Source organism: Streptomyces sp. UC4497, assembly GCF_054871485.1.
Genome location: NZ_JBTYHB010000003.1, coordinates 228,690 through 283,246, shown reverse-complemented (window position 1 = coordinate 283,246; position 54,557 = coordinate 228,690). Strand labels below are relative to the sequence as shown.

General features: G+C 70.9%; 54 protein-coding genes and 1 pseudogene (2 of these 55 cut by a window edge). 30 read left to right on the top strand and 25 right to left on the bottom strand.

Annotated features, from left to right (window positions below; translation table 11 throughout):
- Positions 1 to 851 carry the 5' portion of a metal-dependent hydrolase family protein gene (locus ACYSUO_RS06305; RefSeq protein ID WP_461774996.1) on the bottom strand. The gene continues 457 nt to the left of window position 1, outside the view, so only the first 851 of its 1,308 coding nucleotides appear in the window; it begins with the start codon at positions 849 to 851; the stop codon falls past the left edge of the window.
- A 153-nt stretch (positions 852 to 1,004) separates the two neighbouring features.
- Here ACYSUO_RS06305 and ACYSUO_RS06300 point away from each other — a divergent pair, with 153 nt between their 5' ends.
- Positions 1,005 to 2,120, top strand: coding sequence for an Lrp/AsnC family transcriptional regulator (locus ACYSUO_RS06300; protein ID WP_461774995.1), 1,116 nt, complete (start codon positions 1,005 to 1,007; stop codon positions 2,118 to 2,120).
- 32 nt (positions 2,121 to 2,152) lie between these two features.
- On the opposite strand, the gene ACYSUO_RS06295 is transcribed toward ACYSUO_RS06300, so the two are convergent.
- Entirely contained in the window at positions 2,153 to 3,625 is a 1,473-nt protein-coding gene (locus ACYSUO_RS06295; RefSeq protein ID WP_461774994.1) for a tannase/feruloyl esterase family alpha/beta hydrolase, read from the bottom strand.
- A 297-nt stretch (positions 3,626 to 3,922) separates the two neighbouring features.
- Positions 3,923 to 4,471: a phenolic acid decarboxylase gene (locus ACYSUO_RS06290; protein WP_461774993.1), complete on the bottom strand. Its 549-nt coding sequence runs from the start codon at positions 4,469 to 4,471 to the stop codon at positions 3,923 to 3,925.
- Positions 4,472 to 4,615: 144 nt separating this feature from the next.
- On the opposite strand from ACYSUO_RS06290, the gene ACYSUO_RS06285 reads away from it, so the two are divergent.
- Both ACYSUO_RS06285 and ACYSUO_RS06280 read left to right on the top strand, forming a co-directional pair.
- Entirely contained in the window at positions 4,616 to 5,068 is a 453-nt protein-coding gene (locus ACYSUO_RS06285) for a MarR family winged helix-turn-helix transcriptional regulator (protein WP_461774992.1), read from the top strand.
- Positions 5,069 to 5,227: 159 nt separating this feature from the next.
- Positions 5,228 to 6,409: a serine hydrolase domain-containing protein gene (locus ACYSUO_RS06280; protein ID WP_461774991.1), complete on the top strand. Its 1,182-nt coding sequence runs from the start codon at positions 5,228 to 5,230 to the stop codon at positions 6,407 to 6,409.
- A 45-nt stretch (positions 6,410 to 6,454) separates the two neighbouring features.
- Here the strand turns inward: ACYSUO_RS06280 and ACYSUO_RS06275 are convergent, their stop codons facing one another.
- Entirely contained in the window at positions 6,455 to 6,895 is a 441-nt protein-coding gene (locus ACYSUO_RS06275) for an SsgA family sporulation/cell division regulator (protein ID WP_461774990.1), read from the bottom strand.
- A 210-nt stretch (positions 6,896 to 7,105) separates the two neighbouring features.
- Here ACYSUO_RS06275 and ACYSUO_RS06270 point away from each other — a divergent pair, with 210 nt between their 5' ends.
- Positions 7,106 to 8,734, top strand: coding sequence for a sigma factor (locus ACYSUO_RS06270; RefSeq protein ID WP_461774989.1), 1,629 nt, complete (start codon positions 7,106 to 7,108; stop codon positions 8,732 to 8,734).
- Here the strand turns inward: ACYSUO_RS06270 and ACYSUO_RS06265 are convergent.
- Complete coding sequence (locus ACYSUO_RS06265) at positions 8,713 to 9,615, bottom strand: LysR family transcriptional regulator (RefSeq protein WP_461774988.1); 903 nt, start codon at positions 9,613 to 9,615, stop codon at positions 8,713 to 8,715. The genes ACYSUO_RS06270 and ACYSUO_RS06265 overlap by 22 nt on opposite strands.
- Positions 9,616 to 9,774: 159 nt before the next feature.
- Between ACYSUO_RS06265 and ACYSUO_RS06260 the strand changes: the two genes are divergently transcribed.
- Positions 9,775 to 10,185 carry a tautomerase family protein gene (locus ACYSUO_RS06260; RefSeq protein ID WP_461774987.1) on the top strand — a complete coding sequence of 137 codons (411 nt, stop codon included), beginning with the start codon at positions 9,775 to 9,777 and terminating at the stop codon, positions 10,183 to 10,185.
- Positions 10,186 to 10,212: 27 nt separating this feature from the next.
- Here ACYSUO_RS06260 and ACYSUO_RS06255 read toward each other — a convergent pair whose 3' ends face one another.
- The gene (locus ACYSUO_RS06255) at positions 10,213 to 11,019 is read right to left on the bottom strand and encodes an SDR family oxidoreductase (protein WP_461774986.1); all 807 of its coding nucleotides are present in this window, start codon (positions 11,017 to 11,019) and stop codon (positions 10,213 to 10,215) included.
- A gap of 203 nt (positions 11,020 to 11,222) precedes the next feature.
- Here ACYSUO_RS06255 and ACYSUO_RS06250 point away from each other — a divergent pair, with 203 nt between their 5' ends.
- From ACYSUO_RS06250 to dmpG, 4 genes are all read left to right on the top strand, one after another.
- Positions 11,223 to 11,987 carry an IclR family transcriptional regulator gene (locus ACYSUO_RS06250; protein WP_461774985.1) on the top strand — a complete coding sequence of 255 codons (765 nt, stop codon included), beginning with the start codon at positions 11,223 to 11,225 and terminating at the stop codon, positions 11,985 to 11,987.
- A gap of 71 nt (positions 11,988 to 12,058) precedes the next feature.
- Complete coding sequence (locus ACYSUO_RS06245; RefSeq protein WP_461774984.1) at positions 12,059 to 12,895, top strand: 2-keto-4-pentenoate hydratase; 837 nt, start codon at positions 12,059 to 12,061, stop codon at positions 12,893 to 12,895.
- A gap of 3 nt (positions 12,896 to 12,898) precedes the next feature.
- A complete protein-coding gene (locus ACYSUO_RS06240) occupies positions 12,899 to 13,864 on the top strand; it encodes an acetaldehyde dehydrogenase (acetylating) (protein WP_461774983.1) in 966 nt (321 codons plus the stop codon).
- Entirely contained in the window at positions 13,861 to 14,889 is a 1,029-nt protein-coding gene (dmpG, locus tag ACYSUO_RS06235) for a 4-hydroxy-2-oxovalerate aldolase (protein ID WP_461774982.1), read from the top strand. Before ACYSUO_RS06240 ends, dmpG begins: the two co-directional genes overlap by 4 nt.
- 31 nt (positions 14,890 to 14,920) lie before the next feature.
- Here the strand turns inward: dmpG and ACYSUO_RS06230 are convergent, their stop codons facing one another.
- The 3 genes from ACYSUO_RS06230 to ACYSUO_RS06220 form a co-directional block, all read right to left on the bottom strand.
- Complete coding sequence (locus tag ACYSUO_RS06230) at positions 14,921 to 15,817, bottom strand: intradiol ring-cleavage dioxygenase (protein WP_461774981.1); 897 nt, start codon at positions 15,815 to 15,817, stop codon at positions 14,921 to 14,923.
- Positions 15,814 to 16,869, bottom strand: a complete 1,056-nt coding sequence (locus ACYSUO_RS06225) for a maleylacetate reductase (protein ID WP_461774980.1) — start codon at positions 16,867 to 16,869, stop codon at positions 15,814 to 15,816. Before ACYSUO_RS06225 ends, ACYSUO_RS06230 begins: the two co-directional genes overlap by 4 nt.
- Positions 16,870 to 16,954: 85 nt before the next feature.
- Complete coding sequence (locus ACYSUO_RS06220) at positions 16,955 to 17,821, bottom strand: IclR family transcriptional regulator (protein ID WP_461774979.1); 867 nt, start codon at positions 17,819 to 17,821, stop codon at positions 16,955 to 16,957.
- A gap of 198 nt (positions 17,822 to 18,019) precedes the next feature.
- Here ACYSUO_RS06220 and ACYSUO_RS06215 point away from each other — a divergent pair, with 198 nt between their 5' ends.
- Positions 18,020 to 18,616, top strand: a complete 597-nt coding sequence (locus tag ACYSUO_RS06215; protein WP_461774978.1) for a nuclear transport factor 2 family protein — start codon at positions 18,020 to 18,022, stop codon at positions 18,614 to 18,616.
- Positions 18,617 to 18,669: 53 nt separating this feature from the next.
- On the opposite strand, the gene ACYSUO_RS06210 is transcribed toward ACYSUO_RS06215, so the two are convergent.
- Complete coding sequence (locus ACYSUO_RS06210) at positions 18,670 to 19,932, bottom strand: amidase (protein WP_461774977.1); 1,263 nt, start codon at positions 19,930 to 19,932, stop codon at positions 18,670 to 18,672.
- Positions 19,929 to 20,273, bottom strand: a complete 345-nt coding sequence (locus tag ACYSUO_RS06205; RefSeq protein ID WP_461774976.1) for a hypothetical protein — start codon at positions 20,271 to 20,273, stop codon at positions 19,929 to 19,931. The genes ACYSUO_RS06210 and ACYSUO_RS06205 overlap by 4 nt, the downstream gene beginning before the upstream one ends.
- 183 nt (positions 20,274 to 20,456) lie before the next feature.
- Here ACYSUO_RS06205 and ACYSUO_RS06200 point away from each other — a divergent pair, with 183 nt between their 5' ends.
- From ACYSUO_RS06200 to ACYSUO_RS06185, 4 genes are all read left to right on the top strand, one after another.
- Positions 20,457 to 21,755, top strand: coding sequence for an aromatic ring-hydroxylating oxygenase subunit alpha (locus ACYSUO_RS06200; protein ID WP_461774975.1), 1,299 nt, complete (start codon positions 20,457 to 20,459; stop codon positions 21,753 to 21,755).
- A complete protein-coding gene (locus tag ACYSUO_RS06195; protein ID WP_461774974.1) occupies positions 21,748 to 22,275 on the top strand; it encodes an aromatic-ring-hydroxylating dioxygenase subunit beta in 528 nt (175 codons plus the stop codon). The genes ACYSUO_RS06200 and ACYSUO_RS06195 overlap by 8 nt, the downstream gene beginning before the upstream one ends.
- Entirely contained in the window at positions 22,272 to 23,225 is a 954-nt protein-coding gene (locus ACYSUO_RS06190) for a PDR/VanB family oxidoreductase (protein WP_461774973.1), read from the top strand. The genes ACYSUO_RS06195 and ACYSUO_RS06190 overlap by 4 nt, the downstream gene beginning before the upstream one ends.
- Positions 23,226 to 23,288: 63 nt before the next feature.
- Positions 23,289 to 24,689 (top strand): MFS transporter, encoded by a 1,401-nt coding sequence (locus ACYSUO_RS06185; protein WP_461774972.1) that lies wholly within the window; start codon positions 23,289 to 23,291, stop codon positions 24,687 to 24,689.
- 24 nt (positions 24,690 to 24,713) lie between these two features.
- Here the strand turns inward: ACYSUO_RS06185 and ACYSUO_RS06180 are convergent, their stop codons facing one another.
- The 4 genes and pseudogenes from ACYSUO_RS06180 to ACYSUO_RS06165 form a co-directional block, all read right to left on the bottom strand.
- Positions 24,714 to 24,998, bottom strand: coding sequence for a hypothetical protein (locus ACYSUO_RS06180; protein WP_461775170.1), 285 nt, complete (start codon positions 24,996 to 24,998; stop codon positions 24,714 to 24,716).
- A 5-nt stretch (positions 24,999 to 25,003) separates the two neighbouring features.
- Entirely contained in the window at positions 25,004 to 25,486 is a 483-nt protein-coding gene (locus tag ACYSUO_RS06175; RefSeq protein ID WP_461774971.1) for a DUF5994 family protein, read from the bottom strand.
- Between the two features lie 243 nt (positions 25,487 to 25,729).
- Positions 25,730 to 25,906: pseudogene (locus tag ACYSUO_RS06170) on the bottom strand (response regulator transcription factor); the annotation flags it as partial.
- Between the two features lie 95 nt (positions 25,907 to 26,001).
- Positions 26,002 to 27,417: an MFS transporter gene (locus tag ACYSUO_RS06165; protein ID WP_461774970.1), complete on the bottom strand. Its 1,416-nt coding sequence runs from the start codon at positions 27,415 to 27,417 to the stop codon at positions 26,002 to 26,004.
- Between the two features lie 105 nt (positions 27,418 to 27,522).
- On the opposite strand from ACYSUO_RS06165, the gene ACYSUO_RS06160 reads away from it, so the two are divergent.
- Positions 27,523 to 28,092, top strand: coding sequence for a TetR/AcrR family transcriptional regulator (locus ACYSUO_RS06160; RefSeq protein ID WP_328631003.1), 570 nt, complete (start codon positions 27,523 to 27,525; stop codon positions 28,090 to 28,092).
- A gap of 55 nt (positions 28,093 to 28,147) precedes the next feature.
- Here the strand turns inward: ACYSUO_RS06160 and ACYSUO_RS06155 are convergent, their stop codons facing one another.
- On the bottom strand, positions 28,148 to 29,101 hold the full coding sequence (locus ACYSUO_RS06155) for an NmrA/HSCARG family protein (RefSeq protein WP_461774969.1): 954 nt from the start codon (positions 29,099 to 29,101) through the stop codon (positions 28,148 to 28,150).
- A gap of 133 nt (positions 29,102 to 29,234) precedes the next feature.
- Between ACYSUO_RS06155 and ACYSUO_RS06150 the strand changes: the two genes are divergently transcribed.
- From ACYSUO_RS06150 to ACYSUO_RS06140, 3 genes are all read left to right on the top strand, one after another.
- Positions 29,235 to 29,849, top strand: a complete 615-nt coding sequence (locus ACYSUO_RS06150) for an SbtR family transcriptional regulator (protein ID WP_461774968.1) — start codon at positions 29,235 to 29,237, stop codon at positions 29,847 to 29,849.
- A 199-nt stretch (positions 29,850 to 30,048) separates the two neighbouring features.
- Positions 30,049 to 31,059 carry an alpha/beta fold hydrolase gene (locus tag ACYSUO_RS06145; protein ID WP_461774967.1) on the top strand — a complete coding sequence of 337 codons (1,011 nt, stop codon included), beginning with the start codon at positions 30,049 to 30,051 and terminating at the stop codon, positions 31,057 to 31,059.
- Between the two features lie 270 nt (positions 31,060 to 31,329).
- Positions 31,330 to 32,313, top strand: coding sequence for an AraC family transcriptional regulator (locus tag ACYSUO_RS06140; protein WP_461774966.1), 984 nt, complete (start codon positions 31,330 to 31,332; stop codon positions 32,311 to 32,313).
- A 304-nt stretch (positions 32,314 to 32,617) separates the two neighbouring features.
- Here ACYSUO_RS06140 and ACYSUO_RS06135 read toward each other — a convergent pair whose 3' ends face one another.
- Entirely contained in the window at positions 32,618 to 33,214 is a 597-nt protein-coding gene (locus ACYSUO_RS06135) for a TetR family transcriptional regulator (RefSeq protein ID WP_461774965.1), read from the bottom strand.
- Positions 33,215 to 33,309: 95 nt separating this feature from the next.
- On the opposite strand from ACYSUO_RS06135, the gene ACYSUO_RS06130 reads away from it, so the two are divergent.
- Entirely contained in the window at positions 33,310 to 34,353 is a 1,044-nt protein-coding gene (locus ACYSUO_RS06130; RefSeq protein WP_461774964.1) for an NAD(P)-dependent alcohol dehydrogenase, read from the top strand.
- Between the two features lie 3 nt (positions 34,354 to 34,356).
- Here the strand turns inward: ACYSUO_RS06130 and ACYSUO_RS06125 are convergent, their stop codons facing one another.
- Positions 34,357 to 34,815 (bottom strand): GbsR/MarR family transcriptional regulator, encoded by a 459-nt coding sequence (locus tag ACYSUO_RS06125; RefSeq protein WP_461774963.1) that lies wholly within the window; start codon positions 34,813 to 34,815, stop codon positions 34,357 to 34,359.
- A 122-nt stretch (positions 34,816 to 34,937) separates the two neighbouring features.
- Here ACYSUO_RS06125 and ACYSUO_RS06120 point away from each other — a divergent pair, with 122 nt between their 5' ends.
- The 3 genes from ACYSUO_RS06120 (at position 34,938) to ACYSUO_RS06110 (ending at position 39,191) form a co-directional block, all read left to right on the top strand.
- Positions 34,938 to 36,518, top strand: coding sequence for a GMC family oxidoreductase (locus tag ACYSUO_RS06120; protein ID WP_461774962.1), 1,581 nt, complete (start codon positions 34,938 to 34,940; stop codon positions 36,516 to 36,518).
- A gap of 67 nt (positions 36,519 to 36,585) precedes the next feature.
- Positions 36,586 to 38,034 carry an aldehyde dehydrogenase family protein gene (locus tag ACYSUO_RS06115; RefSeq protein WP_461774961.1) on the top strand — a complete coding sequence of 483 codons (1,449 nt, stop codon included), beginning with the start codon at positions 36,586 to 36,588 and terminating at the stop codon, positions 38,032 to 38,034.
- A complete protein-coding gene (locus tag ACYSUO_RS06110; protein ID WP_461774960.1) occupies positions 38,031 to 39,191 on the top strand; it encodes a M20 family metallopeptidase in 1,161 nt (386 codons plus the stop codon). Before ACYSUO_RS06115 ends, ACYSUO_RS06110 begins: the two co-directional genes overlap by 4 nt.
- Here the strand turns inward: ACYSUO_RS06110 and ACYSUO_RS06105 are convergent.
- Entirely contained in the window at positions 39,157 to 39,834 is a 678-nt protein-coding gene (locus tag ACYSUO_RS06105) for a GntR family transcriptional regulator (protein ID WP_461774959.1), read from the bottom strand. The genes ACYSUO_RS06110 and ACYSUO_RS06105 overlap by 35 nt on opposite strands.
- Before the next feature lie 108 nt (positions 39,835 to 39,942).
- Between ACYSUO_RS06105 and ACYSUO_RS06100 the strand changes: the two genes are divergently transcribed.
- Together ACYSUO_RS06100 and ACYSUO_RS06095 are read left to right on the top strand one after the other, a co-directional pair.
- Entirely contained in the window at positions 39,943 to 41,109 is a 1,167-nt protein-coding gene (locus ACYSUO_RS06100) for a mandelate racemase/muconate lactonizing enzyme family protein (RefSeq protein ID WP_461774958.1), read from the top strand.
- A gap of 77 nt (positions 41,110 to 41,186) precedes the next feature.
- On the top strand, positions 41,187 to 42,530 hold the full coding sequence (locus ACYSUO_RS06095) for a cation:dicarboxylate symporter family transporter (RefSeq protein WP_461774957.1): 1,344 nt from the start codon (positions 41,187 to 41,189) through the stop codon (positions 42,528 to 42,530).
- A 7-nt stretch (positions 42,531 to 42,537) separates the two neighbouring features.
- Here ACYSUO_RS06095 and ACYSUO_RS06090 read toward each other — a convergent pair whose 3' ends face one another.
- Positions 42,538 to 43,149, bottom strand: coding sequence for a TetR/AcrR family transcriptional regulator (locus ACYSUO_RS06090; protein ID WP_461774956.1), 612 nt, complete (start codon positions 43,147 to 43,149; stop codon positions 42,538 to 42,540).
- Positions 43,150 to 43,245: 96 nt separating this feature from the next.
- Here ACYSUO_RS06090 and ACYSUO_RS06085 point away from each other — a divergent pair, with 96 nt between their 5' ends.
- The gene (locus tag ACYSUO_RS06085) at positions 43,246 to 44,781 is read left to right on the top strand and encodes a carboxylesterase/lipase family protein (RefSeq protein WP_461774955.1); all 1,536 of its coding nucleotides are present in this window, start codon (positions 43,246 to 43,248) and stop codon (positions 44,779 to 44,781) included.
- Entirely contained in the window at positions 44,781 to 45,584 is an 804-nt protein-coding gene (locus tag ACYSUO_RS06080; RefSeq protein WP_461774954.1) for an alpha/beta fold hydrolase, read from the top strand. Before ACYSUO_RS06085 ends, ACYSUO_RS06080 begins: the two co-directional genes overlap by 1 nt.
- Positions 45,585 to 45,597: 13 nt before the next feature.
- Here ACYSUO_RS06080 and ACYSUO_RS06075 read toward each other — a convergent pair whose 3' ends face one another.
- The 4 genes from ACYSUO_RS06075 to ACYSUO_RS06060 all read right to left on the bottom strand — a co-directional run bounded on the left by ACYSUO_RS06075 (position 45,598) and on the right by ACYSUO_RS06060 (position 50,445).
- Positions 45,598 to 46,995, bottom strand: a complete 1,398-nt coding sequence (locus ACYSUO_RS06075) for a GH1 family beta-glucosidase (RefSeq protein ID WP_461774953.1) — start codon at positions 46,993 to 46,995, stop codon at positions 45,598 to 45,600.
- 60 nt (positions 46,996 to 47,055) lie between these two features.
- Complete coding sequence (locus ACYSUO_RS06070) at positions 47,056 to 47,976, bottom strand: carbohydrate ABC transporter permease (RefSeq protein WP_426897317.1); 921 nt, start codon at positions 47,974 to 47,976, stop codon at positions 47,056 to 47,058.
- 16 nt (positions 47,977 to 47,992) lie between these two features.
- A complete protein-coding gene (locus ACYSUO_RS06065) occupies positions 47,993 to 49,027 on the bottom strand; it encodes a carbohydrate ABC transporter permease (RefSeq protein ID WP_461774952.1) in 1,035 nt (344 codons plus the stop codon).
- A 107-nt stretch (positions 49,028 to 49,134) separates the two neighbouring features.
- Positions 49,135 to 50,445 carry an extracellular solute-binding protein gene (locus ACYSUO_RS06060; RefSeq protein WP_461774951.1) on the bottom strand — a complete coding sequence of 437 codons (1,311 nt, stop codon included), beginning with the start codon at positions 50,443 to 50,445 and terminating at the stop codon, positions 49,135 to 49,137.
- A gap of 388 nt (positions 50,446 to 50,833) precedes the next feature.
- Here ACYSUO_RS06060 and ACYSUO_RS06055 point away from each other — a divergent pair, with 388 nt between their 5' ends.
- The 4 genes from ACYSUO_RS06055 to ACYSUO_RS06040 all read left to right on the top strand — a co-directional run bounded on the left by ACYSUO_RS06055 (position 50,834) and on the right by ACYSUO_RS06040 (position 54,322).
- On the top strand, positions 50,834 to 52,042 hold the full coding sequence (locus ACYSUO_RS06055; protein ID WP_461774950.1) for a LacI family DNA-binding transcriptional regulator: 1,209 nt from the start codon (positions 50,834 to 50,836) through the stop codon (positions 52,040 to 52,042).
- Between the two features lie 90 nt (positions 52,043 to 52,132).
- Positions 52,133 to 52,627 carry an Lrp/AsnC family transcriptional regulator gene (locus ACYSUO_RS06050; RefSeq protein ID WP_461774949.1) on the top strand — a complete coding sequence of 165 codons (495 nt, stop codon included), beginning with the start codon at positions 52,133 to 52,135 and terminating at the stop codon, positions 52,625 to 52,627.
- Between the two features lie 209 nt (positions 52,628 to 52,836).
- Positions 52,837 to 53,250: a DUF2000 domain-containing protein gene (locus ACYSUO_RS06045; protein ID WP_461774948.1), complete on the top strand. Its 414-nt coding sequence runs from the start codon at positions 52,837 to 52,839 to the stop codon at positions 53,248 to 53,250.
- Positions 53,251 to 53,341: 91 nt separating this feature from the next.
- Positions 53,342 to 54,322, top strand: a complete 981-nt coding sequence (locus ACYSUO_RS06040; RefSeq protein WP_461774947.1) for an EamA family transporter — start codon at positions 53,342 to 53,344, stop codon at positions 54,320 to 54,322.
- 31 nt (positions 54,323 to 54,353) lie between these two features.
- Here ACYSUO_RS06040 and ACYSUO_RS06035 read toward each other — a convergent pair whose 3' ends face one another.
- A protein-coding gene (locus ACYSUO_RS06035; RefSeq protein WP_461774946.1) for a TetR/AcrR family transcriptional regulator crosses the window boundary here: on the bottom strand, positions 54,354 to 54,557 show its 3' portion. The gene runs 357 nt beyond the window's last position; the window shows 204 of its 561 coding nt (coding positions 358-561); its start codon lies beyond the right edge, outside the window; it ends in the stop codon at positions 54,354 to 54,356.

Genomic DNA, 54,557 nt, shown 5'->3' with positions numbered 1-54,557 from the left:
GGCACGACGAAGATGTCCCGCTCCCCCGCCAGGTCGATCGCCCGGTCGTCGATGCCGTAGCCGTGCTCGATGCTGGTGACACCGCCGCGGATCGCGTTGAGGATGCCCGCGTTGCCCTGCGCGTGCGCGGCGACGGGCCGGTCCCCGTGCCGCCGGGCCTCGTCGACGACGGCGCGGATCTCCTCCTCGTAGAGGCCCTCGTCGTCCGGGTCGTCGTACGGGCTGCCCATGCCGCCGGTGGCACACACCTTCACCAGGTCGGCGCCCGCCCGGATCACGCGGCGCACGGCGAGCCGTGCCTCGTCGGTGGTGTCGGCGAGCACGGACATGCCGTCGCTCAGGTCGGTGCCGTCCGGCAGGCGTACGTCGCCGTGGCCGCCGGTGTGGCTGATGACCCGGACGGCGGTCTGGAGGCGCGGGCCGACGATCCGCCCGGTCTCGACGGCCGTACGGTAACCGGCCGACAGGCCCGCCAGGTCGCGGGCCGTGGTGACACCCGCGTCGAGGGTCTCGCGCAGCCGTGTGGCGGTGTCCAGGGTGACGAGGACCGGGTCGAGTTCGGCGCGGCGTCCGGGGTGGGCGCCGTGGGCGTAGGACATGTGGACGTGGCAGTCGAAGAAGCCGGGCAGCAGGGTGCGTCCGCCGGCGTCGACGGTGCGCGTCGTGGCGTCCGCGGCGGGTTCGTGGCTCGGGGGAGCTTCCGCGGCGGGTCCTGCGTAGGTGATGATTCCTGTGGCGTCGACGAGGACGACGGCGTCGTCCACCGGAGGGTTGCCGGTGCCGTCGACCAGCCGGGCGTTGTGGATCCGCAGCGGGGTCCTGGGCGTGTGCGGTGTGGTGGCGAGCGTCATGGCGTGCTGTCACTCCTGTGCGGTACGGAGGGCCCTGGAACTCGGCTGTGGCTGGGCCCTGTTGAAGGGGAGTGTGGGATGCACACGTCATCGCGGTGTGACGACGCAGGGTTCGTACGGGATTCGCGTGACACGCGCAGGAAGGTGCCACCCATGGAGTCGCAGGAATGTGCCGGGCGGCAGGGGAACGGTGCCGGGACCGGCACATCGACCGGACCCGACACATCCGGCGGGCCGGACACACCCACCACACCGGTCGAGCTGGACGAACTCGACCGAGGCGTCGTGCACGCCCTGCAGGTCCATCCGCGGGCGCCGTGGAAGCTGGTCGGTGAGGTGCTCGGGGTCGATCCGGTGACGGCGGCGCGGCGTTGGCGCCGGCTCGAGGAGGCAGGGCTCGCCTGGGTGACCGCGTACCCGCGCCTCACCGACGCCCGGATCGTGGTCACGGGTGTCATCGAGGTGGACACGGAACCGGGCGCCGCCGAGGACGTGGCTCAGGCCCTCGCGGCGGACCCCGAGGTACCGAACATCAAACTGACGGCGGGCGGCCGCGACGTGGTGACGTCCGTGCAGACCCGCACCCTGGACGAGCTGTCCCGCCTCTCCGCGAGCCTGTTCCGGCCGATCGCGGGCGTACGGTCGACCCGCACACATGTGTCGACGGGCTTGCCCACCGATGGCAGCCGGTGGCGGCTGCGCAGCCTGGACGCGCGGCAGACCGCACACCTGGAGCAGGCGGCAACACCGCCCACGCCCATGGGTGCCACTCCCCCTCCCCGCTGGGACGGCCTCGACTCACGGCTGCTCGAACTCCTCAGCCTGGACGGCCGGATGACACTGCGCGAACTGGCGGCGTCGAGCGACGCCACCCTCACGACGGTACGCCGACGGGTCGCGGCCCTCCTCGCCTCACGCCTCCTGCTCCGCTGCGACCTGGCACGCCCACTGTCCGGCTGGCCACTCTCGGCCGTGTACTTCGCGTCCGTCCCGGGTCAGTACCTGGAGGAGACGAGCCGGGTGCTGTCCCAGGTGCCGGAGGTGCGCTCCTGCGCGATCACGGCGGGCCCGCACAACCTGGTCGTCGACGTGTGGCTGCGCACCCTGCACGACGTCCACACCTTCGAGGCCCACCTCTCCCGCAAACTCCCCCGCCTGACCGTCGCGGACCGCTCCGTGGTGCTGCGCACGGTCAAACACATGGGGCGGCTACTCGACCGCGACGGGCGGAGCGTGGGGGTGGTGCCGTTGCGGCATCCGGAGGGGTGAGAGTGCTGCCCCGCCGGATGCCGCGGGCCGTGTTACCGCTCCCTCTCCCGCGCCACATCCGCGGAGAAGTCGCCCCAGTCGTCCCCGCACCGGAAGTTGCCCGCTTCCGTGGTCGGGCCGGAACCGTCGTAGCGGGCCACCCGAGGGTAAGGACACAGGGGGCGCCTCATCGCCACGCCGCTCTCCGGACGGTCCGCCACGTATTTGGTGGCAAGCATCTTCTGTGGGGCGTCACCCCGCTCGACCCAGTCCCTGACAGCGGACAGTGCGTCGAAGGAGTTCGGGCCCGGCCCGCCTGTCACATGTCCGCCGCCGGGAACCATGAACAGCCGGTAGAACTCCTGGACATCCCGGAGGGACGAGCGGACATCAGAGCCGCCCTTGTCGAGCAGGACCCGGTTGTAGTACTCGATGGGCAGCGTCGCCGCCTGATAGTCGTCGGTCCACCCCTGGGTCATGATGAGCTTGCCTCCGCGGGCCGCGAACCTGGAGAGGTCCGTGCGTGTCGCGTCGATCTTCGGGGCCAGCTTCTTCTCGACCAGTGCGGCGTCCTCGTCGAAGTCGAAGGTGCGCCAGTCCCAGCCCGGGTCGTCGAAGACGGCCCGCCCGAACAACGCCTGCGGGTAGGACGTCAGTTGCAGGTTCTCCGCCGCGTAGTGCCAGGCGGATTCGCTGCCGTGGGAGAACCCCGGATACAGCTGTTCGCCGGTCCGCTGGTTGGTGACCGGGGCGTACACCCGTCGAGCCGTCGCGACCTGCTCGGTGGTCAGACACCCGCTGGTCTCGTCGGCCCGGCACCTCAGTCGCTCGACGTTGAATCCGCAGTCGCGCGGATCATTGAGGACCGGATCTCCCCGGACTCCGTCGCGGCCGGAGCACGCCGCCAGTACCGCTGAGTCGAGCAGCTTGCGCTCGTCGTCGCGGAGGATCCCGCCAGGGCTCTTCGCGATGTGTTGCGAGGTCCACAGGACCGCCATCATCACGTGGCTGTAGTCCATCCCGGGGCTCTTCGAAACGATGCCGTCGTAGTCATCGGGGTAGTACTGAGCCTCGATCATGCCCTGTCGGCCACCGGTGGAACCGCCCACGAAGTAGGAGTACTTCGGGCCCGTGCCGTAGTGCGCGGCCAGGATCTTCTTGGCCCGCACCGTCATCAGGTGGATCGACGTCCGGCCCCACATCTCCAGCTGGGTCGCGTTGCTGATCCAGGAGTTCGCCGTGTCGGAGGCCGAGTGTCCGGTGTCCGTGGAGACGGTCGCGTACCCCGCGGAGAGGGCGGGGGCCATCGCCGAGTAGCTGATCTTCCCGGCGAAGCCGCCGTTGCCCACTCCCTGGAGTCTCTGGTTCCAGCCGGCGACAGGCATCCAGACCTCGAACTTGAGGCTCGGAGCAACCGTCGCCGTCACCCGGCAGAAAGCGGGCAGGTTCCGGTACGTCTCACCATCGGGGGCTCTGTAGTCGCCGCCCGGTACGCGCTGCGCCGACGATATTTCGGTGTCCGGCAAGGTGAGCTTCGTGAGAGTGGCGCATGAACTGGAGCGCTGCTGGGACCCGTTGACCGCAGCGGCGCTGGAGACCCCTGACACGGGAAGAATCAGCAGAGCGCAGCCCATCATCGCCACCCATAGGCGCGAAAACCGCACTGGCCACGTCGATCGTCGCAGAAGTGCCATTGACCCTCTTTACGGTTGTCAATCATCTGACGGCGGTGGCTGTCCACCTGAGTCAAGACGCGATGATTGCGAACACCTGGAAGGCCCTCAAAGCACTCAGTCCGGTGACCGGACCGGCCTTTTCCTACGTCAGTTGGCGCGGTCCGACCAGCCCTCGGGGAGGTCGCCGGGCGCGATGGAGACCACGTTCTCGTCGTCCTCGCCGACGTACTCGAACAGCGTGATGTGCGCGAACTCCGGGACCTCGAAGATCGGGTAGGTCGGCCCGGCGTCCCGGTAGGCGCGCATCTCGTCGAGGTGGTCGTTCTGGAAGAGGACCGTGCGCTCTCCGTGCTCCTTGATCCAGTGCGGGAAGAAGATCACGCCGTGCAGCACCCGCTCGGCGGGGACGACGTTGACGCTCACCGACGTCCCGGTCGGCTCGGTCCACGACACCTTGTAGACACCCTCGGTGAGGCGCACGAGGTCGATCTTCTGGTCCTTGACCCAGCGCCCGCCGACGTGGCCGGTGTGGATGCGGTAGTCGATGGTCGAGGCGTTCTTCACGTACATCTCGTACTGCCAGCCGTTGGCGTACGTGTAGATGAAGCGGTGGCCGACGATCCCGGAGAGGTCCTGCGGCGGGACGGGGCTCTCGACGGTGGTGGGTCGGACGGGGGCGTGGGTGGTGACTGCCATGGTGCTTCCACTTCTTTCTGCGTTCTCGGGCGCCGTCCTCCGGACCTCTGGGCCCGCGGCGCCACAATTCGAGTTTGCCACAAAACTGTTTTGATGCAAAACATGAAGCCCGGGCAGACCTCTCCGAGCAGACAGAATGGCCCCATGGACACCACCGACGCGGACCAGGCGGCCGCCACCGAACTCAGCCGACTCCTCGGCCCACTGCGGCGCGCCGTACTGCGCGCCACCCGCAACGCCGCTGATCTGCCCGACCTCCCGGAGGCCCAGATCGAGCTGCTGCGCGTACTGGCCGACGGGCCGCTGCCCGCCCGCGAGGCCGCCGCCCGGCTGCGCGTCGCCCCCTCCACCGTGAGCAACCTGGTCAAGACCATGGGCGCGGCCGAACTCATCGAGCGCCGCTCCCGCCCGGGCGACGCCCGGACCGTGCTGCTCGCCGCCACCTCGACCGCCACGGACCTGCTCAATCGCTACGACCACGCCAGCGCGGGCGCGCTCGCCCGCGGCATCGGGAACCTCCCGCCGCGAGAGCGGACGGCGATTCGCGCCGCGCTCCCCGCCCTCTCCCATCTCGCCGCCGAGCTCAAGGACGACTGAGCGGCCGAACGGTCATCGCCGGCGGGAACGGGCGCCTCCCTCTTCCCGCCGACTCGATCTCTCGGTATGTTCCGCGATGACGATGCCGACCAGTCGGTATGTACAGGTACAGCCGGGCACTTGAGCTACGGACACCCGGCCCGAGAAGCCGGAGGTTCCATGGCCGAGCAGGCGACACCGCGGATCGGCGGGCACTGCGACGCACGCTTCGAAGGCGTCCGCGCCGCTTTTGCCGACAACTTCCGTGAGCGCGGCGAACTGGGAGCCGCCGTCACCGTCCTCCTCGACGGTGAACCGGTCGTCGACCTGTGGGGCGGCTGGGCCGACGCCGCGCACACCCGCCCGTGGCAGCGGGACACCCTCGTCAACGTGTGGTCGACGACCAAGGGGGCCACGGCGCTGTGCGCGCACATCCTGGCCGACCGCGGCCTGCTCGACCTGGACGCGCCGGTCGCCTCCTACTGGCCGGAGTTCGCCGCGGCGGGCAAGCAGAACGTCCTCGTACGTCATCTGCTGTCGCACCGCGCGGGCCTGGCCGGTCTGCGCGAACCGCACACCCTGGAGCAGCTCTACGACTGGGAGTTGACCACCGCACGCCTCGCGGCCACCGAGCCCTGGTGGGAGCCCGGCACTCGCTCCGGCTACCACGCCATCACGTACGGCTTCCTGGTCGGTGAGGTGATACGGCGCATCACCGGACAGCTCCCCTCCGCATTCCTGCGCGAGGAGGTCACCGGGCCGCTCGACGTGGACTTCTTCATCCGCTTCCCGGAGGGAGAGACCCGGCAACCCGCCGAGCTGGTGCACCCGTTGGCCGCGGCCGGAAGCGAACAGGAGGCCGCCTTCAGCCAGTTGGAGCCGGTCGCGCTCGCCGCTCTGGCCAACCCGCTCGCCGGCGCCGCCGAGGCCAACACCCCCGAGTGGCGCGCCGCCGAGATCCCCGCCGCCGGTGGCCACGCCTCGGCCCAGGGGGTCGCCGCGCTGTACGGGCTGTTCACCGGGCACGAACGCCCGGACGGTCGCCGGGTGTTGTCGGCGCAGGCCGCGGAACGCGTACGTGAGGGCCAGGGCAGTTGCCGGGACCTGGTGCTGGGCGCCGGTTTCGCGCACGACACCGAGATCGGCCTGGGCCTCTGGCTGAGCGGCGCGAACGGCTCGTACGGGCCCAACCCGCGCGCCTTCGGCCACGACGGCTTCGGCGGCTCCTTCGGCCTCGCCGACCCCGAAGCGGGCATCAGCATCGGCTACGTCATGAACCACATGGGCACACACATCGCCGACGACCCCAGGAAGATGGCTCTGGTCGACGCCGTGTACAAGGCGGGCACGGCCTCCGCCTGAGGTCCATCACGGCCTCCGCCCGAGGCCCACTCCAACGCTCAGGTGTCACCGTTCCGTGTCGGGGCCGAAGAGTGTGGCGAGTGCGCGGTCGACGACTGAGTCCACGTCCTCGTTGCCCGCCGGCACGAGCGCGTACGTGCGCAGCAGGAAGCGGCGGAGGGCCGAGGTGTCGAACTGGAGGACGGCCATCCCCTGAGGCGAGTGCAGCTCGACGACGGTGCGCGCACGGCCGCACGGCCATACGTGAACGTCCCCGGTCCCGGTCGGCAGGCGCAGGCCGTCGTCGAGGAGGGCGCGGGCGAAGGCCCACGTCACGTCGGCCCCGGCCAGCGTCGCCTCGGCGGGAAACACCAACTGAAGGGCGAGCGGATCGGCGGATTCATAACGGAGGGTGACGTTGACACTGCGTTCGGGGCCCTGACCCTCGGCGACGACGAGGCGGGCGCGGGCGGGCTGTTCGAGCGTGACGGGCAGCGTGGTCGGCATGGCAGGTCCCTTTCTCCACTGCGTGTTCCAGGTGACCGTTCGACGCGACAGCGGGGCGAGTCATTACGGCGTTTCCGGAAAAGACCGTTGTGACCTGTGCCACTCACCCCTCCATAATCCGACATTTGTGAATTACGGTTTCAAACTCCCCGCCCGATCCGCAGTCGGGCGGAGCACCGCCGACGTCGGACGGAACGGAAGACTCCTGCCATGACCGACGGCCCAGCCGCCGCGCCGATACCCCCTGCCGCCACGGAAGGCGGCCTCAGCCCCGCCGCGTACGCGCGGATCTACGAGGCGGAGCAGCCTCGCCTCGTCGCGTACGCCCGCTCGCTGACCCGCAGCCCCTGGCTCGCCGACGATCTCGTCGCCGAGGCACACTTCCGGGTCTGGCGGCGCCTGGCCGCCGGGCATGACATCGACAACGTCGCGGCATACCTGACGACGACCGTGCGGCACCTGGCCGCCTCGGCGGGGCGCGGGGCGGCGCGCGAGACACCCCTCGACCCGCACGCCGGCGTCGAGCCGGTACAGGTGTCGAACGGCTCTCCCGGTTCATACGGCTCGTACGGTTCCGGGGGCTACGGCGACCAGGACCCGGCCACCCGCGCCTCCGCCGTGGACCTGCTGTCCCAGGTCCTCGGGCAGCTGCCGAAGCGGTGGGTGAAGGCCCTGTGGCTCGCCGAGGCCGAGGGGCAGCCGCTGGAGGCGGTGGGCCGGGGCATCGGCGCGGGCAGCGGGGCCACGGCCGTGCTGCTGCACCGGGCACGTGAAGGCATGCGGCAGGCGTTCCTGCGGGCGCATCCGGGGACCCCGGACGACCCGGCGTGCGAGAGCCACTGGGACCGGATGCCCGCACACGTACGTGGCAGCGCGTCCGCGCGTCAGTCGGAGAAGCTCCTCGCGCACGTCGACGACTGCGACGACTGCCGGGCGCGGCTCACGGTCCTGCTGCGCGCCAACGACCGGCTGCCGGCCCTGGTGGGTCCGGCGCTCCTGATCTTCGTGCTCGGCGGGGCCGGGAAGTTCCTGGTGCCGCTCGCCGCCGGAGCCGGGGCCGGAGCCACCGGCGCCGCGGCGGGCGGGCACGGGTCGGGTTCCGGCCTGCTGCACGGCGTGAAGCACGCGCTGACCGGCGGCGCGAAGGCGCAGGGCGCCGTGGCCGGGGTGCTCGGGGTCTCGGTGGCGGGAGCCGCCGTCGCGGCCGGGCTCATGCTCACCGGGAACGACGACACGGTGCCGCCGCAGCGGTCGGCGGCGGTGCAGAGCGAGTCACCCACCGGGCGTGACAGCGCTCCGTCGAGTCCGCCCTCGGACCCCTCAACCTCCGCTTCACGTACGCATGTTGCTCCGCAGGGCGGGTCGCAACGCGCGGCCGAACCCGACACCGAACCCGACACGGAGGCGGCACCGGGCGGCTCCGCGGACAAGGATGCGCCGACCGCACCCACCGCGTCGTCCGCGCCGTCGGACCCCGGGACGCCGAGCGCCCCGGCCACTCCGACCACTCCCCCGGATCCGCCCGCAGCCGAGCGGGCAGCGCCGGAGGAGCCCAAGGCCGTCGAGCCGTCGTCCGACGACACGACGCCTACGGCACCGGCCACGCCGGCCACGCCGACGCCCACGCCCACACAGACTCCGCCCACCGAGCCGTCCACCCCGGCGGAGCCCACGCCCACCACGGAACCCACGGAACCGGCTGAGCCCACCGAGCCCGCCGAACCCACAGTCCCCGCTCAGCCCACCGAACCCACCACTCCCCCGGAGCCCAGCACCCCCACTCCCACCCCCACCTGCACCCGCTGGCTCGGCCCGATCTACATCTGCCGCGTCGGCTGAGGCTGCCCCCGCTCCCGCAGGGCGAGGTACGTGACGGCCGACTCCGCCAGTGTGCGTACGGCCGGGTGCCAAGGTCGCTCCTGCGGGCCGGTCAGTACGAGGCGGCGGGAGGTCGCCGGCTCCAGGGGCAGCAGGACCAGGTCGGCCGGAATCAGCGAGCGCGAGACCTCGGACAGGACCGTGACGCCGATCCCGGCCTGCACCATGCTGATCAGCGTCGCGAGATCCCGTACCCGGTGGGTCGGATCGAAGCGCAGCCCGGCCCGGGTGTGGATCGTACGGATCCGGGACTCGCAGCCGTTCGGCGAGATCAGGAACGGGTCGTCCTCCAGGTCGCGGATGTCCACACGCTCCTCGCCGGCGAGGGGATGGTCGCGGGGCAGGAGCGCCCGGTAGCCGTCGTCGGCCAGCTGGACGCCGGGGCCCGGTGGCGGGTCGATCAGGACGGCGGCGTCCGCGGTCCCGTTCCCCAGCCAGCCCGCGATTTCGGCGCTGTCACCCTCGAAGATCCGTACGGTGACGCGGGGTTGGTCCTCGCGCCAGTGCCTGAGCAGGCTCGGTATCAGCCCCTGACACACCGTCGGCGTCGCGGCCAGGCGCACGGTGCCGGTCATGGACTCGGCCGCCTCGGCCGCGATCTGCTCGACGGACCGGGCCGCGGCCAGCGCGGTACGGGCGTGCGGCAGCACCTGCTCGCCGAGCACGGTGGTCCGCGCCGGAGTGGCGCGGATGAGCAACGGCGCGGTCAACTCGCGTTCCAGCGAGGCGACGGCGTGCGACACGGCCGACTGGGTCATGCCCAGCTCGGCGGCGGCCGCGCTGAAGCCGCCCGTGTCGACGACCGCGAGGAAGGCGCGGAGTTGGGGCAGGTTCAGCGGCATGCGAGGGCCTCATATCGCTATGACATCTATGCGTTGGATCAATGGTGCCAGGTCGGGCGAGGCTTCTTCCGTGCCGCCGATACCGGCGGCGTTCAGCCGAGTACGCACGTCATCAGGCCCGTACGCCGATGCCGATGTACCGATACGCCGAGGAGAGCCATGCCCTACATCCGTGTCACCGTGACCGACCCCACCCTTCCCGCCGAGACCCGACACACTCTGGCGGAGGGCCTGACCGACCTGGCGGTCTCGGCCCTGGGCAAGGACCGCTCGCGAACCATCGTCCAGATCGACGCGGTCGAACCCGGCACCTACTACGTGGGTGGCAGCCCCCTGGCCGGCGGGGCACGCGACGCCCACGTCGAGGTCAGCATCACCCTGGGCTCGAACAGCGCGGCGGAGAAGGCAGCGTTCATCGCCCGGGCCGACGAACTCCTCACCGACACCCTGGGCACCCTCGCCCGGTCCGGTGTCGCGCTGCACGAACTGCCGCCGGAGAGCTACGGCTACCACGGGGTGACCCAGTTCGACCTCTACCGAGATGTATCGGCCCCGCGTCGACGCCTCTGAACCGTTGCCCGGTACCCGCCCCCCGCCTCACCCCTCCGGCGTCCACACCGTCGGCCAGTCCAGCCCCCGCAGGTGCGCGTCGAGGCCGCCGTCGCAGTACATCAACGTACCGACGCAGTAACCGGAATTGGCGGACAGCAGGAAGAGGACGAGCTCCGCGACCTCCTCCGGTGTGCCCGCCCGCCCCGCCGGGACGGACTTCAGGAACCTCTCGATGCCTGCCGCGATCCGCGGGTCCTTGCGGCCGGCCCGGGTCATCGGGGTGTCGATGAATCCCGGCGCGACGGCGTTGAGGCGGATGCCGTCCGCGATGTAGTCGGCGGCGCGGGTGCGGGTGTAGTGGGCGATCGCGGCCTTGGTGGCCGGGTATGTGAGCACGCCGCCCTCGTCGCCCAGGGACTCGGCGAGAGCACGTGCCGCCTCCTCGTCGCCCGCGAGGCACGCCTCGGCGAGCCGCGGATTCCAACCGGGCTGCGTGGTGGTGGAGTTGGAGGAGGCAAGGACCACGGAGGACTCGCCTGCGGCCGTCAGGGCCGGGCGCAGTTCTTCCAACAGGCCGATGGATCCGTAGTAGTTGACGGAGACCAACAGGCTGGCCGACCGGTCCGCGCCGCCGGTGACCCCGGCGAACGGCACGAATCCGTCGAGCCGCCCGTCGGCGAGCCCGGTGACCTCGGCCGCCGCGGCGCTCCGCCCCTCCGCGGTGCCGAGGTCGGCCGCCACGTCCGTGCCGCGCAGGTCGACGCCGATGACACGATGCCCCTGTTCCGTGAGCCGGGCGGCGATGGCGGCACCTATACCGGAGGCGGCTCCGGTGACGGCGATGGTTCCCATGTCGGTCTCCTCTGAGCGGTTCGGTGCGTACGTGGACTGGGGTGGGGTGGGCGTCGGCCATGGTCTCAGGCGCGGCACCCGTGATCGAGCCGCTCGCGCACCTCCGCCCCGCCCACACGTAGATTGACCGGACGGGCCACCACCAGGCGAGCAGCCGGACGGCAGCCCGAAACCACCGGAGACCGGGGAAGGAGAAAGGCACCTTGAGCGACGACGCGCCCAGCGGTGTCCTGGCCAAGGCCCTCACCGTGCTGCAGGCCTTCACCGTCGAGGACACCACCCTCGGGTTCGCCGAGTTGCAGCGGCGCACGGACTTCGCCAAGAGCACCCTGCACCGGGTCCTCGGTGATCTCGTGGCGGCCCGGCTCCTGGACCGCGTCCAGGGGCGCTATCGCCTGTCCGGGCTCGTCTTCGAGCTGGGGATGCGTGCCTCGGTCGAGCGCGGGCTGCTCGAAGTGGCCACCCCCTTCCTGGAGGACCTCTTCGTACGCACCCATGAACTCGTCCACCTGGGCACGCGCGAGGGCACCGAGGTCGTCTACGTCGCCAAGATGGGCGGCCATCAGCAGGCCGACTCGCCCTCGCGGCTCGGCGGGCGAATGCCCCTGCACGCGACGGCGATCGGCAAGATGCTGCTGGCCCACTCCCCGGCCGAGGTGCGCGAGGCCACGCTGCGCGGGCCGTTGGAGCGCAAGGCACCCCGGACCATCACCAACGTCGACGTACTGACACGGCAGTTGTCCGAGGTCGTCACCAAGGGTGTCGCCTTCGAGTACGAGGAGTCGGCGGTCGGCATCGTGTGTGTCGCGGCCGGGATCTACGGACCGGCCGACGAGATCGTGGCGGCGGTCAGCGTCACGGGCCCGGTGCACCGCTTCCAGCCCGCCCGGCACGCCAACAGCGTGCGCGCGGCCGCGGCCGGGATCTCGGCGACGCTCGGCCGCCGCGAGGAACTGCGCAAGCACTGAACCGCGCGCGAGTTCCGCCAGACGGAACTCATTGCTGGGCCCGGGGCGATCCCGTTGTCCAAGCTGAGGACATGAACGAGACTTCCCCCGGCACCGACCTCGGCGACGACGCCGTGTCGCAGGCCGCGCAGCGGCTGCTGCGCGCCGCCGCCGACCATGTGCCCTGTCCCCCGGTGCGCGACCTGATCGGCAGCGACGACGTGAAGGCGGCCTACGCCGTCCAGGAGCTGCTCACCGCGCACCGCCTCGAAGCGGGCGGCCGCGTCACCGGCCGCAAGATCGGGCTGACCTCGCCCGCCGTGCAGGAGCAACTGGGCGTGGACCAGCCGGACTTCGGGGTGTTGTTCGCCGACATGAGTGTCGAGGACGGCGCCTCGGTGCCGGTCGGCGGGCTGCTCCAGCCCAAGGTCGAGGCGGAGATCGCGTTCGTCCTGGGCGCGGATCTCGCCGACGGCCCCCTCGACGACGCGCAGATCCGCGCCGCCGTGGCGCACGCGGTCCCCGCCCTGGAGATCGTGGACAGCCGGATCGCCGACTGGGACATCACCTTCGGTGACACCGTCGCCGACAACGGCTCCTCCGCGCTGTACGTCATCGGGGACCCGGCCAAGCCGCTCACCGAGTTCGAGCCCGTCGAGGCCGAGATGACCATGAAGCGGCACGAGGAGGCGGTGTCCGCCGGCAACGGCGCGGCCTGCCTGGGCGACCCGCTCACCGCGCTCGGCTGGCTCGCCCGGACCGCCCGCGACGTCGGCGACCCGCTGCGCGCCGGCCAGGTCGTGCTGTCCGGCGCGCTCGGCCCGATGGTGCCCGCCACGGCCGGCGACGTCTTCACCGCCGACATCAGCGGACTCGGCTCGGTGTCCGTCCGCTTCCACGCCACCGGCCCCGGCCACGAAGGAGCCTGAAGCATGAAGACCAAGGTCGCCGTCATCGGTTCGGGCAATATCGGCACCGACCTGATGATCAAGGTGCTCCGCCTCTCGGACACCCTCGAAATGGGCGCGATGGTCGGCATCGACCCCGCCTCCGACGGACTCGCCCGCGCCGAGCGGCTCGGCGTCCCGGCCACCGCCGAGGGCGTCCAGGGCCTGATCGCGATGGACGGCTTCGAGGACATCAGGATTGTCTTCGACGCGACGTCGGCGAAGGCGCACGTCGCCAACGCCGCCGCGCTCGCCCCGTACGGCAAGCAGCTCGTCGACCTGACGCCCGCCGCCATCGGCCCGATGGTGATCCCTGCGGTCAATCTGGAAGACCATGTCGCCGCGGACAACGTGAACATGGTGACGTGCGGTGGCCAGGCCACCATCCCGATCGTCGCCGCCGTGTCCTCGGTGGCACCCGTCCCGTACGCGGAGATCGTCGCCTCGATCGCGTCGAAGAGCGCGGGGCCCGGCACCCGCGCGAACATCGACGAGTTCACCGAGACGACCAGTCACGCGATCGAGACGGTCGGCGGCGCGGACCGCGGCAAGGCCGTCATCGTCCTGAACCCGGCGGAGCCGCCGCTGATCATGCGGGACACCGTGCTCGCGCTGGTGAACGCGCCCGACGAGGCCGCCCACGACGCCATCCGCGCGGCCGTCGCCGAGCGGGTCGAGGAGGTGTCCGCGTACGTTCCTGGCTACCGACTCAAGCAGCAGGTGCAGATCACGCCGGTCCCCGCCGACCAGCCCGTGCACACCCTCACCACGGCCCCGGTCACCCACCAGGTGTCCGTCTTCCTCGAGGTCGAGGGGGCCGCCCACTACCTTCCGGCGTACGCGGGCAACCTCGACATCATGACCAGCGCGGCCCTGCGGATGGCCGAGGCCATGGCCGCCCGCGCCGCCCAACTCCCCCGCGCCACCGACCTCCAGGGAGCCGACGCATGAGTGACACCGCCACACCTGACACCAAGCTGTTCATCCAGGACGTCACCCTGCGCGACGGCATGCACGCCATCCGGCACCGCATCGCGCCGGAGCGGCTCGGGAGGATCGTGGCCGCCCTCGACGCGGCCGGTGTCGACGGGATCGAGGTGTCCCACGGCGACGGCCTCGCCGGCGGTTCCCTCAACTACGGTCCCGGCAGCCACACCGACTGGGAGTGGATCGAGACCGCGGCCGCACACATCAAGAACGCCCGTCTCACCACGCTCCTGCTGCCCGGCATCGGCACCATCGAGGAACTCAAGCGGGCGTACGCGCTCGGGGTGCGCTCGGTGCGGGTGGCCACGCACTGCACCGAGGCCGACGTGTCGGCCCAACACATCGCCACGGCACGCGAGTTGGGCATGGACGTCTCCGGCTTCCTGATGATGAGCCACATGGCCGATGCCAAGACTCTGGCCGCGCAGGCCAAGCTCATGGAGTCCTACGGCGCCCACTGCGTCTACGTCACCGACTCCGGCGGCCGGCTGATGATGGACGGCGTCCGCGAGCGGATGCGCGCCTACCGCGACGTCCTCGACCCGGCCACCGAACTCGGCATCCACGCCCACGAGAACCTCTCGCTCTCCGTGGCCAACTCCATGACCGCGGTGGAGGAGGGCGTGACCCGCGTCGATGCCTCGCTCGCCGGTCAGGGCGCGGGCGCGGGCAACTGCCCCATCGAGGCGTTCATCGCGGTGGCCGACCTCAACGGCTGGAAGCACGGCTGCGACCTGTTCGCCCTCCAGGACGCGGCCGAGGACCTGGTGCGCCCGCTCCAGGACCGCCCGGTCCGCGTCGACCGCGAGACCCTCACGCTCGGCTACGCCGGGGTCTACGGCTCCTTCCTGCGCCACGCGGAGGCAGCGGCCGAACGCTACGGCATCGACGTCCGCACCATCCTCGTCGAGGTCGGCAAGCGCGGCCTCGTCGGCGGCCAGGAGGACATGATCGTGGACGTGGCGCTGGGGCTCGCGCAGGCGAGCTGACACCACGTACGGGGCGAGCTGCCCTTCAGGTCTACGCGGGCGCGAGGACGATGTCGAAGCGCGCCCGCGACCAGGGGCCCCGGACGGTCCGGCCGTCCGGGGTGGGGGTGTCGGCGGGCTGCTGCGCGAAGTCCTTCACCAGGGAGTCCCGGACGCCGAACACCGCGTCGGAGTCGAGGAGTTCGTCGCCCCGTACGAAGATGTGGGTCACGAGCGTGCGGCAGTCCTCGTGGGTGACCTTGAAGTGCAGGTGCGAGGCCCGCATCGGGGAGCGGCCCACCGACTCCAGCAGCTCCCCCACCGGGCCGTCGTGCGGGATCGGGTACGGCGTCGGGGTGACCGCCCAGAAGCGGAACCGCCCCTGGGAGTCGGTGATCAGGTGGCCGCGCGCGGCGGTCCGCCGGTCGTCGTACTGGACGTCGTAGTGGCCGGTCTCGTCCGCCTCCCACACCTCGATCCGGGCTCCCGCCAGTGGTGTGCCGGCCGTGTCGGTGACCGTCCCCTCGACCCAGCAGGGTTCCCCGGGCGCACCGACGGAGATGTCACCGCCGAGTGGTACGGCGGGCGAGTCCTCCACGAAGAAGGGGCCGAAGACGGTGGCCTCAGTGGCGTCGCCGTACGCCTCGTTGTTGACGGTGACGGTCTGCATGGACGCGCCGAGGACGTCGGACAGGAGGATGAACTCCTGGCGGCGGTCGTCGGTGATGTCGCCGCAGCGGGTGAGGAAGTCGATGGCCCGGTTCCACTCGTCCTCCGTGAGCCGGACCTCGCGGACGTAGGCGTGCAGATGGCGCACGAGGCTGCTCATCAGCTCCCGCAGCCGGGGGTCCGGGCAGTTGTCGAAGGAGGCCGTGACGCGGTCGACCAGGGCTGCCTCGCGGAGCTGCTGGTCGGGGTCGGGCGCCGTCCGGGTCGGGTGGGTGGTCATCGGGGGATGTCTCCTTCCCAGGCCGCGCGGAGCAATGCGCTGAGCCGGTCTCGGGTCACGGGGGCGGGGTTGCCTTCCGGCACGGCGGCGAGGACGGGTTCCACGGCTTCGGCGATGCCGCTCTCCGGCATGCCCAGTTCCTTGAGCGAAGTGGGTGCGTCCAGGCGGGCGTAGAGGGCGGCCAGGCCCTCGGTGGCGGTGGGTGCGTCGAGTGCGGCGGCGATCCTGCGTTCGGCCTCGGGGGCGTGGGGCGCGTTGAGGGCGAGGACGTGGGGCAGGACGGCGGCGTGGGTCTGCGCGTGCGGGAGGTCGAAGCGGCCGCCCAGCACATGGCAGATCTTGTGGTGCAGGCCGGATCCCGCGGAGGCGAAGACGACCGCGGCCAGGTAGGCGCCGTAGAGCATCTGCTCGTGCCCCGCCAACCGGTCGGGGTGTGCGCCGACTTCGGGCAGACCGGTGCTCAGCGCACGAGCCGCCTCTTGTGCCATGGCGCGGTCGATGGGGTCGGCGCGCGGCCCCCACATCGCGTCGACGCAGTGTGCGAGGGCGTTGAGGCCGCTGGCGACCGCGAGTGCGCCGGGGAGGGTGAGGAGGAGCGAGGCGTCGTAGACGACGGTGGCCGGGAGCACCGCGGGGTCCACGCCGGTGGTCTTGACGCCGTCCCGGGTCAGCCCCCAGACGTTGGTCGCCTCCGAGCCGGCGTAGGTGGTGGGGACTGCGATGATCGGCAGTTTGGTGGTGAGGGCGACGGCCTTGGCGAGGCCGGTCGCCGAGCCTCCTCCGACACACACCAGGGCGTCGGCGGCGTGCTCGTGCGCGACCTTACGGGCCCGCTCGGCGGCCTCGACGGGGACGTGCTCGACCACCTCGTCGTGGACCCGTGCCCCGGTCAGGCGCTCGGCGAGCTCCGTGGTCAGGGCCCTGGCGGAGGGGCCGCCGACGATCAGGACGCGTCCCGATCCGAGCCTGGCCACTTCGTCGACGACGGTGCGGACGGCCTCCCCCGGCGCGAACACGGCGCGCTGCGCGGGGGTTTCGTGTGCGAACTTCATTCCGCCCATACTGCCTGGGCCGAGGGGGCGGAGCGGTGAGGCAGTCCGCTGGCCGGACCGACGGGCTCCGCCACCCGCCGCCCGCTCAGCCCGCCATGCCGACCCGCGGCCCGGGGTTCGTATGGGAGGAGTTCTGCCGGTACAGGCCGCGGCCGATGTCGGCCGCCGTCGCCAACAGTGCGTGGATCAGCTGCTGGTCGTCGCGGCGGTCGGCCGAGACCGTCGCGGCGATCGTGCCGATGATCCGGTCACCGCCGAAGTACATGATCGGCACGGCGAAGCTCTTGTACCCGTGCATGCACGACTCCCGCTCCTGGGCCCACCTGCGCGCGCGGATCTGGGCCAGCTCGGCGCGCAGCGCCGCCGGGTCGAGCCGGTCGGAGGACGGGGGTCCGTCGGCGCGCTGCGCTTCAAGCTCGGCGATCACGTCCTCCTGGTCGTCGCTGTAGGCCAGCAGCACCCGCCCGGAGACGGTGAGCGGCCGCGACACGTTCGAGCCCACGGCCGCGACGACCGCGGCCTCCCGGCGGCCGCCGAGGCGTTCCAGGTAGCAGCAGTCGGTGCCGTGCGGCACGGCCAGGTGGATCACGGCCTGGGTCGCGGCCCGCAGGTCCAGCATCGCCGGGCGCGCGACGGCCCGTAGGTGGGCCGGTCCGGGGACCAGCCGGCCCAGCTCGAAGATGCGCCAGCCGAGCTGGTACCCGTCCGGCGTGCGGCTGAGATAGCCGAGTTGGACGAGCTCGGTTCCGATCCGGTGCACGGTCGCCTTGGGCACGCCGGAGCGGCGGCTGAGCTCGCTCAGACCGAGGCAGGTCGAGCCGGAGGAGAAGGCTCCGAGCACCAGGTGCGCCTTGCCGAGCACGGAGCTCATGTGCGGTTCGGGGGCCGCGGGCCCGGCCTCCGGGGCGGCCTGCTCCGCGGTGTCGAGTTCTGCCTGGGCGCTCGCGCGCATACCGCTTCCCCTCGCCGATTCCGATGACCAAAGGTGATTGTTCAAAGTTTGTGAACCGATTGGCAACCCTTCCGGCGACAGCGAACAGGCACCCTGTGACCGCCCGATGACGACCCGATGACGGCCGGTTACGCGGCGCCGATCCGCCCAGTGGACCGAGCGGTTCCTTCCGGGACGCGCGGCAGCGAGGCTGCCGCCATGAGTAGCCAAGACACCATCGACACCCTGGTCAAGCGCATCGAGGTCCTCGAGGCCGAGGCCGACATCCGCCGTATTCAGGCCCGGTACATGTTCCTGTGCGACACACCGTGCCCGGAGTACGGGGTGGACAGCGACGAGCAGCGCATCGAGCTGATCCTCGACCTCTACTCCGACGACGCCATCTGGGAGGGCGTCGGCGAGTACTACGGCAGCCAGTTCGGCCGGGCCGAGGGCAAGGCGGCGATCCGCGCGCACTTCAACCGCTTCTGGCCGCAGGACCAGGACCCGAAGCTGCTCCTGAACGCCCACTGGCTCACCTCGGAGCAGATCCATGTGTACGGGGACGAGGCCGACGGCCAGTGGATCCACTTCCAGCCCTGGCTCTTCGAGGACGGCAAGTCCCTGATCCGCGCCAGCCGGCTCAACAACGCCTTCCGCAAGATCGACGGCGTATGGAAGATCACGCGGACCCGGACCGAGAACGTCGCCATCGCCGATCTGCCCGACTTCTTCGCCGGCAGTTACCCGAAGCGGTCCGTGCTGCTCAAGGCGCCGGGGACGAACCACACGAATGAGCACGCCGCCGGCGCCTGAGCGGCCCCCTCCCTCGTAGTCCGCCGCCCTTCTCCTCAACGGGCAGGTTCTCCTCACCCGTTGAGGCTTCGCTCCACCCAGACCGCAGCACGCAGGGCTGCCGCCTCGGATCCCGCGATCACCTGGAGTCCGAGCGGCAGCCCTGCCGCGTTCCGCAGCCCCGGCACGGCCACCGTGGGCAGACCGAGGGCCTGCCACGGGCGGCTGAGCACCGGATCGCCGGTGGCGTCGAGCCCCTCAGGCGCCGCCCCCGGCGCGGCGGGGCCGAGTACCGCGTCGTACTGGGTGAGGAGCGCGCCGAGTTCGGTGCGTGCCTCGGCGACCAGTCGGCACGCGGCGCGGTAGTCGGATTCCGAGGTGTCCGCGCCGGTTCGCAGCAGCCCGGCCAGGGGTGCGCTGAGTTGATCGGCCCGCTCCAGTTCGGCGGAGCGTTCGCGTGCCGCCTCGTAGGCCATCACCACCGGGTGCGCCGCGGTCACTTCGGCGATCAGTGCCTCCAGCGGGAAGGCGTCGATCTTCGCGCCGCGGCCGGTGAGCCGGGCCTCGGCGGAGGCGAGCGCCGCACCCATTTCGTCGGACACGGCCACCAAGGGGATGGCGTTCCACAGCGCGAGCCGTGGGGCGGTGTGCGCTTCGCGGGCCGGGTCCGGCTCGCCGGTGAGGGCCGCCCAGGCGAGGGAGACATCGGCGGCGCCGGCCGCGTACACACCATGTGCGTCGAGGCTGGGGCTGAGGCCGGCGACACCGTCGGTGGACAGGTGTCCGTGGCGCAGGACGAGCGAGGCGACCCCGCAGTACGCGGCCGGCCGGGTCACCGATCCCGCGGTCTGGGAGCCGATGGCCAGCGGGACCTGCCCGGAAGCGACCGCCGCGGCCGAGCCGCTGGAGGAACCGCCGGGGGTGTGCCGCAGGTTGGCGGGGTTGCGGGTCGGGCCGGGCGCGAAGAAGGCGAACTCCGTGGTCACGGTCTTGCCGACGGGGATCGCCCCGGCCGCTCGCCAAGCCTCCACGACAGGGGCGTCCCGCTCGGCGGGACCGGCGTCGGCGCGCAGCACCGAGCCGCAGCGGGTGGGCAGCCCGGCCAGGTCGATGATGTCCTTGACGCCCATCGGGACGCCGCCCAGGGGGCCGGTGCGTACGGTCACGGGGGTGTCCGCGCCGCTTTCGTCGAAGGCCACCCAGGCGCGTACCCGCTCCTCGGTCTCCACGATACGGTCGCGGCTGCTTCGCAGGGCCGCCTCGGGGGTGGTCCGCCCGGACCTCAGATCGGCGACGAGTTCACTCAGGGACCAGGGCTGTCGAACGCTGTCGCTCACTGTTCCCTCCACTGCGCGTCGCTCCCCCGCTGGCCCTCGGCCGCCCACTGCGCGTCCGCCTCCCAGAAGTCCACGCCGCCTGCGCTCACGCCGTGGCGCCAGGCGGAGGTGCGTCGCAGATCGGGTTCGACCGCGGCGGTCTCCGCGTCCGCCGCGTCCGGGCCGTCCTGGGGAACACCCCAGTGCACCCAGCCGAGTTCACGGCCCGCCGCGTCGTGGACGAACAGGTCGACGTGTTTCCAGCCGTAGCCATGGTTGTCGTTGTAGCAGGTGAGGGTCATCCGCGGGGCGCGGTCGACCGGCTCGTTCTCTTGCATGCTCAGCCACTCCTCCTTGTCCATGCTCAGCCACTCCTCCTTTTCCGTGCTCCGCCACGGCTCCCTTTCCGTGCTCCGCCACTGGATCCGACCACATCGCCCTGCCACTTCCGCCGGGTCGGTCCACTCACCGGTCCGACCCGTCGCATCGGCCCACCCGATGGCTGAGCATCCCGTTGGGCCTTGAACCAGCGAGGGGAAAACAGCATGACCATCGATTTCACCCCGGCCACCATCCATCAACTGGAACCGGCCGACCTCGTACAGGAGGATCGCGTCGCCGCACGGGTCTACACCGACCCGGAGATCTTCGAGCGCGAGATGACGCAGATCTTCGAGAAGACCTGGATCTGGGTGGCGCACGAGAGCGAGCTGCCCAAGCCGGGCAGCTTCAAGTCCACGTACGTGGGCCGCAATTCGGTCATCGTCACCCGGGACCGCAAAGGCGCCATCCACACCCTCGTCAACCGCTGCCGACACCGCGGCGCCAGCCTCTGCGAGAAGCCGCGCGGCGAGGCCAACGGCTTCACCTGCCCGTACCACGCCTGGTCGTACGGCCTGGACGGGCGGCTGCGCGGCATTCCGTATCCCGACGGCTACGAGGGGGTGCTGAGCAAGGACGAGATGGGCCTGCGCAAGCTGCGCACCGAGAGCTACCGCGGCCTGATCTTCGCCACCTTCGACCAGGACGCGGAGCCGCTGGAGGAGTTCCTCGGCGATGTGCGGCTGTGGGCCGACCGGTTCTTCAAGCAGGGCGGCGGCTATCCGCTCAAGGTGCTCGGCACCCACCGTTTCAGGTTCCGGGGCAACTGGAAGATCCAGCTGGAGAACACCACCGACGGCTACCACTTCCCGATCGTGCACCGCTCCTGGATGAGCTCGGTGGACGGGGAGACGGCCGACATGCTGAGCTTCATGACCGACCCGGCCTCCACCTGCCACGACCTCGGCAACGGGCACAGCGTGATGCACATGGTGCCGGCCCACATCGACCTCGACGCCGATGACGGCAGCGAGCCCCTGCAGCCCCGATTCGACGGCCTGGTCGCCGAGTTGAGGGAGGGCGGGGCGGACGAGGCACAGATCCGCAAGCTGGTGCGCGCGATGCACGGCACCGGGTCGAACCTGAACCTGTTCCCCAACGTCGGCCTGTCCTCCGCGTTCTTCCGGGTGCTGCGGCCGGTCAGTGTCGACGAGACGATCATCGAGCACGTGGCGCTCGGCGTGGACGCCCCTGAGGAGATCGCGGGCCCGATCCGCCGCGAACGCCTGCGCATCCACGAGCACTTCCAGGGACCCTTCGGTTTCGGTACCCCCGACGACGCCGAGGGCTGGGACCGCGTCCAGCGCGGCGCGCAGGCCTGCCCGGAGATGCCGATCATGGTGAACCGCGGCCTGAAGCGCGAGGCCGACGCCCCCGAGGGCTGGGCCACCTCGCACAGCACCGACGAGACCGGTATGCGGGCCGCGTACCGGATGTGGAAGAAGATGATGAGCAATGGCTGACACCGCCACCACGATCACCGGCGCCCCCGGGGCCACCCTCTCCGACCCGCGCGTCGTGCGGGCCATCGAACTCCTCTGGCACGAGGCGGACTTGCTCGACCGCAAGGAGTACCGGGCCTGGAACGAGCTCTACGCCGAGGACGGCATCTACGTCATCCCCCTCGACCCCACCACCGAGGACTTCGACGACCAGCTGAACATGGTCTACGACGACGCCCGGATGCGGGCGATGCGCGTGGCGCGCCTCACCGAGGGGTACGCCATCGCGGCGGTCGACTCGGCGAGGACCGCGCGCACCGTGTCACGGTTCGTACCCGTCGAGACCTCGGACGGATCGGTGTCACTGCGCGCCGCCCAGGTCCTCGTCGCCTACAAGCGGGGGCGCCATCAACTGTGGGCCGGGGACGTGGAGTTCACGGTCCGGCTCGGCGCGGACCGGTCCGAGGACCGGATCGTGCGCAAGGTGATCCGCCTGGTGGACGCCGAGGACGCCGTGCCCGCCGCGGGGTTCCTGCTGTGAGCGTCGCCGTCCAGGTCTCCGAGATCGTGGAGGAGAGCGCGGCGGTCCGCTCCCTGCGGCTGCGCAGGGCCGACGGCGCCGCTTTCGGACCCTTCGCGGCCGGCGCGCACGTCGACGTGACCGGCCCCACCGGAGTCCTGCGCCAGTACTCGCTGGCGGGCGACCCGGCCGACCGCTCGTCCGTCCTCATCGCCGTGAAGCGGGAGGCCGAGTCCCGGGGCGGCTCGGTCGCACTCCACCGGACAGCAGTGGGCGACCAGTTGACGATCGGCCCGCCGCGCAACCTGCTGGGCATCGCCGACGGAGCCGACCGGCACCTGCTGGTGGCGGGCGGCATCGGCGTCACCCCGCTGCTGAGCATGGCCTACGAACTCCACCGCCGCGGCGCCGACTTCGCACTGCACTACTTCGTCCGCTCACGCGCCGAACTCGCCTTCGGCGACCTGCTGGAACGCCGCGCCGAGTTCCGCGACCGGGTGACGCTTCACATCGGCCGACCACGGACCGAACACCCGGACATCCTGGCCCCGTTGACCGCACCCCTGACCCCCGACAGCCACGTCTACACCTGCGGCCCGGTCGGCTTCATGGACCAGGTAACCGCCGTCTTCGCCCCGGTCGTGGGCGAGGCGCAGGTCCATGTCGAGCACTTCTCCGCGGAGCCGGTCGACGCCTCGGACGACACACCGTTCACGGTGGAACTCGACACCGGCGAGGAGTTCGAGGTCCCCGCGGACCGGTCGATCCTCTCAGTGCTCGAAGAGGCGGGCATCCCCGTCGGCAAGTCCTGCGAGGAGGGCATCTGCGGCTCCTGCGTCTCCGGCCTCCTGGAGGGGATTGCGGACCACCGCGACCACTGCCTGTCGGCCGCGGAGCACGCGGCCGGCACGGAGATCGCCCTCTGTGTGTCACGGGCACGCTCCGATCGGCTCCGTATCGAGCTGTACTGACCGGCGGCACACCACCCTCCGACCACGTGCCGAAACTCCCCTCACAGGCACCGAGGTAGACACATGACCGAGCAGATATCGGCGACGGACACACCGACCGCGCCGGAGCCGCCCCGCACCGGCATCGCCCGTATCGCCATGGCCAGTGGCGTGGGCACCTCCCTGGAGTTCTACGACTTCGCCATCTACGGGACGGCGACCACGCTCGTCCTCACCGACACCTTCTTCCGGACCGACGACGCCTGGTTCGGCACCTTCCTCGGGCTCGCGACCTTCGCCATCGGCTTCCTGATGGCCCCGCTCGGCGCGGCCGGATTCGGCTGGCTCGGGGACCGGTACGGGCGGCGCTTCGCGCTGCTGCTCACCTTCATCGGCATGGGCGCGGCGACCGTCCTGATGGGTGTGCTGCCGACCTACGCCCAGATCGGTGTCGCGGCGCCACTGCTCCTGGTCGTCCTGCGGATGGCACACGGCCTGTTCCGCGGCGGCGAGACCGGTGGCGCCGCCGCCCTGGCCATCGAGCACGCCCCCGATGAGAAGCGGGCCAGGTACGGCGTGTTCGTCGCGCTCGGCTCGCCGTTCGGGACGATCCTCGCGAACCTGGCGTTCGCCGCCGTGCTCTTCCTGCCGGATTCCAGCGTCGAGTCATGGGGCTGGCGGCTGCCCTTCCTCGCCGGTGGCATCGCCATCGTCATCGGCATCTGGATCCGCCGGGGCGTGGCGGAGAGCCCGGTGTTCCAGCAGATGGTGCGCGAGGAGGGCGAGACCCTCAAGAACCGGCGCCCGGTGGCCGACGTCTTCCGCTCCAACTGGCGGCGGGTGCTGCTGGCCGCGGGCGTGAACATCGGCCTGAACTCCTGCACGTTCGCGCTGGTCACCTTCATGATGTCCTACGCGACATCGGCCGCGCCCGACGGTCTCGGGCTGCCCCGCCAGGAGGTGGTCAACGCCAGCACCCTCGGCCTGCTGGTCCACGCGGCCAGCAACGTACTCGGGGCCTGGGCCTCCGACCGGTTCGGCCGACGGCCGGTCATGTTCACCGGAGCGCTCTCGTCGCTGGTGGCGGTGCTGGTCATCTTCCCCATCGCCGGGACCGGATCCATCGGCGCCCTCACCGGCGCGCTGATGCTCGGCTTCGCGACGACCGGGCTGCTGTTCGGCCCGATGTACACCTTCTTCACCGAGCTCTTCCCCCGCGACCAGCGGCAGTCCGGGATGGGCATCGCCTTCCACCTCGGGGCGGTCCTCGGCGGCGGCATCTCCCCGCTGGTCGCGAACCGGATCGTCGCCGCGACCGGGGACGCGATGAACGTCGGCTACTACCTCGCCGGCACCTGTCTCCTCTCCGTGGTGTGTCTGATGGCCCTGCCGGAGACGGCGCCCCGGGCCCTGCGCCGCCTGCACCCGAAGCAGACCGCCACCGCGCCGCCGGTCAAGACTCCGGACGCGGCCGACGTCCCGTAGTCGGAATCCTCGACGCGGTACGGCTCAGTGGGACTGCTTGTGCGTGGTGCGGTCGTGGCGGCGGCGTGCCCTGAACCGGCCGCGGCCGCCGTCGCGATGGTCGTGCCGGTCGGCCGGGACGACCGGCGGGGGCTGGGCGGGCAGGGTCGTGGCGTCTGCCGGTTCGCCGGGAGTTCGGCGGCCGGGCAGGAAGCGGCGGTAGGTGCGCAAGGCGATCCTTTCGGCGTGCTGGGCGTTGAGTCGATGGATCAGGTAGGCGCCCAGGGCTATCAGCAGGAGGAAGGCGAGTGCGGTGATCACGGCGTCCATGGCCGTCACCGCCCCGCCACCGTGGGGCCGGGGCGCGCGGTTTCGGCCGCCACGAGATCCGTGGCGCTCAGCCGAGGACCGTCCGGGGCGCAGGCACCGACCATGAGCCGGTCCGCGCAGGCGGCACTCGTCTCGGGCGGAATCACCAGGAGATCGAAGCGGCGGGTCCCGTAGGACAGCAACAGCAGTGTGTGCGGGTCGAGTTCGGGAGTGAACCACCCGGTCTTCACCGCCCGCCGGCCGACGGTCACCTTGCGCGGGACGACGGGCCAGAGCATCGGGTTGACGGCGACCCGCGTGATCCGGCCCCACGACGGGTCGAGTACGTCCACGAGTTCGGGGAGCTCGACGGTCAGGTCGCGCGAGTGGGGCCACCAGGCGCCGTCCAGCAGGCCGTGGCTCGTCGGGGACCTCAGCGCGACGCGGGCACCGGGCGGCCGGGAGGGTGCGGGTGGCGTGGTGCGGGTGGGCGGGATGATCGCGATCACGATGCGAACCCGTCTCCGGAGCGGCACGGGGGTCGCCCCGATGTATCCGATCACCGAGGACGAGACCCGCGTGGCTGCCGGAGTGCGAAATGCCCTCGGTGCCTCCACCGTACTCCTGCGGGCGCATTCGGCGGCCGGCCCGTCGAGGGCCGTTCCGCTTTCGTGGCGCAGGTGTGTGGGTGGGTGAGTGGGTGAGTGGGCTGATGACTGTGCGGGCTGTGCAGCTGTGCGGGCCGCCCGATGTCAGCCGAGCAGGCCCGCCTCCTGTGCCAGTACCGCGGCCTGGACGCGGTTGGTGCAGTCGGTGCGGGTGAGGATGCTGCTGATGTGGGCCTTGACCGTGCCGGAGCTCAGGTGCAGCCGGGTGGCTATCTCGGCGTTGGAGAGGCCGGTGCCCAGGAGCCGAAGGCCGTCAGCATCACCGCGTGCGGGTTACGCGGCCCCGCCTCGGCCGACCGTCCAAGCTTCGGGTCCGATCGGCCAGGCTTCCGGGCCCACCGTCCAGGGCACGCAGTTCACCGCGCGCCGAGGTCGGGGCGCTGCTGCGACACAGGAGCGGGCGTGGGTTCGGACGCGGGCGCAGGTGCGGGCGCCGGCCGGGAGCTCACCAGCCACAGCCCGGTGCACACCGCTGCGGCCAGGGTGACGGCTCCGGCCACGACGAAGGCACCCTCGAGACCGGCCTCGAAGGAGGCCCCGCCGGACTGCAAGGCACGGACCACAGCCCCGAGCACCGCCACGCCGAGCACCGCGCCGATCTGCCGCGTGGTGCTGCTGATGCCCGAGGCGAGGCCGCCCTCCCGCGGGTCGACCGCCTGGATGGCGGCGCCGGTCAGCGGGGACATGGTCAGGGCGAAGCCGATGCCGACCATGGCGAGCCGCCACCACACGTTCGCGTAACCGGTGTCGGCATGCACCCCGCCCAGCGCGACGAGCCCGAGCCCGGCCAGCGCCAGGCCGCCGGTGACGACGGACCGGTAGCCGTACCTGGCGGCGAGGCGGCCCGCGAAGGGGCTGACGACGACCATGGCGAGCGTGCCGGGCAGGGTCTGCAGTCCGGCCATCAGGATCGAGCTGCCCTGGACGTACACGAAGAACTGCGAGAAGAAGAAGTTCGAGCCCATGAGCGCGAACCCCACCACGATCATCGCGGAGTTGGAGACGGTGAACAGCCGCTGACGGAACAGGCCGAGCGGCAGCATCGGTGCGGGGTGGCGCCGTTCCACGGCCACGAACGCGCCGAGGAGGACGGCCGCCGCCGCGAAGCCACCGAGGATGACCGGTGAGGTCCAGCCGCGCGAGCCGCCCTCGATCAGGGCGTAGGACAGCGTGCCGACCCCGAGGACGGACAGGATCGTGCCCGGGATGTCGAGGGCGCCGGGCTCCGGGGTGCGGGACTCCTTCAGGACGCGCCGTCCGGCCACCAGCAGGACCACGCCGATGGGCACGTTGACCAGGAAGATCGCGGGCCAGCCGAACGCCTGCGTAAGGGCGCCTCCGGCCACGGGCCCCGCGGCCAGGCCGATGCCGCTGAGCCCCGCCCACAGCCCGATCGCCCTGACCCGCTCCTTCGGGGCGGGATGCGCGGCCACCAGGAGTGCGAGCGAGGCGGGGCTCAGCGCCGCGGCCCCGATCCCTTGCAGCACCCGCCCGGCCACCAGCCAGCCGACCGAGGGGGCGACGCTGCACAGCACGGACGCGGCGGTGAACACCGCGACACCGCTCAGGTACACGCGCTTGCGGCCGAAGCGGTCGGCGAAGACTCCGCCGGACAGCAGCAGCATGGCCACCAGCAGGACGTACGCGTCGACGATCCATTGCAGGCCGGTCAGATCAGCACCCAGGCGGTGCTGCATGTCGGGCAGTGCCGCGCCGACGATCGTGTTGTCGAGCAGCACCATGAACTGCCCCAGACAGGTCACCACGAGCATGACGTACCCTCCCACTCGCTTAATGCAGCCGACGGCTGCATTAAGCGAGACCATAGAGCAGCCCGATATGTAAACGCAAGTGCGAGCTGCGTTAAGGTGGGAGACATGGACGAACAACAGCGCACCCGGAGGCCCGGCGGACGCAGCGCCCGCGTCGGCGCGGCCGTACATCAGGCCGTCACCGACCTGGTGGGAGAACGCGGTTACGGCGGATTCACCGTCAGCGAGGTCGCGGCCCGCGCGGGAGTCGCCGACACCACCGTCTACCGCCGCTGGGGCAGCCTCGAAGAGCTGCTCACCGACGTGACGCTGACCCGCCTCAACGCGCGGTCACCGATGCCGGACACCGGGGACCTGGCCGGCGACCTGCGCACCTACGCGGCCCAGGTGGCCCAGGAGATCACCGGACCCGACGGCCTCGCCGTGCTCCGCCTGACCGTCGCCCTGTCCGGCTCGGGCCCCGAGGGCATGCGCCTGCGCGACGACTTCCTCGGCGAACGGGCCCGGCAGATGCAGACCATGCTCGACCGGGCACGCGAGCGCGGGGAGCGGTCCCTCGACGCGCTGGACGTCCTCGACCACGTCATGGCCCCCATGTACATCCGCGTCCTGTTCGGCGCGGGCCCGCTCACCCCGGAGTACCTGGACGGCCTGGTCGACCGACTGCTGCGCTGACCATCGACCGACCCAGGCCCCCAGGGTCGGCCGTTTGACTCAGGTGACTCAGGCCCTAACGCAGGTTCTCCCGCGCCCAGCCCTCGAAACGCGTCAGCGGCAGACCCAACGCACGCGCGAACTCCGGGCGGCCCGGCTGACCCGCGGCGTTCATCCACGCACCGGAGGCACCCATGGGAGGCATTCCGGCCGCGAGGGCCTGCTCCAGGGTCAGGTCCGGCGCGGTGATGCGCTTACCCAGCACGCGGCTGAGGACCTCGGCGATTTCCGCCATCGACCGGTACTCACTGGCCAGTTCGAGCTCCACCTCGTGGAAACGGTCCGGGTCCGCGAGGGCGGCGGCGGCCGCGGTGCCGATGTCCGCGACCGCGGTCAGGGAGAGCCGGGTGTCGGGCTTGATGAGCGTGATCAGGCCACCCTCGATGCCGTTCGGGAAGAGATAGGCCATGGACGGGAGCAGGTTGTCCATGAAGAAGCCCGGCTTGAGCAGGGTCCAGCGCGGGAAGCCGGCCTTGCGGACCAGGTCCTGGATGGCGGCCTTGGTGTCGAGGGCGGGGGCCATGAAGTCCCAATGCCCCTCGGCCCAGCCGGGGACCTCGATGTGCTGCCCCGCGCCGGCGACGGAGGTGTGCACGAACTGCTCCACCCCGGCGGCCCGGGCTCCTTCGACGAGATTGGCGCCCTGGGTCAGCTCGTTGTCGAAGTCGGCGCCCTCGGCGGTGAAGAGGGGCATCTGAACGGAGAAGACGGCGCGGGCACCCTCGGCGGCGCGCGTTACGGAAGCGCGGTCGAGGAGATCCCCGGTGACGAGCTGGGCGCCGAGTCCGGCGACGGCGCGGGCCCGGTCGGTGGCGGGGTCCCGGACCAAGGCGCGTACGGGAACTCCTGCGGAGAGCAGCGCGCGAGCGGTGGCACCGCCCTGACGCCCGGTGGCGCCGGTGACGAGCACGGGGGCGTGGGCATGGGTGCGGGCATGGGCCAGCGGCGAGTCGGCGGACGGGATGGACATGGGAAAACCCCTTCGACTTCGGCATACGACCGTCCGCCGACAGACGCCGGCCAACGAAAATGGCGGGGCCCGCCACTTATGTTCGGCTACGATATGGCGGGGCCCGCCACTTAGCAATCCTGGAGCTGATGACATGGTCGAGCGGCAGCGCGCCGACGCCCGGCGCAACTACGAGCGGATCCTCGCCGTGGCCGAGGAGGAGGTCGCGGCGCAGGGCGCGGACGCCTCGCTGGAGCAGATCGCACGCGTGGCCGGGGTCGGCTCGGCGACCGTACGCAGGCACTTCCCGACCCGGCGGGCGCTACTGGAGGCGGTCTCCCAGCAGCGGATCGAGGCACTGTGCGCACGGGCACGCGAACTGGCCGACCGAAAGGGCGCCAGCCGTAACGGCACCAGCCACCACGCCACCAGCAGTAACGGCGAAGACCGGAAGGCACTGCTGGAGTGGCTCGGCGAGGTGGTCGCCTACTGCGTCACCGCGCGCGGCCTCGCGGCAGCCCTCTCGTACGACGAGGGGCACGACCCGCTGGGGGGCAACTCCTGCGCGGCGGCGCTGATCGAGGCGGGAGAGCCGCTGCTGCGGAGCGCCGCGCGGGAGGGCGCGGTGGCGCCGCAGACCACGGTCGAGGACCTGATCACCCTGGCCGTCGGCCTCGCCCTCGCCACGGAACACCACCCCGACCCCACGGCCCGCGCCGACCAACTGCTCGCACTGGCAGTGGCGGGCATCAGCCCGGAACGCGGCTGACCACCCACCCCGGAACAGGCCGACCCGACCAGAAGGCCCACTGCCCGACCGGCAGTTGGCCCACCCCAGGAACGGAATCCACCCGCAACCCGCACGAAACCCTCCGCCGCACCGCGCTTCGTACACTCGGCACACCGACCCCGGACACGACACCGGGATCCCGCACCCCTGCGGAGAACCGCTCGCTGGGAGAACGACCATGGCGCACGTCATCCCGATCCGCGGCTCGGCCGCCCGTGCGCCGGAGACCGGCAGCATGCTCACCTTCTCCACCGTCCACGGCTACCGCCGCGCCTACCGGATCGCCGGTGAGGGCCCGGCCGTTCTGCTCATCCACGGAGTCGGGGCGTCCTCGGCGCACTGGGAGGACTGCTTCGCCGCCCTCGCGCGCCGGCACACCGTCATCGCCCCCGACCTGCTCGGCCACGGCGACTCGGCGAAGCCGCGGGCCGACTACTCGGTCGCCGCGTACGCGAACGGCCTGCGTGATCTCCTCGGCGTGCTCGGCGTCGAACGGGTCACCCTCGTCGGGCACTCCTTCGGTGGCGGGGTCGCGATGCAGTTCGCGTACCAGTTCCCCGAGCGCGTCGACCGGCTGGTCCTGATCTCCACCGGTGGGGTCGGGCGCCAGGTGACTCCCGTGCTGCGGGCCGCGACCCTGCCCGGCGCGGGGCTCGCGCTCGGCCTGCTGAAGGTGCCCGGCGCGCAGGTGCCGATCGCCGCGTTCATCCGCGCTCTCCAACTCCTCGACACCGGACTCGGCGTGGACGCGGCCGACCTCGTCAACCTGGTCGACGCCCTGCCCGACCAGAACTCCCGCAACGCCTTCACCCGTACGCTGCGGGCCGTCGTCGACTGGCGCGGCCAGGTGGTCACCATGCTGGACCGCTGCTACCTGGCCCAGGGCATACCCACCCTCCTCGTCTGGGGCGACCGCGACAGCGTGCTGCCCGTGGACCACGCCCACACCGCCCACGCGGCGATGCCGGGCAGCCGCCTCGAGATCTTCCCGGGCGCGGGACACTTCCCTCACCACGCCGATCCCACGCGGTTCGTCCAGCTCCTGCAGGAGTTCATCGCCACGACCACGCCCGGCGACTGGAGCGTCGAGCAGTGGCGCGAACTCCTGCGTACAGGACGCCCGGAGGACCCCTACGCACAAGGTGTGGGACGCGATTACCTCGAGGCGAGCGAACGCAGCGCGACGTGAGGCCGACCGTGGTGCGGGGACCCGCCGACTGGCCCCCGCACCACGGTATTTGGCGGCGGTTGGCCTCCCCGCTGTCATCAAGGGAGAGGATCCGCAGGCCCCCATCCTCACAAGGCCACGCCATGGCGGACAGTGCACACAGCGAAGGCGTCTGTACATTGCACGAAACCCTCGCCCCGCACCCTGGTGCTGTGCCAGGCTTTTCCTCATGTTGATCACTCGTTCCGCGTGTGGTCGCGAAGGAAAACACCCGGCAGACGGCAGCCACGCATGACGCTCGCGAGTTCACCCCCGCAGGACAACTCCCCTATACGTACACACTTTTCCTCGGCCGACCCGGACAGCGTGCGCACGTTCCTGGACTGCGCCTACGGGCTCAACATGCGTATGGACAACCCGGCCAACGGACGCGCTTTCCACCATGCGCGCAGCGATGCCGGCTCGTTCGCGGTCGACGACGTCGACACACCGCTGGATCTCGATGTCGGCGCCAGCTTGGACTCGTTGCTGATCGTCAGGCTGCACCGGGGCACCTTTGCGAGCCAGTGCGCCGGCTTCGACGAACGTTTCACTGCCGGCGATGTCTTCGTCCAGTCCCTGCCCGACCGGACCTACCGGTCCGTCACCCACGACGCCGCCCTGCAGGGAGTCCTGCTGCGTCCTGCCCTCCTGCGGGAGGCCGCCGGAATTCTGCCCGATGGGCAGCCCGGCACCTGGCAGTTCACCGGGCTCCGCCCCGCTTCCCCGCACCTGGCCGCGCTCTGGAAGAACACCGTCACCTACATCGCCGACCACCTGCTCGCCAATGACGAGGCCGCCGGCCAGGATCTCCTCATCGGCAACGCCGCCCGCCTGCTGGCCTCCACCGCCCTCACCGTCTTCCCCAACACCGCCCTGCCCTCTCGCCCGCCACGGCGGCCGAGTGCTCCCACACCCGCCACCGTGCGCCGGGCGGTGTCGTTCATCGAGGCCAACGCCCACCGCGACATCGGGCTCGTCGACATCGCGGCCGCCGCCCACATCACCCCTCGGGCCCTTCAGTACGCCTTCCGCCGCCACCGGGACACGACACCCCTCGCCCACTTGCGCGCCGTGCGTCTGGCCAACGCGCACCGCGAACTACTGGCAGCCGACCCGAACACCACCACAGTGACCGCCGTCGCCGCCCGCTGGGGCTTCCTCCACCCCGGCCGCTTCACCACCCGGTACCGAGCCGCCTACGGACACGGCCCGACGATCACGCTGCGCCAATAGCCTCGCCCGACCGAGGGCGTACTGTGCAGTCAGGTACTTGTCGCCGCGCTCGGGCGCGGCGTATCCCACCCGCGAAGGGGGCACGATGAGGCCCTCGGGCTCAGTCGAATCATCCGGGTACGCGGCGCAGCTGCGGATGCGGGAGCGCGCCCGCGTGATGCGGGAGCGGGCCTTCCAGCAGGGCGAGCGGGCTCAGCGGATGTGTGCGGATGCCCGCAAGATGCGGGCGGCAGCGGCGAGGTCGCGGGGCCACTGACTGCCGCCCCGAAACGTCGTGGCCCGTTCAGGGACTTTCCGGTCCCGCTCAGGCCCCCCGCTCCGGGGCGACCGCGCGGCTCACGCAGTCCCGGAGCAGGGTGCGCCGCTGGTCGTGCACGCTCGCGGGCTCCTCGGCGGAGGCTGCGTAGACGTTGCTCACCGGGGACCAGGCCATCGACATGGCGATGACCATGGCCATCACGTCGAAGGGGTCCCCCTGCCTGATACGGCCGGCGGCCTGCGCCTCCGCGATGGCGCGGAGTTTGCGGTCGTCGTAGTGGTCGTGGTCCGCCACGAGGTGCCCGGTCGGGCGCCGCTCCAGGCGCGCCCAGGTCGCCAGCCGGATCAGATCGGGGCGGCTGAGGTACTCGTCGTAGAGGCGCACCGCCCAGTCGGCGAGGTCCTCGGCGTCGATGGTGACGACATTGGTGATCCGCTCCAGTGAGGCGAAGAAGATCGCGTCGAAGAGCTGTTCCTTGTTGCCGAAGTAGCCATAAAGCTGCGCCTTGTTGGTGCGCGCGGCGGCGATGATCCGCTCGATGCGCGCACCGGCGATGCCGTACTCGGCGAATTCCTGCGTGGCGACGTCGACGATGCGCTGGTACGTCGCCGCTCCGCGGCTGCTGGATGGCTGGTCGGGCATGTACCGCACCGTAACAGACAGACTCGTCTGTTTGCTTCTCGGCCCGCATGCGCCTACCGTAAAACAGACCGAACAGTCTGTCTTAGGAGTTGGCGATGCGTTCCACGACCGGTTGGCAGGCGGACGGCACGACGCGGACTCTGCGCCGTACGGCACTGGAGCGCCGGGACCTGCGCCCGGGCGACATCGCGGTGCGAATCGACTACTGCGGTGTCTGCCACACGGATCTGCACGCGCTGGAGGCACACGGGAGCGACGCGAACGGTGTGCTCGTGCCCGGGCACGAGTTCACAGGCGTGGTGACCGAGGTCGGCGGGGCGGTGGCCGACTTCGCTCCGGGCGAGCCCGTGGCCGTCGGCAACATCGTCGACTCGTGCGGGAAGTGCCGCATGTGCCAGGCGGGACAGGAGAACTTCTGCCGCGAGTTCCCGACGCTGACCTATGGCGGGGCCGACCGGCAGGACGGCTCGACCACGTTGGGCGGGTACTCACGCGAGTACGTCGTGAGCCACCGGTTCGCCTACCACCTGCCCGCGGGGCTCGACGCGGCCGCCGCGGCTCCGCTGCTCTGCGCCGGCGTCACTGTCTGGGAACCGTTGCGGGCACTCGGCGTGGGACCTGGAAGTACCGTCGCCGTGGCCGGACTTGGCGGCCTGGGACACCTCGCGGTCAAGATGGCGAGCGGGCTCGGCGCCACGACCTCCGTCATCAGCCGGAGCCCGGACAAGGCCGACGAGGCGCGCGGCCTGGGGGCGCAGGGGTTCGTGGTGTCCACCGATCCGCAGCAGATGGAAGCGGTCCGCGACCGGTTCGATGTCGTCATCGACACCATCTCGGCTCCCCACGACCTGGCTCCGTACCTGCGGGTGACCGCCATGGACGGAACCCTCAGCCACCTCGGACACCTCGGGCCGGTCACCGTGGACACCCTGGACCTGCTCATCGGCCGCAAGAAGCTCAGCTCGGCCGGCAGCGGCGGCCGCCCGTCCACCGCCGCCATGCTGCGCTTCTGCGCCGAACACGGCATCACCGCGGACATCGAGCTGCTGCCGTCGTCCCAGGTGAACACGGCTCTCGAACGCCTGGAGCGGAACGACGTCCGCTACCGGTTCGTGCTCGACATGTCCGACCTCGACTGACCGCTATCCCGCATGCAGTTGACGGTATTCGTCGAGCAGGCGCCGCAGCTGCCGCACCATGAAGTCGTAGTAGGCGTGCATGTCGCGCAGCCGCGCCTGCTGGACCTCCGGCATGCCAACTCCCCGTTCCTGCGCGGACTTTGCGAGTTCGAGCAGCTGCTCGGTCTGGGCGAGCTGGTGCTGGAGGCAGCCGCTCCATGCGTCGTCGCGCCATACGTAACCGGCTTGGCGCACGCCGGGCACCTTGACCCGTTCGACCGTGCCGTTCGCGATGAGCAGGCGGGTCATCTCCGACGTCGAGCCCTTGCTGGCACCCAGCGTCTCCTGGAGGTCCGACAGCGTCATGGGGGTGGGGCTGAGCATCAGGACACCCGCCAGCCGTCCGGCGATGGGCGGCCATCCCATCGCGCGCCCGATCCGCCGGCCGAAGTCCTCGACCAGCGGCCCGTCCGTCCCCGTCACCGATCCTCCCCGTACGGAAAAAAGTGAAAATTCATTCTTGACTGAACTTTCCTTGTGCGTCAGATTACCAGCATCCGCGCGGGACTCACCGGTGCGGGACGCTCCCGCATCAAGGAGTAGACATGGCACGGATCGAGACGGCACGGCATGTTCACGACCTGATCGTCGTCGGCGCGGGCTCCGCGGGTGCGGCGATCGCCGCCCGCGCCGCCGCTCGCGGCCGACGGGTCCTGCTGCTGGAGGCGGGCCCCGACTACCGCTCGGCGCAGATGCCGGAGGCGTGGCGCTCGCCCAACCCCGTGGTGGCCCTCATGGATCCCGCGGCCTCGGAACATCTCGTATGGACCGGTCTGAACTCCTCGCGCACCGAGAAGCAGGCGCAGGCCCCGTACTGGCGCGGCCGGGGTGTGGGCGGCAGTTCGTCCGTCAACGGTCAGATCGCGATCCGGCCGCCGATGGCCGACTTCGAGGAGTGGGCCCGGCTCGGCTGTACCGGATGGGCACCCGATGATGTGCTGCCCTATTTCGCCAAGCTGGAGGACGACGAAGAATTCGGCGACCGGCCGCACCACGGCCGCGGAGGTCCGACCCCGATCCACCGGGCGCCGAGGGACGCCTGGGGAAGCGTCGACCGGGCCCTGGCCGACTCGGCCCTGGCGGCGGGGTTCGGCTGGGCGCCCGACGTCAACGCCCCCGGCGCCACCGGTGTCTCGCCGTACCCGATCAACTCCCGTGCCTCCCGCCGCGTCAGCGTCAACGACGCCTACCTCGAACCGGCACGTGACCTGCCCGGCCTCACCGTCCGCGGCGACGCCCTGGTGGACACCGTCGTCTTCGAGAACGACCGCGCGATCGGTGTACGTGTGGTGATCGACGGAGCCCTCGTCACCGAGTACGCGGACGAGGTGGTCCTCAGCGCGGGAGTGATCCACTCCCCCGCGATCCTGCTGCGCTCGGGCATCGGGCCCGCCGAACAGCTGCGGGCGCTGGGCATCGAGGTGCGTCAGGACCTGCCGGTCGGTGTCGGGATGCAGGACCACGCGATGACGGTGCTCTCGCTGCCGTTGCGGCCCGAGGCAGCCATCACGTCACCGCACGACCGGCACACCAACGTCTGCGTGCGCTGGTCCAGCCGGACGGGTACACACTCCGACGACCTCATGTTCGTCTCGCTCAATCAGAACGTGCTGGCCATGGCCACGGCCAACACCCAGGCGCACGCAGGTGCCTTCGGTGTCTGGCTGAACCGGACCCACTCGCGCGGTGAGCTCACCCTGGTCTCCACCGACCCTTCGGCGCATCCCTACGTCGCCCAGCGCATGCTGTCCGACGAGCGCGACCTCGCCCCGATGAGGGAAGGCGTGCGCGCCCTCGTGGAGTTGAGCCGCAGCGCCGAGACGGCCGCCGTCCTGGGCGGATCGGTCGAAGAGGCGAACCGTCCGCTGTTCGCGGCCCTCGCGAACGACAGCAGCCTCGACGACCACCTGCTCTCCACGGTCATCGACGCCCAACACGGCACGAGCACCTGCCGGATGGGCGCGCCCGGCGCCGACGGCGCGGTCGTCGATCCGGAATGCCGGGTGCAGGGTGTCCGGGGGCTGCGGGTCGTGGACGCATCGATCTTCCCTTCCGTGCCACGGGCCAACACCAATCTCGCCGCCATCATGACCGGCGAACTCATGGCGGACCGGCTCGACGCCTGACACCTCCCCGTAAGCACAGAACCCCGCACAGAGCCCCGCTCCGCCCCGAACAGAAACGGCCACGCCCATGGAAACGCTCCAGAACCTCATCGGCGGCCGGTGGGAAGAACCGGGCGGCGAGGACGTCATCGCCGTGGTCAACCCCGCCACCGAGGAAGCCGTCGCGCACTTCCGCGCGGGCAGCGCCGAAGACGTCGACCACGCCGTGTCCGCGGCGGGCGCCGCGCAGCGCGAGTGGGCCGCGCTCACCGTGGCCCGGCGCGTGGAGCGCATTCACGCCTGGGCCGACGCGATCGCCGCACACACCACGGAACTTGCCGAACTGGAATGCCGGGAGATGGGCAAGCCGGTCGGCATCGGGCGCACGTTCGTCGAGGGCGCGGTGGCCGGGCTGAAGGCCGCCGCGGACCAGGCGCTCACCTACCCGTTCAGCGAAACCGTGACCGGGCCGGGTCCTGAGGGTGGGCGGACCGACATCGTCCGCCACCCGCTGGGTGTCACCGCCGTCATCACGCCGTGGAACTTTCCCGTCGCCATGGTCCTCGGCGCCCTCGGCCCGCTGCTCGCCGCGGGGAACACGGTCGTGGTCAAGCCCTCCGAGCGGTCGCCGCTGTCCACGGTCCGGCTCTTCGAGCTGGCCGCCTCCACCGGGCTGCCACCGGGCGTGCTGAACCTGGTCCTGGGCGACGGCCGTACCGGTGCGGCGCTGGCGGAACACGAGGACGTACGGCTCGTCCACTTCACCGGCTCGGTCGGGGCCGGCCGCGCGGTGGGGACGGCCACCGGACAGCGTCTGAACCGCTGCGTGCTCGAACTCGGCGGGAAGGACCCCGTCGTGATCGACGAGGGAGTGGACCCGGTCGCCACCGCGCAGGCCGTGGCGTTCGGCGCGTTCGTCAACACCGGCCAGATCTGCACCTCCATGGAGCGGATCTACGTCCATGAGCGGATCGCGGACGAGTTCGTCGAGGCCCTCGTCGCCGCGGCGCGGACCTTCACCGTCGGCGACGGCCTCGACCCCGCCACGGTGCTCGGACCGCTCGTGGACGCGCGCCAACGCGACACCGTACGGCGCCATGTCGAGGACGCCGTCGCCAAGGGCGCCACCGTGCACACCGGCGGAGCCGTACCGGAACGTCGCGGCTACTTCTACCCGGCGACCGTGCTTACCGGAGTCGACGACACCATGCTCGTGATGACCGAGGAGACGTTCGGTCCCGTGGCCCCGATATCCGTCGTGGCCAGCTTCGAGAAAGGCCTCACCCGCGCGGCCGCATCGCGCTACGGCCTCGCCGCCACCGTGTACACCGACGACCCCGAGCACATCGCGGCGGCCAGGCACCTTCCCGTAGGTGTCGTCTGGGTCAACCAGTGGCAGGGCGGCGGCCCCGAGCGGCTCTACGAACCCGCCCGCGACAGCGGCATGGGAGCCACCGGGGCGCGTGCCGCGTACGACGCCGCGACCCGGCCCGCCACCGTGCACATCACCGTCACGGCCCCGGCGGTCGCCCGATGACCGCCACGAAGCAGGCCGCGGCCCAGCACATCCGAGCCGCGGCGGACGACCTGATCGCCCTGTCCCACCGCATCCACGCCCACCCCGAGTTGGCCTTCGAGGAGTACCTCGCCAGCCGATGGGTCGCCGATGCCCTCAGCGGCGCGGGGTTCGAGGTCCGGCACGGCTACTGCGGGCTGCCGACCGCCGTGGAAGCAACCGTCGGCACCGGGCCGACGCACATCGCGATCTGCGCGGAGTACGACGCCCTGCCCGACATCGGTCACGCCTGCGGCCACAACATCATCGCCGCGGCGGCGGTCGGCGCCGGTATCGGGCTCGCCCCCTTGGCGGACGAACTCGACCTGACCGTACGGGTGTTGGGCACTCCCGCGGAGGAGGGTGGCGGCGGCAAGGTGCTGATGCTGGAACAGGGCGCCTTCGACGGGGTGGACGCCGCCATGATGGTGCATCCGGCCGCGGTCGAGATGGCGGCGATGCCAGGCCTGGCCGTCACCCAGTTCGATGTCACCTACAAAGGCAAGGCGGCGCATGCCGGTGCCTATCCCGAGCTGGGCGTGAACGCGGCGGACGCCATGACCCTCGCCCAGATGGGCATCGGACTGCTGCGCCAGCAGACGGCCGCCTCCGATCGCATCCACGGCATCGTCACCCAGGCCGGCTCCGCCGCCAACATCATCCCCGACTCCAGCCGCGGCCACTGGATCGTACGCAGCGACAGCATCGACGCCCTGCGGCCGCTGGCCGAGCGTGTGCACCGCTGCTTCGAGGCCGGCGCGCTGGCCACCGGCTGCGAACTGTCCACCACGCCGGTCGGCCCCGACTACGCCGATCTGCGGCCGGACCAGGGCCTGTTGGACCTGTGGGTCGCCAACGCGACGGCGCTCGGCCGGCACTTCCCCGAGCTGCCGAACAGTGTCGCGGGCGCCGCCACCGACATGGGGAACGTCTCCCATGTCGTGCCCACCATCCACCCCATGCTGGGACTCGACTGCGGCCCCGCGGTCAACCACCAACCGGAATTCACCGCCGCGTGCACCACACAGGCCGCGGACCGTGCCGTACTCGACGGGGCGACCGGCATGGCCTGGACGGCCATCGACGTCGCGCATCGCTCTCGTTCTACGAACGGTTCTCGAGGTCCTCGAGGGCGCTGATCGCCGTGGCGGTGAGGCTGTTGGTGATGTGGTCGCGCATGAGCTGCGCGGCCCGGGCCGACTCGCCGTCCACGACGAGGTCGACCAGACGCTGGTGTTCCTCGAGGTCGCGGGTGCGCGGTTCGTCGCCGGGCGGCAGGTCGAGGCCGAGGCGGCGGTAGCGGTCGGACTTGTCCCACAGGTCGTCGAGCATCTTGATGAGCACGTCGTTGTGCGAGGCCCGGTAGAGCGTCTGGTGGAAGACGCGGTGGGCGGTGAGGGCTTCCTCGCCCCACTTGCGCGTGACCGGGAGCAGGTCGGCGACGGCGGCCCGCATCGCGGCGATGTCGGCCTCGGTGCGGCGGGTGGCGGCGAGTTCGGCCGCGGTGGGGTCCAGGGAGAGGCGGACCTCGAAGAGCTGGCGGGCCTCGTCGGCGGTCATGGTCGACACCCGTACGTCGCGGTGGGTCTCGACGGTGAGCAGTCCCTCGCTGCTGAGGCGCCGGATGGCCTCGCGCAGGGGCGTGATGCTCATGTTGAGCGAGTCGGCGAGATCGTACTGGGCGAGACGTGAGCCGGCCGGGAGGCTACCGGTGAGGATCTGGTCGCGCAGTTCCGCGTAGGCGAGATCGCTCTTACTGAGGAACGTGTTCTGGCTCGGCATGGCCTCTTGATCGGTCCCTTTCCCGAGGTCCCCCACCCCTTGACAGCTCCCGGTGGCGACGCCCACTCTAACAGCCGTCACATCTTATAAGTTACAAGGAAGGCCGCCATGAAGATCACCAACGTGTACGAGGGCGTCGTCCCGATCAGCTCCTCGATCCGCAACGCGTGGATCGACTTCTCCTCCATGGACTGCTCGATCGTGGCGATCGAGAGCGATGTCATCCGCGACGGGAAGCCGGTGGTGGGCTACGGCTTCAACTCCAACGGCCGTTACAGCGCGGGCGAGATCCTGCGCCGCCGCATCCTGCCGCGCCTGATGGCGGCGGAGCCCGGGGACCTCCTGAACGAGGCCGGCGAGCTGGATCCCGCCCGGGCGTGGGAGCTGATGATGCACAACGAGAAGCCCGGCGGGCACGGCGAGCGCTCGGTCGCCGTCGGCGTCGTCGACATGGCCCTGTTCGACCTGGCCTCGAAGCTCGCGGGCCAGCCGCTGTACCGGTACCTGTCCGAACGGCACGGCGACGGCGAGCCCGACGACTCGGTGTTCGTCTACGCGGCGGGCGGCTACTACGCCCCCGGCAAGACACTGGCCGACCTCCAGGCCGAGATGCGCGGCTTCCTCGACCAGGGCTACGACGTCGTCAAGATGAAGATCGGCGGCGCCGACCTCGCCGAGGACCTGCGCCGCATCGAGGCCGTCATCGAGGTCCTGGACGGCGACGGATCCCGCCTCGCCGTCGACGTCAACGGCCGCTTCGACCTGGCCACCGCGCTCGAGTACGGGCGGGCCATAGAGCCGTACAACCTGTTCTGGTACGAGGAGATCGGCGACCCGCTGGACTACCACCTCAACGCCACGGTCGCCGAGCACTACGCAGGGCCCATCGCCACCGGCGAGAACCTCTTCTCGCTCCAGGACGCCCGCAACCTGATCCGCTACGGCGGCATGCGGCCCGACCGGGACACCCTCCAGTTCGACCCGGCACTCTCCTACGGACTGACCGAGTACCTGCGCATCCAGGACATGCTGAAGCAGCACGGCTGGTCCTCGCGCCGCTGCATCCCGCACGGCGGTCACCAGTTCTCGCTGCACATCGCGGCCGCACTCAAGCTCGGCGGCAACGAGTCCTACCCGGGCGAGTTCCAGCCCACCGGCGGCTTCGCCGACGACGCCGTCGTCGAGAAGAGCCGCGTCGGCCTGACCGACATCCCCGGCATCGGCTTCGAGGGCAAGGCCGCCTTCCACAAGGTGCTGCGCGCCCTGCACAGCTGAGCCGCTCTCCGCACATCACAACTCAAGGCACCAACGGGACAGGCAACACACGATCGTCGTGCAAGGGAGCACCTACGATGACATCAACCGCCGTCACCGACCGCCCACCGCGCTCCAGGCTGAACCGGCTGCTGCGTGAGCTGTGGTTCCAGGTCGTCCTGGCCGCCGTCCTCGGCATCGCCGTGGGACTGTTCGCGCCGGGCGTGGGCGAGGAACTCAAGCCGCTCAACGACTGGTTCATCGCTCTGGTCAAGATGATCGTGGTCCCGGTGGTCTTCTGCGTGGTCACCACCGGCATCGCCTCCATGGACAACCTGCGCAAGGCCGGCCGGATCGGTGTGAAGGCGATCGGCTACTTCCTGGTGCTGTCCCTGGTGTCGATGCTGATCGGCCTGGTGGTCGCCAACGTCTTCCAGCCCGGCGCGGGACTGCACGTCGATCCCTCCACGCTGCGCGCCGAGGACGTACCGGAGACGGCCACCGAGCACGCCACCTTCACCGGCTTCATCTCCTCGCTGATCCCCACCTCGCTCCTCGGGGCGATCACGGGTGACGCGATCCTGGCCGCGCTGATGGTCTCCATCGTCTTCGGCGTTGCCCTCAACATGACCGGTGAGGACGGTGCCCCGCTGACCCGAGGCATCAAGGCCCTCTCCGATGTGGTGTTCCGCATCGTCGGCTGGGTGATGCGCCTCGCCCCGCTGGGCACCTTCGGCGCGCTGGCGATGGTGGTCGCCACGTACGGGGCCGAGAGCCTCAAGCAACTCGCGTACCTGATCCTGCTGTTCACCGCGACGTGTGTCGTCTACGTCCTGGTCGTGCTCGGCGCCATCATGCGCGCCTGCCGGCTGAGCCTGTTCGGTCTCATGCGCTTCCTCAAGACCGAACTCCTCGTCGCACTGAGCACCTGCTCCAGCGAGGCCGTACTGCCGCAGCTGGTAAGGAAGTTGGAGACTCTCGGCGTGGGCAGGCCGGTGGTCGGGATCGTCATCCCCTCCGGGTTCTCCTTCAACCTGGACGGCTCGGCCGTCTACCTCACGATGGCCTCCATGTTCCTCGCCCAGGCCATGGGCATCGACCTCTCCTGGCAGCAGCAACTCGTCATGGTCGGCGTCATGATGCTCACCAGCAAGGGCACCGCGGGCATCGCCGGCGGCGCGTTCATCGTCCTCGCCAGCACGGTCACCGCGGTCGGACACATCCCGCTGGCCGCCCTCTCCCTGATCGTCGGCGTCGACCGCATCCTCAACGAGGGCCGCGTCTTCATCAACGTCCTCGGCAACGCGGTCGCCACCATCGTCATCGGCAAGTGGGAAGGCGACTTCGACACGGCGCGGGCCCGGTCGGTGCTCCAACCCGACAAGACACCTCCCCCGCCGCCCGCGTCCGTCGACACCACGAAGGTCGGCGCCGACGGCTGACCTCCGGTCACGCGCTCCGAGCGTTGTCGCCGAACAGCCGGTCCAGATGCAGGTCGATAGCGTCGAGCGCGGCCTGCTCACCGATCACGTCCAGCTCGATCAAGGGAGCGAGGCCGGTGAGGGCGAGGAGCAGATTGGTCTCGGTCGCCGGGTCGCGGTCGGAGGCGATGTGCCCCTCGGCGACCGCCTGGCGGACCAACTCCTCGACAAGGGCCCGCCCCTGGAAGAGGCCGCGGCGCGCCTGTTCATGGACGTCCTCGTCGTGCAGCGCCTCCAGGACGTAGGCGGCGCTCATCCGGCTGGTGGCGCGGGCGTCGGCGTGTAGGGGGAGCATTTCCGCGAGCGTCAGCCGCAGGACGTCCCGGGGATGCGGACGGTCACCGAGCTTCTCGAGGCCCCGGCCGACGCGCAGCGAGGTCTGCTCGGACGCGAAGTCCATAGCGAAGGAGAGCATGGCGGCGCGGGAGGCGAAGTAGTGCTGCAGCTGCCCCAGGGAGATGCCTGCCTCCTGCGCCACCACGCGCATCGTGAGATGCCCGACGCCGCGCCGCTCCACCACACGCCACAGCGCGCGAGCGATCGCCTCGCGTCGTCCGCGGTGATCCACCTGCTTCGGCATCGTCGGCCTCTCCCTCGCACCCCTGAGCCTTTCCCATACGGTTGACATAATACAGGTGACCGATAAACCTGGGGTTCAGGAGAGGAAGGAAGCGTCATGCCCGACCGACTGCCTCAACAGCCAAGGGTGCGGACCAGGGAAGGTGTGGTGCAGGGGTGCCTGCGGAAGGGGCACGCCGTGTTCCGCGGCATCCCCTACGCCCGGCCCCCGGTCGGGGCACTGCGCTTCGCCGCGCCCGCCCCGCCGCACCGCTGGGACGGGACAAGGCAGGCGACGGAGTTCGGTCCCGTGGTGCCGCTGTCCCTGCCCATCGACACCGGCCCGCCCCAGGGCACCGACTGGCTGACACTCAACGTCGGCACCCCGGATCCGGGCGCGGCCGGGCTGCCGGTGCTGGTGTGGCTCCCCGTCGGCGGCTACGTCGCGGCGGCGTCGAGCGACCCGATGTACGACCCGGCGGCGTTGGCCGAGGCGGGGATCGTCGTGGTGAGCGTCAACTGCCGTGTGGGCGCGGAGGGTTACGCCTTCCTCGACGACGCGCCGCCCAACCGCGGCTTCCTCGACCAGATCGCGGCGCTGGAGTGGGTGCAGCGGAACATCGCCGCCTTCGGGGGCGACCCCGACCGGGTCACCGTGGGCGGCACATCCGCCGGGGCGGGATCGGTCGCCGCCCTCCTGACCATGAAGCCGGCGCGCGGCATGTTCCGGCGGGCCATCGCCCACTCGGTGCCGGGGATGCACAGCACACCCGCGCTGGCACGGCGGATCACCGCCGCGCTCGCGGACCGGCTCGGCGCGGCGGCCCCCACCGCGGCCGCCTGGCGCGACATCGACCCCTGGCACCTGGCCGCGGAGCTCACCGCCTTCAACGCCGACATCCATGCGCATCGGGCGAGTTGGGGACGGCTCACCGAGACCGGCACCGCCCTGTGTCCCGTCGTCGACGGCGAGGTCCTCCCCGAAACGCCCTGGCCCGCGCTGAGCGGCGGGCGCGCGCAGGGGACCGAGCTGCTCGTCGGCCACACCCGTGACGAGTTCCGGTTCTTCAGCGTCATGAGCGGACGTCGGGGCACCTTCACCGAGCAGGACGCCCGTGCGGCCCTGGAGCTGCTCGCCCCGGGGCCGCACGGCGCGGACGCCTACCGCGCCGGGTTCCCGCAGGCAGGGCCGGAGGAGCTGGTGGAGACGGTGTACTCCGACGCGTTGTTCCGCATGCCGTCACAGCAGCTGGCCGAGGCGAACGCCGCGGCCGGCGGCACCTCGTACCTGTTCGAGCTGTGCTGGACCGCCCCGGCGCTCGGCGGCGCCCTGGGCGCCTGCCACAGCCTCGACATTCCCCTGGCGTTCGGCACCCTGGGCAGCCCCGTCGGCGCGCAGCTCATCGGCGAGGAGCCCACCGACGAGGCACTCGCGCTCTCCCGTGAACTCAAGGAGGCATGGGTCCGCTTCCTCACCACCGGCGACGCCGGATGGGCCGCCCACCGGACCGACCGACGACTCACCCGTGTCCTGGACGCCGAATCGGAGACTCTGCCCTACCCCGAACAGGCTTCCCGCCGGATCTGGGAGGGCCACTCCCCCGCCCCGTTCGAGCCGGTCGGGACGGGCCGCGGAGAAACGGAGCGACGCTGATGGACGCCATCAACCTGACGGTGTGGGACGAGACGGACGGCGCAGGAGCACCCGCGGTGTTCGCCCACAACATCTTTACGTGGGGCAGCGACGACGCGTACGGCTTTGCCGCCCAGCGGCCACTGGCCGACCGCCACCGACTGCTGCTGGTGGACCGCCGTGGCTACGGCGGCAGCCCCGACACCGACCGCAGCGACTTCGACACCGACGCGGACGACCTGCTGGAACTCCTCGCGCGACAGGACGACGGCGCGCACCTGGTCGGGCACGGCAACGGCGGCCTCGCGGCCATGCTCGCCGCAGGGCGCCGTCCCGACCTCGTACGTTCCCTGACGCTGATCCAGCCCGCCGCGTTCTCGGCGGCCGCGGGCCACCCGGTGGTCGAGGGCATGCTGCGCCGGGTGCGAGAGAGCGACGATCTGCCGGAGTCGGTCACGCCGGAACAGTATTTGCGCGCCTCCACGGAAGGGCTGGGCATGGCGATGCCCGCCCCCACACCGCAGCGCCTTCGCGCCGTCGCCACCTCGATGCGCGAACGCCCGGTGTGGGAGGCGACGGTGCCGCTGGAACCGTTGCGGGCCGCCCCGTGGCCGACGCTGGTGATCTGCGGGACCTGGCAGGACGCACCGGAGCCGTACCGCACGTACGCGGGCGAACCGCTGATCGCCTGTGCCGAGGCCGTCGCCGCTGCCACCGATGCCCGGCTGCTGCGCGTGCCGGGCTACTACCCGCACACCCAGCAACCCGCCGCCGTCAATGCCGCCTTGCGAGAACTGTGGCGGAGCCACGACGACGGCACGTAGCCCCGCGAGGACGTCACACCGGCAGCGTCCCCGTCGCCGCCACCTTCGCGTACCAGTGGGCGCTGGCCTTGGGGGTGCGGGTGCCGGTCGGGTAGTCGACGTGGACCATGCCGAAGCGCTTGCTGTAGCCGTAGCCCCACTCGAAGTTGTCCAGCAGCGACCACAGGAAGTAGCCGCGGACGTCGGCGCCGGCGGACATCGCGCGGTGCACGGCGGCCAGGTGGTCGCGGACGTAGGCGATGCGTTCCGGGTCGTTGACGTTGCCCTCGGGGTCGGCGTAGTCGTGGAACGCGGCGCCGTTCTCGGTGATCACCATGGGCAGGCCGGGGTGGTCGGCGCCGAGGCGGAGCAGGAGTTCCTCGAGGCCCGAGGCGTCGATCGTCCAGCCCATAGCGGTCTTGTCGCCGGGCGTCGGGTGGAAGGCGACGCGGTCGGCGCCGACCCAGGGGCTGTGCGCGCTGGCGCCGTGGCCGTCGCTGCCGTGCGCCGGGTCGCCCTCGGAGACCAGGGTCGGCGAGTAGTAGTTGACGCCCAGGAAGTCCAGCGGCTGGTGGATGTCGGCCAGGTCGCCGTCCCGGACGAAGGACCAGTCGGTCAGCGGCGCGGTGTCCTTCAGCAGGTCCTCGGGGTACTCGCCGCGCAGCATCGGGCCGGTGAAGACCCGGTTGGCCAGCGCGTCGATGCGCCGGGCGGCGTCGGTGTCCCCGGGGGTGTCGGTCAGCGGGCGCACGTGATGCACGTTGAGTGTCACCGACACCTGGGCGGACGGGCGCAGTTGCGAGCGCAGCGCCTGAACGGCCAGGCCGTGGCCCAGGTTGAGGTGGTGGGCGGCGCGCAGGGCGGCGACCGGATCGGTGCGGCCGGGGGCGTGGACGCCGGACGCGTAGCCGAGGAAGGCGCTGCACCAGGGCTCGTTGAGGGTGGTCCAGGTGTCGACGTGATCGCCGAGGCCCTCGGCGGCGAGCGCCGCGTACTCGGCGAACCGCTCGGCGGTCTCGCGGGCCGGCCAGCCGCCCAGGTCCTCCAACTCCTGTGGCAGGTCCCAGTGGTAGAGCGTGGCGACCGGCTTGATGCCCTTCTCGCGCAGCGCGTCGGCGAGGCGCCGGTAGAAGTCGAGGCCCTTCTGCAGGGCCGGTCCGCGGCCTGTCGGCTGGATGCGCGGCCAGGCGAGCGAGAAGCGGTACGCCTTGACGCCGAGGTCGGCCATGATGTCGACGTCCTCGGCCCAGCGGTGGTAGTGGTCGCAGGCGATGTCGCCGGTGTCGCCGTTGAGGACCTTGCCGGGGGTGCGCGCGTAGGTGTCCCAGATGGACGGGGTGCGGCCGTCCTCCTGGGCTGCGCCCTCGATCTGGTACGAGGCGGTCGCCGTACCCCAGAGGAAGTCGGTGGGGAAAGTGAGCGCGGATGACATGAAGGATTCCTCCGGGAGCAAGGGGGGTGGAACGACGGTGTGTTGGACAGGAGTTGCGGCTCAGCCCTTGACGGCGCCCTGCATGATGCCGCCGACGATCTGCCGGCCGAACACCACGAACATCGCGAGCAACGGCAGCGTGCCGAGCAGCGCGCCCGCCATGATCAGGGACTGGTCGCGGACGTAACCGGCGCTCAGCTGTGTGAGGGCCACGGGCACGGTCGGGTTGGTCATGTCGAGGGCGATGAACGGCCAGAAGAAGTCGTTCCACGCGTGCACGAAGGTGATCATGAAGATCACGGCCATGGGCGCGCGGGCGATCGGGAGCACGATGGACCAGAAGATCCGCAGTGAGTGCGCGCCGTCGACCCGGCCCGCCTCAACGAGCTCGTCGGGCAGCGACTCGGCGAAGTACTGCCGCATGAAGAACACGCCGACCGCGCTGACCAGCGTGGGGAAGATGACGGACGGGAGCTGCTGGCCCCAGCCGAGGTCGCTCATCATCATGAACAGCGGGACGACGCCCAGCTGCGGCGGCACCATCATGGTGCCGATGACGACCATGAGGAGGGCGTTGCGGCCCTTGAAGCGGAGCTTGGCGAAGGCGAATCCGGCCAGGGTCGCGAAGAGCACGGTGGACAGCGCGATGGTGCCCGCCACGATCAGCGAGTTCATCATCGCCTTGCCCATGGAGGCCTCGGTCCAGGCCCGGGAGAGGTTGCTGAAGAGGTTCGGTCCCGGCAGGAACGGGGGCGGGGTCCGCGAGATCCGGGCGCTGTCGCTGGAGGCCGCGACCAGCGTCCAGTACAGCGGGAAGAGCGAGACCAGGGCGGTGAATCCGAGCAGGACGTAGGCGACGGGCCCCGCGTGGTGCTGTTTGCCCGCGCCCTGCCTCAGGCGCCTGCGGCGGGCGGGAGCGGCGCGCTCGACGACGTCGCGGCCTCGGGCGCCGGTGCGGACCGGAGCGGTGTCGGTGGTCATGGTGTGACTCCCCCGGTCAGTGCGTGCGGTTGCGCAGGCGCGAGATGACGCGCTGCAGGACGAAGACGAGGACGAGCAGCAGGAACATCGCCCAGGCCACGGTGGCCGCGCGGCCCATCTGGTAGTTCTTCCAGCCCTCTTCGTAGAGCAGCAGACCGAGGGTCTGGTACTGGTTGTTGGTGCCACCGGTGATGCCGTTGGGGCCCTGCCCGAAGATCAGTGGCTCGCCGAAGAGCTGGGTGGCACCGATCGTCGACAGCACGATGGTGAAGACGATCGTCGCCTTGATGCCGGGGACCGTGACGGTGCGGAACTGCTGCCAGCGGTTGGCCCCGTCGATGGCGGCGGCCTCGTAGCGCTCCAGCGGCACGGCCTGCATGGCGGCCAGGTAGAGCAGGGCGTTGTAGCCGGTCCAGCGCCAGATCACGATCGCGGAGATGGCGGTCTGCGATGCCCCGGTGGAGTTCTCCCAATCGATCGGGTCGATGCCGATGAGACCGAGACCCCAGTTGATCATGCCGAAGTCGCGCTGGAAGAGCATCGTGAAGACGAGCGCCGCGGCTCCGACCGAGGTGGCGTACGGGGTGATGGCGGCGACCCGGAAGAAGGTCGAGCCGCGCATCTTGTAGTTGAGCAGGTGTGCCAGGCCGAGGGCCATGAGCAGCTGCGGGACCGTGGAGATCACGCCGATGGTGATGGTGTTGCGCAGCGCGTTCCAGAACCGCTCGTCGGCGAACAGTGCCGTGTAGTTGTCCAGGCCCTGCCACGTCATGACGTCGAAGGTGGACAGCTCGACCTGGTGGAAAGAGATCCAGGCCGTGTAGATCAGCGGATAGAAGCTGAACGCGGCGAAGATGACGAAGAACGGGGCGATGAAGGCGTAGGGCGCGCCCTTCACATCGAGGCGGTGCAGGAACGGGATCTTCGAACGGGCCTTGGCCGAACGGGACTTGCCGAGGCCGTTCGGATCCTGATTCGGATTCGGCTTCGCGGGCGAGCCGTGTGTCGGGGGTGGCTCGGCGGACGAGCCGAGCTGGGTGGAGGCGGCCACCGGGGTCCTTCCATCGGGCGGGCGGGCACGGTAGGGCGAGCGGGGTGAGCGATGGGGCGGCGGGGCGGCCGGCGGGACTCCGGCCGCACCCGCTCGGTCCGTACGCGTCAGCCGACGCTCTTCTTGATCCGCTCGTCGGTGGTCTTCCAGGCCTGGGCCGGAGCCTTGCCGTTCTCCACCAGCTGGAGGCCCTGCGAGAAGATGTCCTTGATGGTGCCGTCCTTACGGCCGAGCACCTGCTCGGCGGGCACCTCGTTGGCCGCCTCCCCGAAGATCTGGCCGGTCGGTGCTCCGGAGAAGTACTCCGACTTGGCGTCCTTCACCTTCGGGTCCTCGAGCGCGGTCTTGGAGGACGGGAAGTTGCCCAGCTTCTCGAAGAGGTAGGCCTGCTGCTCGGGAGCGGTCAGCCACGCCACGAGCTTCTTGGCCTCGTCCTTCACCGGACTCTTCTCGGTGACCCCGAGGAAGGAGCCGCCCCAGTTGGCGCCCTTGGGGGCCTTGGCGACGTCCCACTTGCCCTTGTTGGCGTCCCCGGCCTTGTCGCTGATGTGCGCGAGCATCCAGGCCGGGCAGACCGTGGTGGCGAAAGTGCCGTTGGCGAGCCCCGGGTCCCAACCCGGCTGGAACTGCGGCAACTTGGCGGTCAGGTCCTTCGTGGCCGCCTCGGTCGACAGGTCCCAGGCCTCCTTGATCGCCGGGTTCGTCTTGTAGATCAGCTTGCCGGACTTGTCGTAGTACTGCTGGGAGCTGCCGTAGACCATGGCGTTGAACAGGCCGGAGGCGGAGTCCAGATACGAGACCTTCTTGTTCTTGTTGCCCTTGGCGAACTTCTCGCCGGTCTCGACGTACTTCTTCCAGTCGCCCGCCCACAGCTTGCCGACCTTCTCACGGTCGGTGGGAAGCCCTGCCTGCTCGAACAGGTCCTTGCGGTAACAGACCGCCATCGGGCCGGTGTCCGTGCCCAGGCCGAGGACCTTGTCGTCCTTCGTGGTGATCTGCCCCTGCTTCCACGGCTGGAAGTGGTCGGTGCCCTTGAGGCCGGCGAGGTCCGCGAACTTGGCGGCCTGCGTCTCGGTTATCTCCTTGGCCCGTCCCACCTCGATGCCCTGGACGTCCTTGAGACCGGAACCGCTGGCCAGGTGGGTCTGCAAGGCGGTGTAGTACGTCTGCTCGTCGCCGGCCGCCTCAACCTTGACGGTGACGTTCGGGTTCTCCTTCTCGTACTTCTCGATCAGGCCGGTCTCCTTGAAGCCCATCACGCCGTACAGGCCCATGGTGATGGTGACCTTGCCGTCCTTGACGCCGCCGCCGGTGGCTCCGGCACCCCCGCCGCCGCATCCCGCGAGCAGGGCGCCCGCCGCTGTGCAAGCCAGCACAGCTGTGACTTTTGTACGCAGTTTCCGCTCGACCTTGAGCATGAACGTCCTCCATAAGACGGCGCCGACGCACCGGTGGCACGAGTCGGCCCAAAGCTCGGCCGCCCGCGGCAGGCATCATCAAGTTCCCAGCTCAGAGCGGGTTTTCCGGAGGTCCGCGAAGAGGGTTCGCGGCCTCCGGTCGGCCTGCTGGTGAGTTGGTGGGAACGTACCCACTGAGTTTCAGGAAGACTGGCCGCCCGACAACTCCCGTGTCAAGAAGTCGAATCCAGCTCGTTTCCAGCTCGTTATCGACCACCCCTTCCGGGAAGGGGCCACGGAGCGGGCAGAATCGGGGTGTCAACTGGCAGAATGCGCAGGCCGGGAGGGGGCCGGGAGGGTCGCACCCCCAACAGGGCGGCCCCGAAGGGGAATTGGAGGATCCGGAACGATGAGCGGCGACACGACACGAGAAGTGACGGGCCCGGGGCGGGGCGGGGGTCGGGGGCGGCGGGTCGGCAGTGGCGGCCGGGAGCCGGGGGACGGCAGTCGCTTGCCGGGGGACGGCAGCCAGGAACCGGACGCACGCCGGGAACAGGGCGCGCCCCAAGAACCGGCCGCGCGCCGGGACCGCGAGCAGAGCGGGGCGGCCGGGGCGCGGCCGACCATCAAGACCGTGGCGGCGCGGGCCGGCGTCGGGCGCACCACCGTCTCCCGCGTGGTGAACGGCTCGGAGCTGGTCAGCGAGAAGGCGCGCGAGGCCGTCCTCAACGCCATCGCGGAGCTGGGCTACGTCCCCAATTCGGTGGCCCGCGGCCTGGTCACCAGCCGTACCAACGCCGTCGCCCTGGTCATCCCCGAGTCCGAGAGCCGGCTCGGCTCGGAGCCCTACTTCTCGGCGGTGATCCGCGGGGTGAGCGCCGCGCTCGCCGACACGCGAACCCAGCTCCAGCTGACGCTCGTCCGCGACCAGGCCGAACGCGACCAGCTCACCCGGTCCGTCGCCGAACGCCGGGTCGACGGCGTCCTGTTGGTCTCGGTGCACGAACACGACGTCCTGCCGGGCCTGTTGGAGTCGGCCGGGCTGCCGACCGTGCTCGCGGGCCGCCGCCGCGAGGACGACCCGCTCAGTTACGTCTGCGCCGACAACCGGGGCGGGGCCGCCGCCGCCGTGCGCCACCTCCTGGACCGCGGTCGGCGCCGGATCGCCACCGTCGCGGGCCCCCAGGACATGGAGGTCGGCCGCAGCCGGTTGCGCGGCTGCCGGGAAGCGCTCGTCCAGGCGGGCATCCCCGTTGAGGAACACCTGGTCGAGGTCGGCGACTTCACCGAGGAAGGGGCCCGCGCGGCGATGCGTTCGCTACTTGAACGTTCCCTGGACCTGGACGCCGTGTTCGCCGCCTCCGACCTGATGGCCGCGGGCATCCTCCTCGAACTGCGCGCCCAGGGTCGCCGCGTGCCGGAGGATGTCTCGGTCGTCGGATTCGAGGACTCCTACCTCGCCCGCCACACCAACCCGCCGCTCACGACGGTCCGCCAGCCCACGGAGGAGATCGGCGGCACGATCGCGCGCACTCTCCTGCGCGAGATCGAGAATCCGGCCGCTCCGCGCACTCGGCTGGTGCTGGACACGGAGTTGGTGGTGCGGGAGTCGTCGTAAGCAGTCGTAAGTCGTCGTAACCGGGTCCGCCCGTGCGTCTCCCGACCGCCTAAAGTGATCTTGACGTTGGTCGCCGTGAGGAGAGGCGAGATGGAACTCGACGAGCTGGACGTGGCCATCCTTCGCGCCGTCCAGGCCGACGCCAGGATGACGAATCGCGAACTCGCGGCGAGCGTCGGTGTCGCGCCGTCGACTTCCTTGGAGCGACTGCGGGCACTGAGGAGGCGTGGAGTCATCACCGGCTTCACGGCCCAGGTGGACCTGGCGGCGATCGGCCGCCCCGTCCAGGCGCTGGTCTCCGTACGGATCCGGCCACCGTCGCGGCCCGTTCTGGAGTCGTTCAGGGAGTGGGTCCGCGTCTTCCCCGAGGTGGTCGGCATCTTCGTCACCACGGGCGGAGACGATTTCCTCCTGCACATGGCCGTGCCGAGCACGCAGCACCTCTACGACTTCGTGATCGACAGTCTCACCGAGCGGCGGGAGGTCGCCGACGTGCGCACTTCCATCGTCTACGAGCACCTTCAGAACGAGGTGGTCGCACCGGCCGCACCGGGGAAGGGCGGTACGGGCCGGCACCGCACATGAGACGCGGCGCGCCTTCTTCAAGCCGTACGTCGTTCCGCCGGAAGCACCTGCCGCCCACCGAAAATTCGGCGGCACCCGGCACCGTCCGGCTGTATTCGAAGGACGTTCATGGGGCGGGGCACGCAGTTCACCGGGCGCCTAGGGTCCTGTTCGGGCGCCCCTCAGGACACTGCCGCAACGCACCACGAACGAACCGAGAAGGTACAGCCATGCCCCTGTCGACCAAGGTCGTCACCGTCATCGCCAAGGATCTCCCCACAGGGGTCGCCCTGAACACCGCGGCACTCCTGGGGATCAGTCTCGGCCGGCACGTTCCCGACCTGGTCGGTGGGGACAGTCGGGACGCGGCGGGACACATCCGGCCGGGAATGAGCACACACGCCGTGCCCGTCCTCAAGGCCACCGCCGAGCAGCTGCACACCTTGCACGAACAGGCCTGCGGGCAGCGGGAGTTGGTGGTCGTCGACATGAACCACGTGGCGCAGGAGTCCCGCACGTACGAGGCCTTCCTGGACTCCCTCGGCGGCACGAAGCCGGAGGACATCCGCTACTTGGGGCTGATGCTGTTCGGTCCTCGGCAGGACGTGGACTCCCTCACGGGCCGACTGAGCCTCTACCGCTGAGCCCACCTCCACCACTGGGTCCGCCCGCACAGCCTTCCTGTTCCCCGCCACCTCACCATGGGAGAGACATGCCGTACACGGAGACGGGGTCGTGAGCATGCCGGTGCTGTGCGTCGTGGCCTCGGTGCTGCTTCAGGCCACGGTGTACGGCATGGTGTCGGGCCGACTCTCGGCGGCCGACAGCCTCGCCCTGTCCTGCGCCGGATTCGGCACAGCGGCGCTCGTGTTCAACGTGGTGCTCCTGCTGCGCCGACGTGTCGACCGGGGCCCGGGCCGGCCCGCCCGGCCGCCCTGGCGGGCCGGCTCCCTGATCCTCGTGAACGTTCTCACGGCCGTCACCTTCCTCGGCTTCTACGTGGCGCTGAGCTGGGTGCCGTCCGCGCTGGCCACCGGGGTCGAGACCGCGGTCGGCCCCCTCGTCCTGGCCTTCTTGGGCCTCACCCGCCTCGGCTCCCGGCCCGGCCCGCGCGCCTGGACGGCCGCCCTCCTCCTGGCCCTGACCGGACTCGCCGTCGCCCTCAGCTTCAGCGAGAGCATCGACCTGGGGCGGGGCCGGGCGCTCGCCGGACTCGGCCTCGTACTGCTCGCGGGGATCGGCGCCGCACTGCTCGCCCTGGTGTCCGCCCGCCTGGGCCGCCAAGGCATCGACGCGGTGCGCGTCACCGCGCACCGCTTCCATCTGACGTACGTGTGCGGGGCGTTGCTGCTGCTCGGCACGGTCGCCGACGGGCAGCGGCCGACGTGGGAGACACCGGAGCTGATCGCGACCGGCGTGCTCGCGGTGACGCTCCCCCTGTTCCTGCTCCAGACCGGTCTGCAACGAACCGATCCGATGGTGAGCATGGTGCTCCTCACCTGCCTCCCCGGCGCCACATACCTCGCGGAAGCCTCCTTCCACGGCGGTCTCCGGCCGCTGACACTGGTGCTGATCTGCGCTCTGGTCGTGATCGCGGCCTGGTCCACGCGCGGCGGCCGCCGACCGGTGGCGCCACACACGGCCCGGGAGCCGGCGGCGGACAGCCAGCAGCCGCGACCCCGTCCCGGTGAGGCGGTAGACCGAGCCGCGCCCTGAGCGTGCCACCCCCTAGAGGTGGCACCGCCGGTCAGTCGGCTTCGGTCAGCGCCGCGTGCGCGGCGGTCAGGATCCGTTCGGAGAGCGGGGAGCCCTTGGTGGCGCGGGACAGGACGAGCGCGCCGAACAGGGTGCTCAGGCGGGCGAGGCCGTCCTGGTCGTCATCGGCGAGGAAGTCGGCGAAGTCGGCCACCCCGTCGGCGTAGACGCGGCGGGCCTCCTGGGCGTCGGGGGT

Excerpts from the sequence above, each read along its gene's own strand:
- ACYSUO_RS06290 (WP_461774993.1), bottom strand. The coding sequence starts at position 4,471 with ATGGCAGTCACCACCCACGCCCCCGTCCGACCCACCACCGTCGAGAGC.
- ACYSUO_RS06270 (WP_461774989.1), top strand. The coding sequence starts at position 7,106 with ATGACCGACGGCCCAGCCGCCGCGCCGATACCCCCTGCCGCCACGGAA.
- ACYSUO_RS06200 (WP_461774975.1), top strand. The coding sequence starts at position 20,457 with ATGACCATCGATTTCACCCCGGCCACCATCCATCAACTGGAACCGGCC.
- ACYSUO_RS06160 (WP_328631003.1), top strand. The coding sequence starts at position 27,523 with ATGGACGAACAACAGCGCACCCGGAGGCCCGGCGGACGCAGCGCCCGC.
- ACYSUO_RS06060 (WP_461774951.1), bottom strand. The coding sequence starts at position 50,445 with ATGCTCAAGGTCGAGCGGAAACTGCGTACAAAAGTCACAGCTGTGCTG.
- ACYSUO_RS06265 (WP_461774988.1), bottom strand. The coding sequence starts at position 9,615 with ATGCCGCTGAACCTGCCCCAACTCCGCGCCTTCCTCGCGGTCGTCGAC.
- ACYSUO_RS06070 (WP_426897317.1), bottom strand. The coding sequence starts at position 47,976 with ATGACCACCGACACCGCTCCGGTCCGCACCGGCGCCCGAGGCCGCGAC.
- dmpG (WP_461774982.1), top strand. The coding sequence starts at position 13,861 with ATGAGTGACACCGCCACACCTGACACCAAGCTGTTCATCCAGGACGTC.
- ACYSUO_RS06145 (WP_461774967.1), top strand. The coding sequence starts at position 30,049 with ATGGCGCACGTCATCCCGATCCGCGGCTCGGCCGCCCGTGCGCCGGAG.
- ACYSUO_RS06275 (WP_461774990.1), bottom strand. The coding sequence starts at position 6,895 with ATGCCGACCACGCTGCCCGTCACGCTCGAACAGCCCGCCCGCGCCCGC.
- ACYSUO_RS06240 (WP_461774983.1), top strand. The coding sequence starts at position 12,899 with ATGAAGACCAAGGTCGCCGTCATCGGTTCGGGCAATATCGGCACCGAC.
- ACYSUO_RS06090 (WP_461774956.1), bottom strand. The coding sequence starts at position 43,149 with ATGCCGAAGCAGGTGGATCACCGCGGACGACGCGAGGCGATCGCTCGC.
- ACYSUO_RS06255 (WP_461774986.1), bottom strand. The coding sequence starts at position 11,019 with ATGGGAACCATCGCCGTCACCGGAGCCGCCTCCGGTATAGGTGCCGCC.
- ACYSUO_RS06180 (WP_461775170.1), bottom strand. The coding sequence starts at position 24,998 with ATGGACGCCGTGATCACCGCACTCGCCTTCCTCCTGCTGATAGCCCTG.
- ACYSUO_RS06100 (WP_461774958.1), top strand. The coding sequence starts at position 39,943 with ATGAAGATCACCAACGTGTACGAGGGCGTCGTCCCGATCAGCTCCTCG.
- ACYSUO_RS06225 (WP_461774980.1), bottom strand. The coding sequence starts at position 16,869 with ATGAAGTTCGCACACGAAACCCCCGCGCAGCGCGCCGTGTTCGCGCCG.
- ACYSUO_RS06185 (WP_461774972.1), top strand. The coding sequence starts at position 23,289 with ATGACCGAGCAGATATCGGCGACGGACACACCGACCGCGCCGGAGCCG.
- ACYSUO_RS06085 (WP_461774955.1), top strand. The coding sequence starts at position 43,246 with ATGCCCGACCGACTGCCTCAACAGCCAAGGGTGCGGACCAGGGAAGGT.
- ACYSUO_RS06300 (WP_461774995.1), top strand. The coding sequence starts at position 1,005 with ATGGAGTCGCAGGAATGTGCCGGGCGGCAGGGGAACGGTGCCGGGACC.
- ACYSUO_RS06055 (WP_461774950.1), top strand. The coding sequence starts at position 50,834 with ATGAGCGGCGACACGACACGAGAAGTGACGGGCCCGGGGCGGGGCGGG.
- ACYSUO_RS06110 (WP_461774960.1), top strand. The coding sequence starts at position 38,031 with ATGACCGCCACGAAGCAGGCCGCGGCCCAGCACATCCGAGCCGCGGCG.
- ACYSUO_RS06080 (WP_461774954.1), top strand. The coding sequence starts at position 44,781 with ATGGACGCCATCAACCTGACGGTGTGGGACGAGACGGACGGCGCAGGA.
- ACYSUO_RS06150 (WP_461774968.1), top strand. The coding sequence starts at position 29,235 with ATGGTCGAGCGGCAGCGCGCCGACGCCCGGCGCAACTACGAGCGGATC.
- ACYSUO_RS06050 (WP_461774949.1), top strand. The coding sequence starts at position 52,133 with ATGGAACTCGACGAGCTGGACGTGGCCATCCTTCGCGCCGTCCAGGCC.
- ACYSUO_RS06205 (WP_461774976.1), bottom strand. The coding sequence starts at position 20,273 with ATGGACAAGGAGGAGTGGCTGAGCATGCAAGAGAACGAGCCGGTCGAC.
- ACYSUO_RS06220 (WP_461774979.1), bottom strand. The coding sequence starts at position 17,821 with ATGCGCGCGAGCGCCCAGGCAGAACTCGACACCGCGGAGCAGGCCGCC.
- ACYSUO_RS06075 (WP_461774953.1), bottom strand. The coding sequence starts at position 46,995 with ATGTCATCCGCGCTCACTTTCCCCACCGACTTCCTCTGGGGTACGGCG.
- ACYSUO_RS06195 (WP_461774974.1), top strand. The coding sequence starts at position 21,748 with ATGGCTGACACCGCCACCACGATCACCGGCGCCCCCGGGGCCACCCTC.
- ACYSUO_RS06165 (WP_461774970.1), bottom strand. The coding sequence starts at position 27,417 with ATGCTCGTGGTGACCTGTCTGGGGCAGTTCATGGTGCTGCTCGACAAC.
- ACYSUO_RS06245 (WP_461774984.1), top strand. The coding sequence starts at position 12,059 with ATGAACGAGACTTCCCCCGGCACCGACCTCGGCGACGACGCCGTGTCG.
- ACYSUO_RS06215 (WP_461774978.1), top strand. The coding sequence starts at position 18,020 with ATGAGTAGCCAAGACACCATCGACACCCTGGTCAAGCGCATCGAGGTC.
- ACYSUO_RS06120 (WP_461774962.1), top strand. The coding sequence starts at position 34,938 with ATGGCACGGATCGAGACGGCACGGCATGTTCACGACCTGATCGTCGTC.
- ACYSUO_RS06260 (WP_461774987.1), top strand. The coding sequence starts at position 9,775 with ATGCCCTACATCCGTGTCACCGTGACCGACCCCACCCTTCCCGCCGAG.
- ACYSUO_RS06285 (WP_461774992.1), top strand. The coding sequence starts at position 4,616 with ATGGACACCACCGACGCGGACCAGGCGGCCGCCACCGAACTCAGCCGA.
- ACYSUO_RS06230 (WP_461774981.1), bottom strand. The coding sequence starts at position 15,817 with ATGACCACCCACCCGACCCGGACGGCGCCCGACCCCGACCAGCAGCTC.
- ACYSUO_RS06115 (WP_461774961.1), top strand. The coding sequence starts at position 36,586 with ATGGAAACGCTCCAGAACCTCATCGGCGGCCGGTGGGAAGAACCGGGC.
- ACYSUO_RS06095 (WP_461774957.1), top strand. The coding sequence starts at position 41,187 with ATGACATCAACCGCCGTCACCGACCGCCCACCGCGCTCCAGGCTGAAC.
- ACYSUO_RS06280 (WP_461774991.1), top strand. The coding sequence starts at position 5,228 with ATGGCCGAGCAGGCGACACCGCGGATCGGCGGGCACTGCGACGCACGC.
- ACYSUO_RS06045 (WP_461774948.1), top strand. The coding sequence starts at position 52,837 with ATGCCCCTGTCGACCAAGGTCGTCACCGTCATCGCCAAGGATCTCCCC.
- ACYSUO_RS06135 (WP_461774965.1), bottom strand. The coding sequence starts at position 33,214 with ATGCCCGACCAGCCATCCAGCAGCCGCGGAGCGGCGACGTACCAGCGC.
- ACYSUO_RS06140 (WP_461774966.1), top strand. The coding sequence starts at position 31,330 with ATGACGCTCGCGAGTTCACCCCCGCAGGACAACTCCCCTATACGTACA.
- ACYSUO_RS06155 (WP_461774969.1), bottom strand. The coding sequence starts at position 29,101 with ATGTCCATCCCGTCCGCCGACTCGCCGCTGGCCCATGCCCGCACCCAT.
- ACYSUO_RS06105 (WP_461774959.1), bottom strand. The coding sequence starts at position 39,834 with ATGCCGAGCCAGAACACGTTCCTCAGTAAGAGCGATCTCGCCTACGCG.
- ACYSUO_RS06130 (WP_461774964.1), top strand. The coding sequence starts at position 33,310 with ATGCGTTCCACGACCGGTTGGCAGGCGGACGGCACGACGCGGACTCTG.